46 protein-coding genes and 1 pseudogene are annotated in these 53717 nt (G+C 63.6%); 19 read left to right on the top strand and 28 right to left on the bottom strand.

Features of this window, described 5'->3' with window-relative positions:
- Positions 1-96 precede the first annotated feature (96 nt).
- Positions 97-357, bottom strand: a complete 261-nt coding sequence (locus tag AC0L30_RS26165; RefSeq protein WP_219680264.1) for a hypothetical protein — start codon at positions 355-357, stop codon at positions 97-99.
- 134 nt (positions 358-491) lie between these two features.
- Between AC0L30_RS26165 and AC0L30_RS26160 the strand changes: the two genes are divergently transcribed.
- Positions 492-1721: a lytic murein transglycosylase gene (locus tag AC0L30_RS26160; RefSeq protein WP_219680266.1), complete on the top strand. Its 1230-nt coding sequence runs from the start codon at positions 492-494 to the stop codon at positions 1719-1721.
- A gap of 31 nt (positions 1722-1752) precedes the next feature.
- On the opposite strand, the gene AC0L30_RS26155 is transcribed toward AC0L30_RS26160, so the two are convergent.
- From AC0L30_RS26155 to recJ, 3 genes are all read right to left on the bottom strand, one after another.
- Positions 1753-2550 (bottom strand): aldolase, encoded by a 798-nt coding sequence (locus tag AC0L30_RS26155; protein ID WP_219680267.1) that lies wholly within the window; start codon positions 2548-2550, stop codon positions 1753-1755.
- A gap of 109 nt (positions 2551-2659) precedes the next feature.
- Positions 2660-3469 (bottom strand): SDR family NAD(P)-dependent oxidoreductase, encoded by an 810-nt coding sequence (locus AC0L30_RS26150; RefSeq protein ID WP_219680269.1) that lies wholly within the window; start codon positions 3467-3469, stop codon positions 2660-2662.
- Between the two features lie 44 nt (positions 3470-3513).
- Positions 3514-5355, bottom strand: a complete 1842-nt coding sequence (gene recJ / locus AC0L30_RS26145; protein WP_219680271.1) for a single-stranded-DNA-specific exonuclease RecJ — start codon at positions 5353-5355, stop codon at positions 3514-3516.
- A gap of 278 nt (positions 5356-5633) precedes the next feature.
- On the opposite strand from recJ, the gene AC0L30_RS26140 reads away from it, so the two are divergent.
- Positions 5634-6710, top strand: a complete 1077-nt coding sequence (locus AC0L30_RS26140; RefSeq protein ID WP_007591471.1) for a methyl-accepting chemotaxis protein — start codon at positions 5634-5636, stop codon at positions 6708-6710.
- Positions 6711-6870: 160 nt separating this feature from the next.
- On the opposite strand, the gene AC0L30_RS26135 is transcribed toward AC0L30_RS26140, so the two are convergent.
- Positions 6871-7857: a helix-turn-helix domain-containing protein gene (locus tag AC0L30_RS26135; RefSeq protein ID WP_007591473.1), complete on the bottom strand. Its 987-nt coding sequence runs from the start codon at positions 7855-7857 to the stop codon at positions 6871-6873.
- 499 nt (positions 7858-8356) lie between these two features.
- On the opposite strand from AC0L30_RS26135, the gene AC0L30_RS26130 reads away from it, so the two are divergent.
- From AC0L30_RS26130 to AC0L30_RS26120, 3 genes are all read left to right on the top strand, one after another.
- Positions 8357-9370 (top strand): formylglycine-generating enzyme family protein, encoded by a 1014-nt coding sequence (locus tag AC0L30_RS26130; RefSeq protein ID WP_473405565.1) that lies wholly within the window; start codon positions 8357-8359, stop codon positions 9368-9370.
- 237 nt (positions 9371-9607) lie between these two features.
- Entirely contained in the window at positions 9608-10351 is a 744-nt protein-coding gene (locus AC0L30_RS26125; protein WP_007591489.1) for an SDR family oxidoreductase, read from the top strand.
- A gap of 10 nt (positions 10352-10361) precedes the next feature.
- Positions 10362-10778 carry a cupin domain-containing protein gene (locus AC0L30_RS26120; protein WP_007591502.1) on the top strand — a complete coding sequence of 139 codons (417 nt, stop codon included), beginning with the start codon at positions 10362-10364 and terminating at the stop codon, positions 10776-10778.
- Positions 10779-10819: 41 nt separating this feature from the next.
- Here AC0L30_RS26120 and AC0L30_RS26115 read toward each other — a convergent pair whose 3' ends face one another.
- From AC0L30_RS26115 to AC0L30_RS26075, 9 genes are all read right to left on the bottom strand, one after another.
- Positions 10820-11818: a L,D-transpeptidase family protein gene (locus AC0L30_RS26115; RefSeq protein WP_219680279.1), complete on the bottom strand. Its 999-nt coding sequence runs from the start codon at positions 11816-11818 to the stop codon at positions 10820-10822.
- Positions 11819-11830: 12 nt separating this feature from the next.
- Positions 11831-12892 carry a glycosyltransferase family 4 protein gene (locus AC0L30_RS26110; protein WP_219680282.1) on the bottom strand — a complete coding sequence of 354 codons (1062 nt, stop codon included), beginning with the start codon at positions 12890-12892 and terminating at the stop codon, positions 11831-11833.
- A gap of 135 nt (positions 12893-13027) precedes the next feature.
- A complete protein-coding gene (locus AC0L30_RS26105; protein WP_007591507.1) occupies positions 13028-13237 on the bottom strand; it encodes a hypothetical protein in 210 nt (69 codons plus the stop codon).
- Positions 13238-13374: 137 nt separating this feature from the next.
- On the bottom strand, positions 13375-14379 hold the full coding sequence (locus tag AC0L30_RS26100) for a 4-hydroxythreonine-4-phosphate dehydrogenase PdxA (protein ID WP_219680285.1): 1005 nt from the start codon (positions 14377-14379) through the stop codon (positions 13375-13377).
- Complete coding sequence (locus AC0L30_RS26095) at positions 14376-15938, bottom strand: tripartite tricarboxylate transporter permease (protein WP_473405564.1); 1563 nt, start codon at positions 15936-15938, stop codon at positions 14376-14378. Before AC0L30_RS26095 ends, AC0L30_RS26100 begins: the two co-directional genes overlap by 4 nt.
- Positions 15939-15949: 11 nt before the next feature.
- Positions 15950-16432 carry a tripartite tricarboxylate transporter TctB family protein gene (locus AC0L30_RS26090; protein WP_035992756.1) on the bottom strand — a complete coding sequence of 161 codons (483 nt, stop codon included), beginning with the start codon at positions 16430-16432 and terminating at the stop codon, positions 15950-15952.
- A gap of 193 nt (positions 16433-16625) precedes the next feature.
- Positions 16626-17618 (bottom strand): Bug family tripartite tricarboxylate transporter substrate binding protein, encoded by a 993-nt coding sequence (locus AC0L30_RS26085; protein WP_007591514.1) that lies wholly within the window; start codon positions 17616-17618, stop codon positions 16626-16628.
- Positions 17619-17664: 46 nt separating this feature from the next.
- On the bottom strand, positions 17665-18924 hold the full coding sequence (locus AC0L30_RS26080) for a CaiB/BaiF CoA transferase family protein (protein ID WP_219680289.1): 1260 nt from the start codon (positions 18922-18924) through the stop codon (positions 17665-17667).
- A 9-nt stretch (positions 18925-18933) separates the two neighbouring features.
- Complete coding sequence (locus AC0L30_RS26075; RefSeq protein WP_219680291.1) at positions 18934-19728, bottom strand: enoyl-CoA hydratase/isomerase family protein; 795 nt, start codon at positions 19726-19728, stop codon at positions 18934-18936.
- Positions 19729-19845: 117 nt separating this feature from the next.
- Between AC0L30_RS26075 and AC0L30_RS26070 the strand changes: the two genes are divergently transcribed.
- The 3 genes and pseudogenes from AC0L30_RS26070 (at position 19846) to AC0L30_RS26060 (ending at position 23690) form a co-directional block, all read left to right on the top strand.
- A complete protein-coding gene (locus tag AC0L30_RS26070) occupies positions 19846-20511 on the top strand; it encodes a GntR family transcriptional regulator (RefSeq protein ID WP_246648619.1) in 666 nt (221 codons plus the stop codon).
- A gap of 189 nt (positions 20512-20700) precedes the next feature.
- A pseudogene (locus AC0L30_RS26065) lies at positions 20701-21677 on the top strand (MBL fold metallo-hydrolase).
- A gap of 192 nt (positions 21678-21869) precedes the next feature.
- Positions 21870-23690: a peroxidase family protein gene (locus AC0L30_RS26060; RefSeq protein ID WP_219680296.1), complete on the top strand. Its 1821-nt coding sequence runs from the start codon at positions 21870-21872 to the stop codon at positions 23688-23690.
- A 30-nt stretch (positions 23691-23720) separates the two neighbouring features.
- Here the strand turns inward: AC0L30_RS26060 and AC0L30_RS26055 are convergent, their stop codons facing one another.
- The 5 genes from AC0L30_RS26055 to AC0L30_RS26035 form a co-directional block, all read right to left on the bottom strand.
- The gene (locus AC0L30_RS26055; RefSeq protein ID WP_219680299.1) at positions 23721-24449 is read right to left on the bottom strand and encodes a haloacid dehalogenase type II; all 729 of its coding nucleotides are present in this window, start codon (positions 24447-24449) and stop codon (positions 23721-23723) included.
- A gap of 1450 nt (positions 24450-25899) precedes the next feature.
- The gene (glpX, locus tag AC0L30_RS26050) at positions 25900-26901 is read right to left on the bottom strand and encodes a class II fructose-bisphosphatase (protein WP_007591522.1); all 1002 of its coding nucleotides are present in this window, start codon (positions 26899-26901) and stop codon (positions 25900-25902) included.
- 138 nt (positions 26902-27039) lie between these two features.
- Positions 27040-28356 (bottom strand): homoserine dehydrogenase, encoded by a 1317-nt coding sequence (locus tag AC0L30_RS26045; protein WP_007591523.1) that lies wholly within the window; start codon positions 28354-28356, stop codon positions 27040-27042.
- A gap of 29 nt (positions 28357-28385) precedes the next feature.
- Complete coding sequence (locus AC0L30_RS26040; RefSeq protein ID WP_018454429.1) at positions 28386-29606, bottom strand: LL-diaminopimelate aminotransferase; 1221 nt, start codon at positions 29604-29606, stop codon at positions 28386-28388.
- A gap of 214 nt (positions 29607-29820) precedes the next feature.
- Positions 29821-30096, bottom strand: a complete 276-nt coding sequence (locus AC0L30_RS26035; RefSeq protein WP_035992760.1) for a hypothetical protein — start codon at positions 30094-30096, stop codon at positions 29821-29823.
- Positions 30097-30351: 255 nt separating this feature from the next.
- Here AC0L30_RS26035 and AC0L30_RS26030 point away from each other — a divergent pair, with 255 nt between their 5' ends.
- Together AC0L30_RS26030 and AC0L30_RS26025 are read left to right on the top strand one after the other, a co-directional pair.
- Positions 30352-32160 (top strand): PHA/PHB synthase family protein, encoded by a 1809-nt coding sequence (locus tag AC0L30_RS26030; protein ID WP_376707485.1) that lies wholly within the window; start codon positions 30352-30354, stop codon positions 32158-32160.
- Positions 32161-32225: 65 nt separating this feature from the next.
- Positions 32226-32624: an MAPEG family protein gene (locus AC0L30_RS26025; RefSeq protein ID WP_007591527.1), complete on the top strand. Its 399-nt coding sequence runs from the start codon at positions 32226-32228 to the stop codon at positions 32622-32624.
- A 22-nt stretch (positions 32625-32646) separates the two neighbouring features.
- Here AC0L30_RS26025 and AC0L30_RS26020 read toward each other — a convergent pair whose 3' ends face one another.
- The 6 genes from AC0L30_RS26020 to AC0L30_RS25995 all read right to left on the bottom strand — a co-directional run bounded on the left by AC0L30_RS26020 (position 32647) and on the right by AC0L30_RS25995 (position 39659).
- Positions 32647-33234: a class I SAM-dependent methyltransferase gene (locus AC0L30_RS26020; protein ID WP_007591528.1), complete on the bottom strand. Its 588-nt coding sequence runs from the start codon at positions 33232-33234 to the stop codon at positions 32647-32649.
- Positions 33235-33248: 14 nt separating this feature from the next.
- A complete protein-coding gene (argC, locus tag AC0L30_RS26015) occupies positions 33249-34295 on the bottom strand; it encodes an N-acetyl-gamma-glutamyl-phosphate reductase (RefSeq protein ID WP_007591529.1) in 1047 nt (348 codons plus the stop codon).
- Positions 34296-34394: 99 nt separating this feature from the next.
- Entirely contained in the window at positions 34395-35393 is a 999-nt protein-coding gene (gene argC / locus AC0L30_RS26010; RefSeq protein WP_219680302.1) for an N-acetyl-gamma-glutamyl-phosphate reductase, read from the bottom strand.
- The gene (locus tag AC0L30_RS26005; protein ID WP_219680307.1) at positions 35390-36058 is read right to left on the bottom strand and encodes an FMN-binding negative transcriptional regulator; all 669 of its coding nucleotides are present in this window, start codon (positions 36056-36058) and stop codon (positions 35390-35392) included. The genes argC (AC0L30_RS26010) and AC0L30_RS26005 overlap by 4 nt, the downstream gene beginning before the upstream one ends.
- Before the next feature lie 294 nt (positions 36059-36352).
- Complete coding sequence (locus tag AC0L30_RS26000; RefSeq protein WP_246648623.1) at positions 36353-39010, bottom strand: DUF3857 domain-containing protein; 2658 nt, start codon at positions 39008-39010, stop codon at positions 36353-36355.
- A 118-nt stretch (positions 39011-39128) separates the two neighbouring features.
- Entirely contained in the window at positions 39129-39659 is a 531-nt protein-coding gene (locus AC0L30_RS25995; RefSeq protein WP_354167694.1) for a DedA family protein, read from the bottom strand.
- 273 nt (positions 39660-39932) lie between these two features.
- Between AC0L30_RS25995 and parE the strand changes: the two genes are divergently transcribed.
- The 4 genes from parE (at position 39933) to AC0L30_RS25975 (ending at position 44438) form a co-directional block, all read left to right on the top strand.
- Positions 39933-41975 carry a DNA topoisomerase IV subunit B gene (gene parE, locus AC0L30_RS25990; RefSeq protein ID WP_007591536.1) on the top strand — a complete coding sequence of 681 codons (2043 nt, stop codon included), beginning with the start codon at positions 39933-39935 and terminating at the stop codon, positions 41973-41975.
- A 480-nt stretch (positions 41976-42455) separates the two neighbouring features.
- Positions 42456-43238 (top strand): outer membrane protein, encoded by a 783-nt coding sequence (locus AC0L30_RS25985; protein WP_007591537.1) that lies wholly within the window; start codon positions 42456-42458, stop codon positions 43236-43238.
- 222 nt (positions 43239-43460) lie between these two features.
- Complete coding sequence (locus tag AC0L30_RS25980; protein WP_007591540.1) at positions 43461-43646, top strand: hypothetical protein; 186 nt, start codon at positions 43461-43463, stop codon at positions 43644-43646.
- 21 nt (positions 43647-43667) lie between these two features.
- On the top strand, positions 43668-44438 hold the full coding sequence (locus AC0L30_RS25975; protein WP_007591541.1) for an SDR family NAD(P)-dependent oxidoreductase: 771 nt from the start codon (positions 43668-43670) through the stop codon (positions 44436-44438).
- Between the two features lie 109 nt (positions 44439-44547).
- Here the strand turns inward: AC0L30_RS25975 and AC0L30_RS25970 are convergent, their stop codons facing one another.
- Positions 44548-45315, bottom strand: a complete 768-nt coding sequence (locus AC0L30_RS25970) for an outer membrane protein (protein ID WP_007591542.1) — start codon at positions 45313-45315, stop codon at positions 44548-44550.
- A gap of 179 nt (positions 45316-45494) precedes the next feature.
- Complete coding sequence (locus tag AC0L30_RS25965; RefSeq protein WP_219680310.1) at positions 45495-46751, bottom strand: FAD-dependent oxidoreductase; 1257 nt, start codon at positions 46749-46751, stop codon at positions 45495-45497.
- Between the two features lie 119 nt (positions 46752-46870).
- Between AC0L30_RS25965 and AC0L30_RS25960 the strand changes: the two genes are divergently transcribed.
- Positions 46871-47005, top strand: a complete 135-nt coding sequence (locus AC0L30_RS25960; RefSeq protein WP_007591544.1) for a hypothetical protein — start codon at positions 46871-46873, stop codon at positions 47003-47005.
- 142 nt (positions 47006-47147) lie between these two features.
- On the opposite strand, the gene AC0L30_RS25955 is transcribed toward AC0L30_RS25960, so the two are convergent.
- Positions 47148-48662 carry a caspase family protein gene (locus AC0L30_RS25955; protein ID WP_219680313.1) on the bottom strand — a complete coding sequence of 505 codons (1515 nt, stop codon included), beginning with the start codon at positions 48660-48662 and terminating at the stop codon, positions 47148-47150.
- Positions 48663-48873: 211 nt separating this feature from the next.
- Here AC0L30_RS25955 and AC0L30_RS25950 point away from each other — a divergent pair, with 211 nt between their 5' ends.
- The 4 genes from AC0L30_RS25950 to fabA all read left to right on the top strand — a co-directional run bounded on the left by AC0L30_RS25950 (position 48874) and on the right by fabA (position 53604).
- On the top strand, positions 48874-49839 hold the full coding sequence (locus tag AC0L30_RS25950; RefSeq protein WP_219680315.1) for a helix-turn-helix transcriptional regulator: 966 nt from the start codon (positions 48874-48876) through the stop codon (positions 49837-49839).
- A gap of 298 nt (positions 49840-50137) precedes the next feature.
- Positions 50138-51724, top strand: a complete 1587-nt coding sequence (locus AC0L30_RS25945; protein WP_473405563.1) for a DEAD/DEAH box helicase — start codon at positions 50138-50140, stop codon at positions 51722-51724.
- 173 nt (positions 51725-51897) lie between these two features.
- Positions 51898-52965 carry a GGDEF domain-containing protein gene (locus AC0L30_RS25940; protein ID WP_007591548.1) on the top strand — a complete coding sequence of 356 codons (1068 nt, stop codon included), beginning with the start codon at positions 51898-51900 and terminating at the stop codon, positions 52963-52965.
- Between the two features lie 108 nt (positions 52966-53073).
- Positions 53074-53604, top strand: coding sequence for a bifunctional 3-hydroxydecanoyl-ACP dehydratase/trans-2-decenoyl-ACP isomerase (gene fabA / locus AC0L30_RS25935; RefSeq protein WP_007591549.1), 531 nt, complete (start codon positions 53074-53076; stop codon positions 53602-53604).
- The last annotated feature ends 113 nt before the right edge of the window (positions 53605-53717 follow it).

The following is a 53717-nucleotide window of genomic DNA, read 5'->3' as shown; positions in this document are numbered from 1 at the left end:
TGTCCTGTTGGTCTCTTTTCTTTCTCTCCCCCCCCCCCCCCCCCTCCTCCCCCCCCCCCCCCCCCCCCCCCCCCCCCCCCCCCCCCCCCCACTCCATCAGTCGTTGTCGTGATGAATCACGGTCTTGCTGCGATTGCCGAATTCATCTTCCTTCTTGATCACCGTGGTGCGATCGGCAGGTTCACGCTCCTTGATGACGGTGGTGCGGTCGCGATCGCGGTCCCGCTCACGATATTCGTGAGACTGTCCGACCGTCACGCCGGCACCGACCGGACCGACGTGAACGCCGACTTCGTCGGCAAAAGCAGGCGCAGCGATGGCGGTGACCATGGCCGCGGCAAACAGATATTTCCTCATCTTCTTCTCCTCCAAATTCGTGCTGGGGGAATGCGGGAGTGCGACAGTTTGTTCCGGGGAACGCGGGGCCCGCGTCTGTTCCTCCAGTTCCAGGAACCGGTCACAGCCGCCATGTTTCCCGCTAGAATGCATCCATGAAACACGCTGATTCTATATCCTCTCGCAGCCGCCGCGCTCTGCTTCGATCGACGCTCGGAGCAGCCGCCCTCATCGCATTCCCAACGCGCATCCTGGCCGCGCCTCCGGGCTTCGAGGAATGGCGTGAGGGTTTTCGCGCTCGTGCAATGGCCAAGGGCATCTCGGCTGCGACATGGCAGCGCGCGATGGCGCGGGTCGAGCCCGACATGAGCGTCTTCAAGCAAATGCGCAACCAGCCCGAATTCCACGAGCAGGTCTGGCAATACATCAATCGCCGCGTCTCCGACTGGCGCATCATCAACGGCAAGATCGCGCTGAAGAACAACGAGGCGCTGCTCGCGCGCATCGAGCGCGATTTCGGCGTCGGGCGCGGTACGCTGCTGGCGCTGTGGGGCGTCGAGTCCGCCTATGGCGATCCGCTGGTGCAGCAGAACCACATGACGCCGGTGTTTCCCTCGCTCGCCGCCCTCGCCTGGAACGAGCCGCGCCGAAAAGCCTATTGGGAAACCGAGCTGATCAACGCGCTGCGCATTGTCGACAAGGGCTGGAGCACGCCGGAGCAGATGCAGGGATCCTGGGCCGGCGCAATGGGGCATTCGCAATGGATGCCGGAAGTCTGGCTCAATGTCGGCATCGACTATGACGGCGACGGCAAGGTGTCGCCGTTCGGCAAGCCCGACGACGCGTTGGGCTCGACCGCAAAATATCTCGTCAATCGCGGCAAATGGCACCGCGGCGAGCATTGGGGCTACGAGGTGCGCACGCCCGGTGAGATGAGCGGCAGCCGGACCTATGCGGCTTGGCAGGCGGCCGGCGTCACCCGCGCCGACGGCCAGCCGTTTCCGCAAGCCTCCGCATCCGCGCAGATGTGGACGCCGGTTGCGGGCGGGCCGACATTTCTGCTGGGACCGAATTTCAACGCGGTGAAGAGCTACAATCCCTCGATGAACTATGCGCTGGCGATCTGCCATCTCGGCGACCGCTGCCTCGGCGCCCCGCCTTTCATCCAGCCATTCCCCGGCTCCGAGCGCGCATTGACGCTCGCCGAGGTGCAGGAGATGCAGACGCGCCTGACCAAGGCGGGTTTCGATACCGGCGGCACCGATGGCCGTGTCGGCAACGACACCATGAAAGCGATCAAGGACTTTCAGCAGCGCGCGGGCATCACGCCTGCGGACGGCTATGGCGGGCTGAAGGTGCTGGCGAAGCTGCGCCAGGGGTCTTAGTTATGGCTCCATCCGGGCTACGACGCGATCGCTAGTGCCGGTACTGCGGCTCTTCCGCATCGAGCTGGCGGCGGATTGCGGCAAGATGCAGCCGCGCGGATTCGGAATCGCCCTCGCGCATCTGCCTGTAGGTTTCGGCCGCAATCGCGGGATCGACCGGCAGCACCTGTCGCCCGGTCGACATCGCCAACACCTGCACCTCGGCGGCGCGTTCGAGATAATAAAGATCGTCCCAGGCCTCCGCGATGGTCGGCGCCAGCACCATCACGCCGTGATGCTTCATGAAGATGATGTCGGCATCCCCCACGGCCGACGCGATGCGTGCGCCTTCGCGGTTGTCGAGTGCGAGGCCGTTGTAGTCGCGGTCCACGGCCGTTCGACCGTAGAATTTCAGCGCGGTCTGGCCGGCCCAGATCAGCGGATCCCCCTCGGTCATCGACAGCGCCGTGGCGTAGGGCATGTGGGTGTGGAAGGCGACCTTGGCGCGCGGCAGGCGCTTGTGCATCTCGGCATGGATGTAGAACGCGGTCGCCTCGGGCACGCCCTCGCCCTCGAGCACATTGCCGTGGAAGTCGCAGATCAGAAGTTTTGACGCGGTCAGCTCGCGGAAGGCGTAGCCGTAAGGGTTGACCAGGAAGAGATCGTCATGGCCCGGCACCACGGCCGAGAAGTGGTTGCAGATGCCCTCCTCAAAGCCGTTGCGCGCCGCCATCCTAAAGCAGGCGGCAAGATCCTCGCGCGCGCTGCGGATCGCGTCGCTCGCGAGATCCGGACGGTTCGATCGAAACGTTGCTGGCGTGGATGACGAAGAGTGAAGGCTGTGCGCCATGGCGGAAGGACACCTCTGTCGATCGGACGACGCCCGCGTTGTACAGGTCCGACGCCTGCGCGTCAGCCCCCGCGGGCGCCACCCTGCCCTTCGCAGCCCGCGCGGCGGGCTATTGCCGCCGCGGCACGCCGCCAGCATTCATGCCGCCGTCGATGACGAGCTCGCTGCCGGTGACGTAGCGCGAGGCATCGGAGGCCAGATACAGCACGCCAGAGGCAATTTCCGCAGCCTGACCGGCGCGGCCGAGCGGCGTTACGACGCGCGCACGCTCCTCGGGATCGATCGGCGCATTGCCCTGGTTGCCGGTCGCGCCCGTCGGGATCTTGCCCCAAATCGGCGTGTCGATGATGCCGGGATGGACGGAGTTGACGCGGATGCCGTCACAGGCCGCCGCGCACTCCATCGCGATCGACTTTGCGAACAGCCGCACGCCGCCCTTGGTCGCTGAATAGGCCGACAGCCCGGGCGCGCCGCGCAGGCCCGCAAGCGAGGACATCATGACGATCGAGCCGCCGCCGGTCTTGCGCATCAGGGGCAGGCAATGCTTGACCGAGAGGAAGACGCCGTCGAGGTTGATCGCGTTCTGCTTGCGCCAATCGCTGAGCGTCATGTCGACGATCGAGGGCACGGCAATGCCGGTGCCGGCGTTGGAGACGAGAATATCGAGCCGGCCAAAGCGCTTCGCGATCTCGGCTGTGATCTCGATCCAGCGCTCTTCGCTGGTGACGTCCTGCTCCAGGAAAATCGCCTTGCCACCGGCCTTGGTGATGCTATTGGCGAGCTCGGGGCCGCGCAGCTCGTCGATGTCGGTGGCGATGACGGTGGCGCCCTCGCGCGCGAACATCTCGACGACGGCCTCGCCGATGCCAGAGGCGCCGCCGGTCACCAGCGCGACCTTGCCCTCAACCTGCCCTGCCATGTTCACTCCCTTTTTTGCTATTCGTTTTTTGTTGTTTGCCGGACCTATCTAATCATGGATGGTCCCTGGTCGGGTAGCGCGACGTCGACGACGCGGAATTGCACACGCTCGGCGCCTTGGTAGCGATCGAGCGACAATGATCCCGCGACATGCAATTGCTGGCCGCGATTGGCAACGAGCGCATTGCCGAGCTTCTGTCCGATCGAACGGAACGCGATGCCGTTGACGATGGCGCCGTCGCCCGACTTGAAGCGTAGCCTCAAATGTGCCTGTCCCACCTCGTCGGCATAGACGAGCTGGTGCGCCGGCAGCGCCAACACGACTTCCGGATTGCCGCTGCCGAAGGGACCGGCGCGGTTGAGCGTCGTTGCAAGCTCGGTCGTCACCGCGCGCGCGGAGACCGCGCCGTCGATGTAGAGCTCGTTGACGTGGCGCGCCTCGGCAACGTCGCGGGCCAACGCATGCTCGAGGTAGGCGCGAAATTCGGCGAGCTTTTCCTTGCGCAGCGTGACGCCCGCGGCCATGGCGTGGCCGCCGCCCTTGAGCAGAATGCCGTCGGCGACCGCCTGGCGCACTGCCTTGCCGAGATCGACGCCGGCAATCGAGCGGCCGGAGCCGGTGCCGATGCCGCCGGGCTCCAGCGCGATCGCGAAGGCGGGCCGCGAGAACTTCTCCTTCAACCGGGACGCAACGAGACCGACCACGCCGGGATGCCAGCCTTCGGAGGCCGTCACGATCACGCCGATCTTGTCCTCGAGCCCGATCGAGGCGAGCGCCTCGGCTTCGGCCTGCGCTTCGGCCGCCTGCTCGATGATACGGCGCTCGCTATTGAGGCGGTCGAGCTCGGCGGCGATCCGCGCGGCCTCGACGCTGTCACCCTCCAAAAGCAGCCGCACGCCGAGATCGGCGCGGCCGATGCGGCCGCCGGCATTGATGCGCGGCCCCAGCATGAAGCCGAGATGCCAGGCCTCCGGCGGGCCGTTGAGCCGCGCCACGTCCATCAGCGCGGTGTGGCCGACATGGTCGCGCCGCCGCATTGCGATCAGGCCTTTGGCGACGAACGCGCGGTTGAGACCGATCAGCGGCGCGACGTCGGCAACCGTGCCGAGCGCAACGTGATGCAGCATGCCGAGCAAATCCGGCTCGGGCATCTCCGCGGTCCAGAAGCCGCGCTGGCGTAATTCACGATTGACCGCGACCAACGTCACCAGCACGAGGCCGACGGCGGCGAGATGGCCGAGGCCGGAGAGATCGTCGAGCCGGTTCGGATTGACCAGCGCATCGACCAGCGGCAGCTCCGTGCCGGCCTGGTGATGGTCGATCACGACGACGGACATGCCGAGACGTTTTGCTTCGGCGAGCGGCTCGATGCTGGTGGTGCCGCAATCGACGGTGACGAGCAGCGTGGCGCCCTTTTCGGCCAGCGCACGCACGGCTTCCGTGTTGGGCCCGTAGCCCTCGAAGATGCGGTCGGGAATGTGGATCAGCGGGTCAAGCCCGCAATGGCGCAGATGCCAGGTCAGCAGCGCCGCCGAGGTCGCGCCGTCGACATCGTAATCGCCGAAGATCGCTACCTTCTCGCCGTTCCCTGCGGCATCCGCGATCCGCTTCGCGGCGGCTTCCATCTCCGTCACCGTGAACGGGTCCGGTAGGAGCTTGCGGATGGTTGGATCGAGGAAATCGGCGACGGCATCGCTGTCGACACCGCGACCTGCCAGCACCCGCGCCAGCAGCTCGGGCAGTTGGTGGCGCTGCACGATGGCAAGCGCCTTCGCCGCCCCGCGCGCATCCAGCCGGTCACGCCAGAGCTTGTCGGTGAGCGAGCGCGCCACTCCCAGGAACGCCTGGGGCGCTTCGACGGGCAAGGCGGTGGCGGGCGGCGTCATGAACAGCGGTCGGTTTGAGGAACCTGGGAGCCGGAGGTATTGCATCGCCCGGCCGACGGAACGATTGGCCCGCAATCCCCCGGGATTTGCAATGTCTGCGCCGCACAAAGCGGTGGATTGCCGCTTTGCTGCGCGGACTGACTATCATTTGAGCATTCCGCAAAACAGCAAATTAAGCAGGCGTTAGGCGGAATCTTCGAAAAAGAATTGTATTCGATCTGTCAGTGATTGTTCCGGGTTCGTTGCAGATCAGACCTCATTGCCAAGGGAAGCCCCCGATGTCTGCTGCGCTGGGTCTCAAAGCCAAGCCGATCGCAAATGAATCCGCCGAGGATGATTCCGACATCTCCGCGCTGATCAACCGCCTTACGGCGGAGGTCAACCAGATCGCGGTCGATAAGACCAAGTCGATCCAGCAGATCACCAACCAGATGAAGATGCTGGCACTGAACGCGCTGATCGAAAGCTCGCGTGCCGGCGCACAGGGCGCGGGCTTCGCCGTGGTGGCGCAGGAGGTCCGTGGCGTCGGCCAGCAGGTCGAGACCATCGCCCGCGAGCTCGAAAGCCAATTGACGAAACGGACTGGCGATCTCGTCTCCTCGATCGACCGGATGAGCCAGCGCTCGCGCGGCGAGCGCATGGTCGATTTGTCGCTCAACGCCATCGAGCTCATCGACCGCAACCTCTATGAACGGACCTGCGACGTGCGCTGGTGGGCGACCGATTCCGCGTTGGTCGATTGCGCGGCCTCGCCCGACGGCGCGGCCGTGTCCCATGCCTCGCAGCGTCTCGGCGTGATCTTGGGGGCCTACACCGTCTATCTCGACCTCTGGCTCTGCGACCTCGATGGCAACGTCATCGCCAACGGCCGCGCCGACCGGTTTCACGCCGTCGGCCAGAACGTCGCCCACACCAAATGGTTTCGCGAGGCCAAGACCCTGCGCTCCGGCGACGACTATGTCGCCGGCGACGTCGAGAACCAGCCGCTGCTCGGCAATGCCCAGGTCGCGACCTATTGCGCCAGCGTCCGCGCCGGTGGACAGGCCAACGGCGCGCCGATCGGGGTGCTCGCCATCCATTTCGACTGGGAGGCACAGGCCCGCGCCATCGTGCAAGGCGTGCGTGTCGGCGACAGCGACAAGGCGCGCGTGCTGCTGGTCGACTCCAATCTTCGCGTGATCGCCGCTTCCGACGGACAAGGCATTCTCAGCGAACGCATCTCGCTGTCGCTCAATGGCCAGCGTTCCGGCTTCTATCAGGACGGCTCGGGCACGCTGGTCGCGTTCCATGCCACCCCGGGCTACGAGACCTATCGGGGTCTGGGCTGGTATGGCGTGATCGTCTGCGGGGCGTAAAGCTGAAGGCGGCCTGCCTATCCAACTCAAAACTGTGAAAACAACCCCATGCACAGTAGCCATCTGGTTGTTTTCATGACGGTTTTTTTCGCCGTTTCACGCCGGCAAAACACCGGCACGCATGCCATCATGGCGTCGTTCGCGGTCCAGACTCAGAGCGCTAGGTTCTGGTGATATCGTCTTCGACGGGCTGCACCGTCGCAATTCCAAGCGTTTGCGACGGACGCTCCCCGAACATTGCCAGGTAATATTGCGAAAACCGGCCGAGCTCGTAAAAGCCCTGTTGCATGGCGACGGCTGTCACGGTGGTCGAGCCAGGTGCGCTCTGGTGCAGGATCGAATGAACAGCGCAGAGACGCTTGTGCCTGAGGAAGGTGACCGGACCGAGACCGAATACCTCCTGAAAGGCGCGGTGGAGGGTGCGCCGCGATACGCCGAGCGCCGCGCAAATTTCCGACACGTGCACCGGACGGGTGCCGGCGTCGTCGAGAAACTCCTCGACCTTGCGGATCAGCCGGCGTGCGGAAGGGAGCCAGCCATTCCCGTCGGGTGGCAGCGACGACGCGACGTTGGCAGCCATGCATTCGGCGATCGATCGTTTCCAGAAATCGGCAGTTGATAGCGTCAGCCCATATTTGTTGTCGCGCAGGTGCGACATGATCCGGACCAGGCGGCGCGAGGCGATCGCGCCGGTCTCGATGTGCGCGCGGAAATGACCGCGGCTGCGCCAGGTGTCGGGATCGCTTAGCCGTGCTTCTCCGCCGAACAGCGTCGCGACCTCGTTGATGTCGAATCGCATGGCGGCGTAGGCGGAGCCGCCGTGAAAAACACCGTCATGTTCGAGCCGCGGCGGAATGACGAGCACATCATTGAGCTGCATGTCGAACGACCAGTGGGCGACGCGCTCTTCGGCCGCGAGCAGCATCCCGATGATCAGTCTGTCGTCGCTGGAAACCCGCTGCGTGCGCATGCCGACGTTGAAAGCACCAATGCTGAGCGAGAAGTCGCCGATGCCGACATGGGATAAAGTTCCGCGCAACCGACCGCGGCCGAGTTGCATCACATCGACATGCGAGCCGTGGACGGCCTGCTGAAGACCTTCGAAACCATCCAGCTTGCGCGAATCAACCAGAAGGAATTGCCCCATGGCTGTACCGTGTTACTGAAGCGCGACAATTCTGCGGCACGCGATAGCGAAGTACCACTACAACGCGAGGTGGGTACGACAAGCTGACTTCGCGTTTTCAGGCAAGTCATCGCCGAATTTGTCGCAAGATTTGCTCTCAAATGCCTCTGCACTGAAGGATCTGAGCCATGGGGCATTAGGTCTCACTGTCCGGGCAGACTGGCACAAATTGCACATCACAGCCGTCCAATCTTCGGGTATCATTTGCAACCTTAGCGATATTAAGCGGAAGCGTTCTGCGGGTGGCAGAGCGCACGCGGCATGGATTTGCCGCGTGTTCGAAGACGTGCGTGCAAAGGAAAGAGATGTGGACGCAATGCAGCGTCCTCCTCTGCCCGGAGCGCCAAAAAAGTGGGGGACCAGACAATGCGTCCAATGGGCCGGACAAGGAGCCATCGTCGAAGTCTGCCAGAGGTAGCGCAGTAGCATCGGGTGGAATGCGGGTATCGGAGCTTCCACCATGTTGCGAGCGGATCTGGATCACTGCGAGTGGTTGCCGGATGATTTGAAGACCGGCGAGATGGTCTTCATTCCCGGCGGAACCTTTCGCATGGGATCCGACCATCATTATCCCGAGGAAGCGCCGAGCCATCGCGTCGCTGTCGACGGCTTCTGGATCGACCGCACGCCCGTGACTAACCGGCAGTTCAAGCAGTTCGTCAACGCAACCGGCCATGTCACCGAGGCGCAGGTCGTTCCGGATCCGAAGGACTATCCGGGCGCGCTGGCGAAGATGCTCTACGCGGGATCGCTGGTGTTCTCCCCGCCGCCGCGCATCACCGATCTCACCGACTGGAGCCAGTGGTGGACTTTCCTGCGCGGCGCCAACTGGCGCCATCCCTATGGTCCCGGCAGCAACATCAAGGACCTCGACGACCATCCGGTCGTTCACGTCTCCTTTAGCGATGCGGCAGCGTATGCCCACTGGGCCGGCAAGGACTTGCCGACGGAGGCGGAGTGGGAGTTCGCCGCGCGTGGCGGCCTCGAGGCGGAGGAATACGCCTGGGGCGATGCGCTGGTGCCGGGCGGCAAGCACATGGCCAATATCTGGCAGGGCAACTTCCCCGTCCAGAATCTCGGCGAGGATGGGTACGAGCGTACCTCGCCGGTCATGGCCTTCCCGCCGAACGGCTACGGTCTCTACGACATGATCGGCAACGTCTGGGAGTGGACCTCCGACTGGTGGTCGTCGAAGCACGCCGCCGACGCTGCAAAGCCCTGCTGCATCCCCAAAAATCCCCGCGGCGGCGGTGAGCACACAAGCTACGACCCTCGCCTCCCCGACATCCAGATTCCGCGCAAGGTCCTCAAGGGCGGCTCGCATCTTTGCGCGCCGAACTATTGCCGCCGATATCGCCCGGCTGCGCGGCACGCCGAGCCGGTCGATACCTCGACCGGCCATGTCGGGTTCCGCTGCGTGGTGCGAATGCCGTCTGTAACCGAACGCCAACGAGAAGGACGTGCTGCAATCTAGCGAGCGCCGCTGGCGGATGCCGGCGTCAGCGGTGCGCTCCGTGCGTCGGACTATTTCGATACGCAACTTTATCTATCGGCGATTGGACAGACGTCTTCAGCATTTTTGGACAAGGCAGGCCGGTTACAGGCAAGAGCCTGCCCCATTTCCCCGGTAAGAGTCGCCTCATCGCTTTCGCGACGCGGGCGCCGTCGATCCTGAAAGGCTCGCGCTCGCAACGTGCCGAGGAGATAGGCCATGAAGATCGTCGTGATCGGCGGGACCGGATTGATCGGATCCAAGCTCGTAACGAAGCTCAAGCAACAAGGCCACGACGCTGTTGCGGCTTCGCCGAAGTCAGGCGTGAACGCCGTGACCGGGGAAGGCCTCGCAGCAGTGCTGGCGGGTGCGGATGTCGTGGTTGACGTTGCCAACGCGCCGTCCTGGGAGCCTGCCGCCGTGCTTGAATTCTTCGAGCGTTCGAGCAAAAACCTCGCTGCGACCGAGGCGGCTGCGGCCGTGAAGCATCATGTGGCGCTCTCGATCGTCGGGACCGAGCGCTCGCCCGACATCGCCTATTTTCGTGCCAAGCTGGCGCAGGAGACCATCGTCAAGGCATCTCCGGTCCCCTATTCGATCGTCCGCGCCACCCAGTTCTTCGAATTCCTCAGCGCCATCGGTGACATGGGTGCGGCCGAGGGCCGGATCGTCGTTCCCACGGCATTGTTTCAACCCATCGCGGCCGACGACGTGGCTGATCGCCTCGCAGAGGTCGCGATGGGCCAGCCGCTCAACGGCACGATCGATATCGCAGGACCTGAGAAGGCGCCCTTCAACGAATTCATCGCACGGCGCCTGAAGGCGTCCGGCGACGCTCGACCCGTGGTGGGAGACCCAAAGGCGCCGTACTACGGCGCTCCCATCGACGACACATCGCTGAACCCTCTCGGCGAGGCGCGGCTCGGCAAAACGTCGCTCGCAACATGGCTCGCGAGGCTTTGAGGAGACTCCCATGCGCAAATTGCTGATCGCAACCGCTGTCTATGCCGCATCATTCCTGACGGCCCATGCCGCCGAGACGGCGGCCCCCACGGCCAAGGTGACCGTCGTGTTCGACCAGGCGCTGCCCAATGTCCCGGGGAAGAGCATGAAAGGCGTGCTGGTCGAGTATGGTCCCGGAGGCTCCTCGCCGGCCCACATCCACGCGCCCTCGGCTTTCATCTACGCCACCGTCCTGGAAGGCGCGATCCGCAGTCAGGTCAATGACGGCCCCGCCAAGGTCTTTCACAAGGGCGAGAACTTCTCTGAAAAACCCGGCGACCGTCATGCCGTCAGCGCCAATGCCAGCGACACCGAACCCGCAAAATTGCTGGCTGTCTTCGTGGTGGATACGGCCGACAAGGAGCTGACGATGCCGATCCCGAAATAGCGCACAATCGGCGAGCGGCGTTGCCACCTCGAGGCGTTCGTTCATCCGGGGCTGCCCACGAATGCCACCGGCGTGCCTTTCGAGACACGGCCGGCGACGCGCTCGGCATCCCAATTGGTCAGACGCACGCAGCCGTGAGATTCCGCCTTGGAAATCTTCTCCGGCGAAGGCGTGCCGTGAATGCCGTAGCCCTCGGCAGACAGGTTGATCCAGACCGTGCCGACCGGATTGTTCGGGCCGGGCTTGATGGTGAAGGGCTTGCGGGAATGGACGCCCTTGAAACGATAAGCGGGATTGTAGCGATAGTACGGATTTCGGCTGACTTCCGTGACCTTGAGCGTGCCTGAAGGCGACGGCTTCTCTTCGCTGCCGACCGTCGCGGGATAAAATCCGATCAGCGCATTCGATTTGTCGAACAGTTTTACAGTCTGCCTGACCTTGTCGACCTCGATCCTGTCGGCCTTGGTGGAGATGCCCTCGCCTGCGCCTGATGTGTCCACCACGACGATGGTGTCGCCGGCGCGATCGAAATGGCGCCCGGAGTTGAGCGCGGCCAGGAGCTGCTCGCTCATGTGAAATTTCTCGGCCAGGGCCTCGCGCGCACTGGTGAAGCCTAGCTTTGTAAGCTCCATCATGTCCTCCATCTTCGACGGCAGCTTTTTCAGGAAAGGACCCGCCACGTCCTGCTCGGTGATGGCATAGGTCATCGTCACCGGCCGGTCGTCCGCCCGTAACGCGGTCCAGACATCGTCCGTCACGGTGTCCGAAACCGGCAGCTGCCGCGCTTCGGCATAGGCCCGCAACGCCTTTTTGGCGTTCTCGCCGAACCTGCCGTCGATCTCGCCGGGCGAGAAGTGCGCGCGGTCCAGCAGGACCTGCAACCGGACACCCGCCGCGGTCGGCTTATCGTTCGACAGGGTTTTCTTCGACGGCTCAGCGACCTTGATGGCAGCGGCGTCGATCTCCGCGGCGAACGCCGGCGGCGCAGCCAGAGCGAAGACCAGAAAGATGCAAATCTGCCCCGCTTTTCCGAGCGACATCGCCGGGTCCTTTCACGTTTCCGACGGTTCAGTGATCAACTCCCGAGCCGCGGCGGCAGCCAGTTTGCGGTACTGGTCTTCGTACTGCCTCGCCATTCGGCTCGCGGAAAAGCGCTCCTCGAAGCGGGCGCGCACCTTCCTTCGATCCAGCTTGCCCAATTCGCCGACTGCCCTGACGGCCTGCTCCTCGTTCTCGACGATGAAGCCTGTCAATCCGTGCTCGACGACTTCGGGGACAGAGCCGGAGCGATAGGCGATCACCGGGGTTCCGCATGCCATCGCTTCGATCATGACCAGCCCAAACGGCTCCGGCCAGTCGATCGGAAACAACAGCGCAGCGGCTTCGGCAAGGAAGGGCTGTTTCTCCGCGTCATCGACTTCACCAACAAGCTGGATGTTCTTACCGTCGATGTTGGGCTCGATGTGCTTCCTGAAGTAGGCTGTCTCGGCGCGGGGGACCTTCGCGGCGATGCGGAGGGGCATCTGGACCGCACGTGCGATGCGAATGGCGTCTTCCGGACCTTTGTCTGCGGTGAGACGCCCGAGAAACGCCAAATAGGACCCCTGTTCGTAGGACGGACGAAACAGGTTGGACGGCAGCCCGTGCTGGATGGTTCCGATCCATTTCGCATCGGGAAGCGGCAGGCGCTGATGATCGGAAATCGACACAAAGCATGCTTCAGGGAATTGCCTGGCTACGTCGGGTAGCCCGGGCAAGTCGAGGCGACCGTGCATGGTCGTGAGGAACGGCACGCCGAGACGGCTGAGCAACGGCAACGACAGCCAGTCGACATGCGCGTGGATCACGTCGAACTCCTTCGCACGCCTTGCAATCGCCTCCATCAGCATGGCGCTCGCGGCCGTCGGGTCCGCCCCCTTCCGCCCGAGACGCAGCGCGCGTGGCCAAACCGGATGAAGCGCACCATTCGTCCTGGAATCGCCGCTCGCAAACAGCGTGACCTCGTGGCCGAGCTCGACCAGCCCATCCACCAGCCAGGCCACTACCCGCTCGGTGCCGCCGTAAAGTTTCGGAGGGACGCTTTCGGCGAGGGGAGCAATCTGAGCGATGCGCATGAGAGGCTACCCGTTAAACCGCCGCACGCACGACCAGAATGATCGCGGCGGACAGAAGGTTCGAAATCGCGAGCAGCGTCCAATTCGGCCTGGCACTTGCGGCCGCGACCCGGCAGACGAGCCCTTCCATGAGCCTCAACATTCGTCGTCAGGAAGCCGATCGAGGAAGGCAATCCCGAATTGCGTGAGTTCTTCGGCATCGCTCCCGCGCGCTTTCCATCTCCCTTGCAGATGACGCTCAAGCAGGCAGCGACGACTATCCGCGGCATCGACGTGGCGATGCCGGGCGCGGTAAACGGACCAAGCAATATCCACCGCCGTTCGTAGCGGGTCGTCGTCGACCATGTTCCAACTCCGAGATTGGAGACGTTCATGCGACGGCAACTCGTTACGAGGACGGAAGTTTCCACTTCTTCCCGGAAAGTCCGAAACTGCGCGGCCACCGCAGACACAAGCAGGCGCCCACCTCCCCGTCGGAGAAATCAGGCGACGCGACGCACGGCCATCTCCGCGGCGAGCAACACCGCGGCACGACTGGCACCGACTGATGCAATGCCTTGGCCGGCGATGTCGTAGGCAGTGCCGTGCGCCGGCGTGCAGATCGGAAATGGAAAGCCGCCGAGCAACGTCACGCCGCGATCAAAGCCCATCAGCTTCATCGCGATCTGGCCCTGGTCGTGATACATCGTCAGCACTGCATCGAAGGCGCCGCTTTTGGCGCGCAGGAACACGGTGTCGGCCGGGAACGGCCCTTCGGCGGCAATGCCCTCGCGCTGGCCGGCCGCGACCACGGGTGCGATGACATCGATCTCCTCGCGGCCGAAATTACCGCCGTCGCCGGCATGCGGATTGAGACCGGCGACCGCGATGCGCGGCCGGGCGAAGCCGGCATTGCGCATGCAGGCATCAGTCAGCTTGAGCGCGCGATGGATACGTTCGCCGGACAGTCGCGCGGCGACGTCCTTGAGCGGGATGTGGGACGTCACGCGGGCATTCCAGAGCCGGTCCAGCACATTGAACTCGCTTGCGGGAGTTTTGAGTCCGACCACTTCGGCGGAGAACGCGATCTCATCGTCATACTCGGCGCGGGCCAGCCGCATCGCCTGCTTGTTGAACGGCGTAAAGCAGGCGGCATCGACCCGGCCGTCGCGGCCGAGTTCGAGCGCGTGCTTGTAGTTGGCAAGCGCGAACTTGCCGCCGGCGAGGCTCGCGATCCCCTGCTGGACCTCGCCGGGATCGAGGTGCCCGAGATCGACGAACAGCGTCTCGCCCTCCGCCGCGCGCAAATCGGCCCCCTGCTCCACCATGGTCAGCTCCGGCTTGACGCCGGCAATCCGCGCGCCCTGGTCGAAGACGCGCCGGTCGCCGATCACGACGATCCGGCCGCGGGCGCGGATGTCGTCCTGCACCACGAGCTTTGCGGTCAATTCCGGGCTGATGCCAGCGGGATCTCCCATTGCCAGTGCAATGAGCGGCTTTGCGGTCATATGATCACCTTCTCTCGAGCGGTCTCTCGAGCTGTGTTCTGGACTGTCGTCTCGTGGATCGACGGCGCAGGCTTGCGCAGCAAGCGCGCAAGCTGCAGCACGAGCGGAAGCAGCAACAGCACGATGCCCGCCACGATCAGGCATGTCACCAGCTTGTTGGCGAAGAATATCCCGAGCGATCCCTTGGACATCAGCATCGACTGCCGGAACGCGTCCTCGGCCTTGTCGCCGATGACGATCGCGAGCACGAGTGGCGCCAGCGGATAGAACAGCTTCTTGAAGAGATAGCCGACGATCCCGAAGCCGAGCATCATGACGACATCGAGATAGGAGTTCGACACCGAATAGGCGCCGACAACGCAGATGATCACGATCAGCGGCGCGATGATCACGAAGGGAATCCGCATCAGCGCCGCAAAGACCGGCACGGTCAGCAGCACCAGCACAACGGCGACGATGTTGCCGACATACATCGACGCAATCAGGCCCCAGACAAAGTCCTTTTGGTCGACGAACAGCATCGGCCCGGGATTGAGGCCCCAGATCATGAGCCCGCCCATCATGACGGCCGCGGTGGCCGAGCCGGGAATGCCGAGCGAGAGCATGGGCAAAAGCGCGCTGGTGCCGGCGGCATGATCGGCCGTCTCCGGCGAGATGATGCCTTCGACCTCTCCCGTGCCGAAGTATCGGCCACGGCGCGAGAAGCGTCGGGCGATGCCGTAGCTCATGAACGACGCCGCAGTCGGGCCGCCAGGCGTGATCCCCATCCAGCATCCGATGGCCGCGCTCCGCAGCAGCGCAACGCTATGTCGCGGCAGGCGGCCGACGGCACGAAACACCTCGCGCCACTCTATCTTCGACGAGACTGCGCGGGCATGAAACTCTTCCTCGACGGCGACGAGCAGCTCGCCGATGCCGAACAGGCCCATCACCGCGACGACGAAGTTCACGCCCTTGACCAGCTCGTCGACGCCCATCGTGAGGCGCACGCTGCCGGAGACAGTGTCGATGCCGATGGCGGCAATGGCGAAGCCGATCGCCAGTGCGACGACGGTCTTGATCGGCGCCGCCCCGCCCATGCCGACGAAGCTGGCGAAGGCCAGGAAATAGACTGCAAAATATTCCGCCGGCCCGAAGGCGAGTGCGACCTGCGCGACCCACGATGCGAGGAAGGTGATCAGGATGACGCCGATCAGCGCGCCGAATGCCGCCGAGCCAAAGGCGGTGGCGAGCGCTGTCGTCGGACGTCCCTCGCGCGCCATCGGGTAGCCGTCGAAGGTGGTGGCGACAGACGACGGCTCGCCCGGGATGTTGAACAGGATCGAGGTCACGGACCCGCCGAACAGCGCGCCCCAATACATGCTGGAGAGCAGGATGATGGCAGAGACCGGCTGCATGCCGAAGGTCAGCGGCAGCAGCAGCGACACCCCGTTCGGAGCACCCAGCCCAGGCAGCACGCCGACGAGAATGCCGAGCAGCACGCCGATCACCATCAGCGCCAGATGCGGCAGCGTGATCGCGATGCCAAAGCCGTGAAGGAGTTCTCCGAGGTTGTCCATCGGCCTCTCCGTCAGAAGCCGAACGCCGCGGCGAGCGCGCCGTGCGGCAAGCTCACCTGGAACATGCGCTCGAACACGACGTAGAGCGCGAGCGCTGTCGCCGCCGCCATGCCAAGCGCGCGCGGCACGGATTGTTGTCTGGGGATCGCCAGCACCGCGAAGATGTACAGGGCTGAGGCGACGTACATCCCGGCCAACGGAATCGCAGCCACGAAAATCGCGGCCGGCACGAACAGGCCGGCAAGCCGGCGCAGCTCGATCGATGTGATGGCGATGGGGACGTTCGCCAGTGACGCAACCGGCATCAAACCGCGCACCAGGTTGTAGAAGCTCCCGAGCACGATGATGATCCCGGTCAGGAACGGGAACGTGCCGGCGTCCACGCCCGCGCTTGACCAGCCGATGCCGTTATCGAGACTGGAGACGACGACGGCCACACCAAAGCTGCCGGTGAGAACGGCGGTCGCAAGTTCGAGGGCGCGGCGCGAGATCATGGGCCGCTCCAGCGAAGCGCCAGATGTTTGCTCAGTCCTCGTCCTGAGGAGCGCGCTTTGGCGCGCGTCTCGAAGGACGGCTCCGGACGACATCCCATCCCCGGCCATCCTTCGAGACGCCCGCCTGCGGCGGGCTCCTCAGGATGAGGACGGTGGTTGAACTCGGCTGCGCGATCGAACGCCATCGGCCGCCTCACTTGACCAACCAGCCCTGCTCGCCCGCGACCTGCTTGACGTGCTCGAGGTCCTCCTTGATGAACTTGTCGAGTTCGGCGCCAGTCAGGAACGTGTCGACCTGGGAGGTTTTCTCGATGTAGTCCTTCCAGTCCGGCGTCGCCTGCACCTTCTTCATGAGGTCGACATAGAACGCGGCCTGGTCCGGGGTGACCTTGCCGGGGAGCCACACCGTCCGCGGTTGCTCATATTGCTTGATGTCGAGGCCCTGCTCGACGCAGGTCGGAACGTCGCCCCAGCCTTCGGTCGCGGTGACCTTGGCGCCCTGCGGCAGCCGCTTCGGGCTGAAAACGCAAAGCGGTCGTTGCGTTCCACCGCGCCATTGCCCGAGACTTTCGCTGGGATTGTTGACGTGGGAGTCGAGGTGTCCGCCGGCGAGCTGCACGGCAGTCTCTGCGCCGCTCTTGAAGGGGATGTAGGTCAGCTTGATGTGGCCGGCTTTCTCGATCATGCGGGTCAGCACCTCGTCGGTATCCTTCGACTGCGCGCCACCCATCTTGAATTCGCCCGAGGCGGCCGCCTTCAGATAGTCGCCCGCCGTCTTGTAGGGCGCGTCCTGCTTGACCCAGAGCAGGAACTCGTCCTGCGCCATCGCCGCGATCGCAGTGAGATCGGTGTAGTTGAAGGCGACCTTGGAGACGAGCGGCTGCTGCCAGGCATTCGACGTGCCGAAGATCACCTTGTAGGGATCGCCGGCGGACGCCTTGCCGTAGACATAGCCTTCCGCGCCGCTGCCGCCCCCTTTGTTGACGACGACGATCGGCTGCTCCACCAGCTTGTGCTTGGTGATGATGTTCTGCACGGCGCGCGCGAGATTGTCGGTGCCGCCGCCGGGCCCGGCGGTCGCTACGAACTCGATCGGCTTTTGCGGTTGCCAGGCACTGAGCGCCGGCATCGTGCCGGCGAGCACAATTGCGGCGGCGGAGAGCAGAAGTGTTGACGTCCGACCCATGATGTCCTCCAGCTGATTTTTGTATCTTGTTGTTTTCGACGTCCGGTCAGGCGACGCGTTCCTCGCGTCTTCCTGATGCCAGGACGATTGCGCCTTCTTTTTCGAGCGCTTCGATCTGCTTCTGGTCGAACCCGTGCTCGACCAGCACCTCGCTTGTATGCTCACCGTAGACCGGCGCGCCCGTGCGCACTTTGCCCGGGGTCTCCGAAAACTTGACCGGCAAGCCGATCGTCTTCACGGGTCCGAGCGTGGAATGCTCGACCTCGACGACCATCTCGCGCGCCAGCGTCTGCGGATCGCGAAGCGCCTCCAGCATGTCGTGCACGGGTCCGCACGGCACGCCCTTCTCGTCCAGCGCAGCGAGCCAGTGCGCCCGCGTCCGGGTGCGAAAGCGCTCGCTCAGGACAGCTTCGAGCTCCTTCAGATTGGCCATGCGGTCGGCCCCGGTGACGAAGCGCGGATCGGAGGCGAGTTCGCTCGCACCGAGGGCTTCCAGCATCAACAGCCAGTGCTTCTTGTTGGCGCCGCCGACCACCAGCCAGCCGTCCGAGGCCTCGAAGGCCTGGTACGGCGCGTTGAGCGGATGGGCCGAACCCATCGCACGCGGCGCAGTGCCAGCGGCCAGCGCTATCGTGGATTGCCAGTAGGTCTGCACCAGCGCGGCCTCATAGAGCGAGGTCTCGACCCACTGCCCTTCGCCGGTCTTGAGACGGTGCGTGTAGGCCGCGAGGATGCCCATGCTCGCCAGCAGGCCGGCGGTGATGTCGGACAGCGGCGGGCCGCATTTCACCGGCGGACCATCGGGACGTTCGCCGGTAAAGCTCATGATGCCGCTCATCGCCTGGGCGACCAGATCGAAGCCGCGGCGGTGCTTGTAGGGTCCGGTGCGGCCGAAGCCCGACAGCGAGCAATAGATCAGCGTTGGATGCTGCTTGTGCAGGTCTTCGTAGCCGAAGCCGAGGCGCTCCATGGCGCCCGGCGCAAAATTCTCGACCAGCACGTCGGCGCCCGCGATCAGCCGCCGCAACACCTGCTTGCCGCCCTCGGTCTTCAGATCCAGCACGATGCCACGCTTGTTGCGGTTCATCATCAGGAAGGAGGCCGCCTCGTCGCCAATCTTCGGCGGCACCGAATGGCGGGTGTCGTCACCGTTCGGCGATTTCTCGATCTTGATCACGTCGGCGCCCATGTCGGCCAGCATCAAAGTGCAGGTCGGCCCCGCCATGACATGGGTGAGATCGATGACCTTGAGGCCGGCAAGCGGCCCCGAACGGCCGGAGGTTGATTGCGAGCGATCGCTTTGCATCGGGGCGTCCTATTGGCCGCGCCATTGCGGCGCGCGCTTGGTGAGGAAAGCATCGAGCCCTTCGCGAAAATCCTGGCTCGTGTAGCACATCAGGATGAGGTCCTCGCCCTCGTCCGGCGTCAGCCGCCTTTGCAGACGCGCCACGGCCTGTTTGGTCGCATTCAGCGTCAGCGGCGCGTGGCTGGCAAGCAATCGGGCAACCTCGTCGGCGCGCCTGTCGAGCGCGGTAAGATCCTCGACGACCTCGCCGAGCAGCCCGACACTGGCCGCCTCCGTCGCGTCGACGAGGCGCGCGGTGAAGATCAGATCCTTGACGCGGGCAGCGCCGATCAGCGCGGTGAGACGACTGACATTGGACATCGACAGGCAATTGCCGAGCGTGCGGGCAATAGGAAAGCCGATTTTCGCGCTTTGGGTGCCGATGCGGAGATCACAGGCCGCGGCGATGCCCGCGCCGCCGCCGGTGCAGAACCCGTTGATCGCTGCTATCGTCGGCACGCGGCATTGCTCGAGCGTGGTCAGGACCCGATCGATGCGGTTTTCGTAGTCGATCGCGTCCTGCGGCGACTTGAAATCGCGGAACTGATTGATGTCGGTGCCCGCGGCAAAGGCCTTGTCGCCGGCCCCGCGCAGCACCAGCACCTTGATCGCGTGATCGTCGTTGATCTCCTCGCAGATCGCGGCGAGCCGCTCGTACATCGCGAAGGTGAAGGCATTGCGCGCCTGCGGGCGGTTGAAGGTGATCCGCCCGATACCGTCCTGGCGCTCGAAAACGAGGTCTTCCGCCACCACCTGCTGGTCCATTTCCTCATGTCCTTCTGCTTTTCTACATTTTTGAATGCAAAATGATCGATTTACAAGCTGGAACTTGCATTAATTCGCATATAGCTTCATTTTTGCATTCAAATGGACTTCAGACCCATGCTCCATGAGGAAGTCGTCGGCCGCATCCGGGCCATCCTGCTCGACGGCGAAATCCCGCCCGGCGCGCGGATTCCCGAGCGCGAGCTGTGCGAGCGGCTTCAGATATCGCGCACGCCGCTACGCGAGGCGCTCAAGGTGCTCGCCGCCGAAGGGCTCGTGCAGCTTTTGCCGCATCGCGGTTCGCGCGCCGCAAAACTGACCGACAAGGACATGCGCGACCTCTTCGAGGTCTGCCAGGGTCTCGAGGCGCTCGCCGGCGAGCTCGCCTGCGAGCGCATCATGGACGCCGAGATCGCCGCGATCGCCGCCGCGCACGCGGACATGGTGCGGCATTATCGCGAGCGCGATCTCATCCAGTACTATCGCGGCAACCGCGCCATTCACGAAGGCATCGTCGCTGCGGCCGGAAACCCGGTGCTTGCAGGGCTGTATGCGTCGGTGACCGCGCGCATCCGGCGCGCGCGTTATGTCACGCCGATGACGCCCGAGCGCTGGGCGGTCGCCGTGAAGGAGCACGATGCCATCCTGAACGCACTGCAGAGGCGCGACGGCGTCGGCCTCGCCCATATCCTGCGCGCGCATCTACGCCACAAGCGCGAAGAGGTTTTGCAGGCGGGCTTTGCTGAAACGGAAGGCAGTGACCTGGTGCCGCGGATTGCGTGAGACGGCATTCGCGACGCAGAAAGAAACTCGCGGCCCCCTACAACGCGCGGTCAAGAGACACAATCGCGACACAATCATTGATTGCATTCAGCCGTGCGGTCGGATCGTGCTGACGCGAGGCGATCGGCGCGGGCCGAATGTAACGCGCAAACAATTGCGCAAAACAAAAGACAAAAGCGGAGGAAACGCATGACAATCGATGTCTCACGTCGATCCTTGTTCGCTCTCGGGGCTGGCCTTGGTGCCAGCGCAATGCTCGGCAGCAGCGCGATGGCGCGCGCTCCCAAGCTCGGCACCCAGACGGGACGCCTTACTGGCACCGCTTCGTTCTCGGCGATGCCGAAGTCACCATCGTCTCCGACGGACCGCTGCCGCTCGGCGACCCCTCCGGGACCTTCACCGGCGTTCCCAAGGAAGAGGTGAAGAAGATGCTTGTCGACAATTTCCTGTCGCCGGACAATGTCGTGCTCGAACAGAACTCGCCGATCGTCAACACCGGCGACAAGCTCATTCTGTTCGATACCGGCATGGGCAGCTCGAAGATGTTCGGCGCCACCACCGGCCGGCAGCAGAAGAGCATGACCGAGGCAGGCATCAAGCCTGGGGACATCGATGCGGTGGTCTGCTCGCATGCGCATATCGACCACATCGGCGGCATCGTGGACGACGGCGGCAAGCCGCTGTTTCCGAACGCGCAGATCTACATCTCGCAGACCGATTTCGACTTCTGGACCGACGAAGGCAAGCTCGGCAGCGACGCCAAGGATTTCGTCGTTCACGCCCGCAAGAACCTGCTGCCGGTGCGCGACCGCATCGTGTTCTTCAAGGATGGCCAGGAATTCCTGCCCGGCGTTCAGGCGATCGCAGCGCCCGGTCACACCATCGGCCATACCATCTTCATGGTCTCGTCGGCCGGCAAGTCCTTCGCCTTCATGGGCGACCTCTCGCACCATCCCGTTCTGCTGCTCGAGCGGCCGCGGATGGAATTCTCCTACGACACCGACCCGAAGCAGGCGGCCGAGTCGCGCGTCAAGCTGCTGACTATGCTTGCGGCGAACAAGACGCCCGTGATGTCCTATCACTTCGCCTGGCCGGGCTATGGCCATGTTGCCAAGGCCGGCGAAGGATTCCACTATTATCCCGAACCGATGCAGATGACGTTGTAATCGGCGGATCAGGTCCGGGTGGCGCACGCGCCGCCCGGGCCGTCCGAACGATCACCGCTGTCCGGCTGACCGGCAAGCAATTGCAATCCGCAATGTCTCCGGCGGCGTTGGCAGGCGGACATTTTGGTGTTATTGAACTACAGCTACTAATTGCAGATCGCATTTATTGACGTGAATTGTTTGGGAGCGTCAATGTCCCGCGAGAACGATGGTTTTGTCTTCCATCGTGACCGGCTCCAATGGGTCCCGGATGTTGTCTATCGGGCCGTCAACTTCTTTGTCACATGGGACAAACTGCCGACCCTGCTCGGAGCTGCCAATCTCTCGGCGTTCCGCGACCGGCTGCGTGAGCACAATCTGCACCATACCGGCTACGGCACGACATCGCCTCGCTGGAGCACGGGCAATGACCGCTGGCGTTCCGCCGACGGCTCGTTCAACAGCCTCGACCATCCGCGCATGGGGATGGCTGGCGCCCGGTTCGGACGCAATTTCGCGCTGCCCGAATGTGTACCGGGCAGCCTGGACGACCTGCTCGAACCCAGTCCGCGCTTGATCTCGGAGGAATTGCTGGCGCGCCGCGAATTCATTCCCGCGACCAGCCTCAATCTGCTGGCCGCCGCCTGGATCCAGTTCGAAACCCATAATTGGTTCAGCCATGGGTCCCCTAAGTCGGGAAACGAGTTCAAGATTCCGCTGAAGCCAAACGACGAATGGCCAGCGGATCAGCGGATCGACGGCTGCATGAAGATCCGTCGGACCGTTTGCGACGAGACGCCACGTGAACCATGGCTCGGCGCGACTCCCACGTTCCGCAACCTCAACTCGCACTGGTGGGACGCCGGACAGATCTACGGCAGCGACCGCGCGAGGCAGATGCAGATCCGTTCCGGGGCAGATGGGAAGATCGCTGTCGGCGATGATGGGATGCTTCCAGCCGATCCAGTCCATCCGGGCGCCGATCTCACCGGCTTCAATGACAATTGGTGGGTGGGGCTCAGCCTGCTGCACAACCTCTTTGCACGCGAGCACAATGTCATCTGCGACGGCTTGAAGACGCGGTATCCGACCTGGAACGACGAGGCGCTATTCCAGCATGCGCGCCTGATCAACGCAGCCCTGATCGCCAAGATCCACACCGTCGAATGGACGCCAGGCATCCTCGGCCATCCCGCACTGGACTTCAGCATGCACGCCAACTGGTCGGGGATCCCGTGCCGGGTGCTGCGCGCGGTGCTCGGCAAGGACAGCGAAGCCGCCTTTGGTATCATCGGCTCTCCGACGGATCAGCACAGCGCGCCGTACGCGATGACGGAGGAATTCACCGCCGTGTACCGCCTGCACCCGCTGATCCCCGAAAAGATGGATGTACGGCGGCTCGATAGCGCAGAGATTACCCCTAGCGATTTGGTCCATATGCAGGGCCCCGCCTCCCGCAAGTTCATGCAGACTCACGGCTTCGCCAACCTGCTCCACTCCTTCGGCACCGCTCATCCCGGCGCCATTCGCCTCCACAATTTTCCCAACTTCCTGCGCCAGTTCACGAAAGACGGCCAGCCGTTGCTGGACGTGGCCGCCATCGATATCATGCGCGATCGCGAGCGCGGCGTGCCGCGCTACAATCGGTTTCGCGAACTGGTCGGCAAGAAGCGGGTCAACACATTCGAGGAAATCACCAGCATCCCCGGCGCGGCCAGGAAGATGCGCGCGATCTACAAGGGCGACGTCGATCGCGTTGATCTGATGGTCGGACTATTGGCCGAGGACCTGCCGGATGGTTTTGGCTTCAGCGATACCGCCTTCCGCATTTTCATCCTGATGGCATCGCGGCGTCTCAAGAGCGACCGGTTCTTCACCGATGACTACCGGGCGGAAGTCTACACCAATTTCGGTCTGGACTGGATCCACAACAACGGAATGAAATCGGTGCTGCTGCGGCATGTGCCGCAACTCGGACCGGCGCTCGAGGGCGTCAACAACGCCTTCGCCCCGTGGAACGTGCTGCGAGGCTGAGCCTTGGCCCTCTGCAAAGTCGCAGCCACCTTAGCACCCGAGCTTGTCGGCGATTCCGCCAAAATCCCTGGCGACGATGTCCCAATTGCCGGTGGCCTCGAAATCGACCTTCTGGAGCGGACCGTATTCGGTCGGTCGCGCCACGAAAGCCGTCTTCAGCCCGTTCTTCTGCGCGGCAGCGAGATCGCCGTTGTGGGCGGCGACCATCATCACCTCTTCCGGCTTGAGGCCGAGCAGGCGCGCGGCGCCGAGATAGGTTTCGGGATCGGGCTTGTAGTGCTCGAACAGCTCGGCCGACATGATGAGGTCCCAGGGAAGCCCTGCGAACTTCGCCATGTTGGTGAGCAGCGCGACATTGCCGTTTGACAGCGGCGAGATCACGAATTTCGTCTTCAGCCGCGTCAGGCCCGCGACACTGTCGGGCCACGGATACAGGCGGTGCCAGCCCCTGGTGAGGTGATCGAGATCGGCTTCGGTCAGGCCTGGAATCGAAAATTGCGCGACCAGCTTTTCCAGCGAGCGGCGATGCAGATCATCGAGCATGACATAGCCGCGCTCGGGATGTTTGCGCACGTCATCCATCGAGGCCATGTACATGCCGCGCCAGCCGTCGACGAGTGCGGTCCAGTCGGCGGAGATGCCGCGGCCCTTCGCCCACCACATGAAGTCCGTGATCAGGCTGGTGCGCCAGTCGACGACTGTGCCGAACACGTCGAAGACGAGGGCTTTGACGGCGGAGAGATCGGATGTCGTGGTCATGTTTCGCTTCGCGGATTTTCCGCGCCCCGGCTGGCTTCGTCTCAGATGAAAGGCTTTAAAGCATGATCCTTTCCGTGCAACAATAGCGCTAGTCCCGCACATCAAACACGCGCAAGATGAACAAAGTGACGGGTCTCAACCAGTCGGGGTGCAGCGCATCTGTCATGACCACCATCCCTGTTGCATGTATATTGCTTGAGGATGCCCGCCTTCCGGACGAGGCATCTTTAATCGAGACGTTACGCGTTCGTCATCCTGGCTTGCGGTGGGACCGCAGCCCAGTCGCACCAAGTAACGATACCGACGGTCCGATGTTCATCCGCGTCGGCGATCATCTCATGACCATCCTCTTGATGCCCGCACCCATGCCCTACGATCAGCAGCTATGGCAGCGAGCCTCCTGGGTATGGCCGGAGGCTTTCCACGCCGCCGGCCGCCACCGCGCGCACCTCGTCGTCGGGACAATGGGCTCCGCCGAAGACAACTCAGAACGAAAGCGCTTGGGTTCGCCGAGAGTGTGCGCCTTACGACTGCCTTTGTCGGCGCCGTGCTTGAAGCACTTCCCGGCTGTCTCGGCGTCGTCTAGCGCGGCAATGTGGGCCGCTCGCCCGAGATGTGGCTCGAGCAGTCACGCCGCTCGTTCGAGCCGTTTCCGGATCATCCGTTCGGATCGTGGATGGAAATCATTCCCTTCCGTTCCGGAGAGACCGTCGGAGCCTATACGGTCGGACTGTCCGCATTCATCGGACGCGAGATCGAATTTGAGGTGGACGGACTCGACCAACGCGGCGTCACGCTTCGTGTTGCCAACGCTTCGTCCTATTTGATTGCAAATGGCCTCGACAAAAACATCGAGAGCGGGACGGTGTACAAAGACGATGACGAGAACATCGGTCACGTTGCGGTGCTCCACCGCAACTCGCGCTTTCGGATCGGGCCGGTCATTTCGTTCTTTTCTCTTCAAGACCGAGCTGGAAGGCTCAAGACCTACCAGATCATTCCGTCATCTCTCGCGCGAAATCACCCGCTTCTGATCATGCTGGGCAAGGTCGGGCTTTTCGATCCGGCGAAGTCAGAGAACCTGATAGAGCTGCGGCCAGATCACTACGTATCGGAAGCTCGCCTGGAAATCCTCGATGGCGGCGTATCGCAAGAGCTGTCCAAAATGCTCGCGACCGACGCCTATGCCGAGGCGGACACGAATGCGCGCCGCGCGCTCGCGAGCGGAGACATTGCGTCAGCGAGGGCTTTTTTGCTGCCTTGGGCTGAGGAAGTTGGTGAGCTCCAAAAAGCGCTCCAACTCGCTCTGACCTGCGCGATGCGTTCTTGTTCATGCCGGCCGCGCCGCGCAGCCCTTAGTAGACAGGCGATGGATCATGTCCATCCTGGTGCTGTATGCGACGACGTCCGGCTAAATTCGCCGAACGAACGCAGGCGGACGTCGCTGACACTAGTCCAAATGGAACTTCGCCAGTTCGCGATGCTCGGCCTTGATGTAGCGCACGGTGCCGGTGACGGAACGCATCACCACCGTCTCGGTCTCGATCACGCCGTCCTTGCGGAATTTGACGCCTGACAGCAGCGAGCCCGTGGTGACGCCGGTGGCGGCAAACAGGCAGTCGCCGCGCGCCATGTCCTCGATGCCGTAGATCATCTTGGGATCGTTGACGCCCATCTTGGCGGCGCGTTCGCGCTTCTCTTCGGAGTCGAGGATGAGACGGCACTGCATCTGGCCGCCGATGCAGCGCAGCGCCACGGCCGCGAGCACGCCTTCCGGCGCGCCGCCGGTGCCGAGATACATGTCGACGCCGGTATTGTCGGGGTCGGCGCAGTGGATCACGCCGGCGACGTCGCCGTCGGTGATCAGGCGCACGGCGGCGCCGGTCGAGCGTACGCTCTCGATGATGCTGGCATGGCGCGGCCGGTCGAGCACGAGAACGGTGATGCCGTCAGGCTTGACGCCCTTGGCCTTGGCGAGGCGGTGGACGTTTTCGGCCGGTGTCGCATCGAGCTCGACGACGCCCTTGTCATAGCCGGGACCGATCGCGAGCTTCTGCATGTAGACGTCGGGCGCGTGCAGCAGCGTGCCGCCGTCGGCCATCGCCATGGTGGCGATCGAGCCCGGCATGTTCTTGGCGCACAGCGTGGTGCCTTCGAGCGGATCGACGGCGATGTCGACCTGCGGGCCGGCGTTCATGCCGACCTTCTCGCCGATGAAGAGCATCGGCGCCTCGTCGCGCTCACCCTCGCCAATGACGATGGTGCCCTCGATCGGGAGCTTGTTGAGCTCGCGCCGCATCGCGTCCACCGCGGCCTGGTCGGCCGCCTTCTCGTTGCCGTGCCCGCGCAGACGCGCCGAAGACACCGCCGCCCGCTCCGTCACACGCACGATCTCCAGCGTGAGAATGCGCTCGAGCAACGCTTGCGGCGGGACTGAAATATGGGTCGACATCGGCTCACTCCTTCGAAACAGTTTTGGACGGACATCTCCGTCGCATCAACTCGTAACACCCACAGTTCGTTCGAACCGTGTCTTATTCTTGGAGCATGACCTTTCCGGAAAACCGCTTCACACTTTTCCGGGTCATGCTCAGTTCTTCTCGATCCTGATGACCTGGGGTCGCCCACTGATCACCTTGTCCTTCTGCACGGCCGCGAGCGCGCGGCGCACGGCGTCCTCGTGCGTGGCATAGGTGATGAGGATGACGGGCACCGGGACCGCCTTGCCGTCTGCCGGCGCAGCGCCGCCATTGGGATGGCGCTGCACGATCGACTCGATCGAAATCTTCTGCTCCGCAAGCCGCGTCGCGATCGCAGCCGCGGTGCCCGGGAAATCGCGTGCCAGAAGTCGGATGTAGTAGCCGCCCTCATGGCGCTCCATCGGCGCCTTCTTGGTATCGCGCAGCTGCGAAATCGGCCGGCCGAACGGATTGGCGCGAATGCCGCGCGCGACGTCGGCGATGTCGGCCACGACGGCGGATGCGGTCGCAGCGCCGCCGGCACCGGGGCCGACCAGCGTGATCGGCGGGATGCCCTCGCCATCAATCGTGACCGCATTGGTGACACCCATCACCTGTGCGATCGACGAGGATTTCGGAACCATGGTCGGATGCACGCGCTGCTCGATTCCCTTGGCGGTGCGAACCGCGACGCCGAGGAGCTTGAGCCGGTAACCGAGATCGTCAGCGGCACGGAGATCTTCCGGCGCGATGGAGGAGATACCTTCGACATACACCGCGCTTTGAGCAACTTTCGTGCCGAAAGCGAGGCTGGCGAGAATGGCGAGCTTTTGCGCGGTATCGTGGCCGTCGACGTCGAAGGACGGATTGGCCTCGGCATAGCCGAGCCGTTGCGCGTCCTTCAGGCATTCGGCGAAGGACAGGCCCTCCTGCTCCATCCGGGTCAAGATGTAATTGCAGGTGCCGTTGAGGATGCCGTAGACCCGGTTGATGCCGGTTCCGGCAAGGCCTTCGCGTAACGTCTTGATGACAGGGATCGCAGCGCCGACGGCTGCCTCGAAATTCAGCGCGCCGCCGTGCTTTTCGGCGGCCTTTGCCAGCTTGAGGCCGTGCTTTGCCAGCAACGCCTTGTTGGCGGTGACGACGGATTTACCGGCAGCGAGCGCGGCCTCGACCGCCGACAAGGCGGGATCGCCGGAGCCCCCCATCAGCTCGACGAAGCAGTCGATGCCGGGATGCGTGGCGAGGGCAAGCGGATCCTTGACCCACTCGACGCCGCGCAGATCGACGCCGCGTTTCTTGGCCTTCGAGCGCGCGGTGACGGCGACGACGCGGATGCCGCGGCCGCTGCGGCCGGCAAGCACGCGCGCCTGCGTTTCAATCAGACGGACAACTTCGGCGCCCACGGTGCCGAGCCCCGCTATGCCCACTTTCAGGGGTGCAACCATGATGCCTTGGAAAACCTGCGGAAGAGAACTTAACGCCGAGTGGCGAGCGGAACGACGTTGTGCAACGTTTCGATGCCGCTTTCAAGGAAGCGGCGCACGCCGCGCGCGGCCTGCCTGATCCGTTGCTCGTTTTCCACCATGGCGATACGGACATATCCTTCACCATGCTCGCCGAAGCCGACGCCGGGCGAGACCGCGACACCGGATTTCTCCACCATCAGGGTCGCGAACTGCATGCTGCCGACGCTGCGGAAGGCTTCCGGCAGTGGCACCCAGGCGAACATCGACGCCTCCGGCGGCGGGATCTCCCAGCCGGCACGGCCGAACGATTCCACCAGCGCGTCGCGCCGCTTGCGGTAGGTGTCGCGCATCTCCTTGATGCAATCGTCCGGTCCGTTCAGCGCGGCGGTCGCTGCGACCTGGATCGGCGTGAACGCACCGTAGTCGAGATAGGATTTGACGCGGCCGAGTGCCGCAATCACGCGCTCGTTGCCGACCGCGAAGCCCATGCGCCAGCCAGCCATCGAATAGGTCTTCGACATCGAGGTGAACTCGACGGCGACGTCCATCGCGCCCGGCACCTGGAGCACCGAGGGCGGCGGGTTGCTTTCGTCGAAATAAACCTCGGCATAAGCGAGATCGGACAGGATCAGGATCTCGTGCTTCTTCGCGAACGCGACCAGGTCCTTGTAGAAGTCGAGGCTCGCAACATAGGCGGTCGGGTTCGAAGGATAGCAGACGACGAGCGCCAGCGGCTTCGGGATCGAATGCACGATCGCTCGCTCGACCGCCTCGAAGAATTGCGGCGTCGGCTCTGAGGGCACCGAGCGGATCACGCCGCCCGCCATCAAGAAGCCGAAGGCGTGAATCGGGTAGCTCGGATTGGGACAGAGGATGACGTCGCCGGGCGCGGTGATCGCCTGCGCCACGTTGGCAAACCCCTCCTTGGAGCCGAGCGTCGCCACCACCTGGGTGTCGGGATTGAGCTTCACGCCGAAACGGCGGGCGTAGTAGCCGGCCTGGGCCCGGCGCAGCCCGGGGATGCCGCGGGAGGCCGAGTAGCGGTCGGTGCGCGGCTTGCCCAGCGTCTCCTTCAGCTTCTCCAGCACATGCGCCGGCGCCGGCAGGTCCGGATTGCCCATGCCGAGGTCGATGATGTCGGCGCCGGCATTCCGCGCGGCTGCCTTGGCCCGGTTGACCTGTTCGAATACGTAAGGCGGAAGGCGGCGGATGCGGTAAAACTCTTCCATGGCTCTCTCGGCTCCGGGCAACCGGTCAGGACAGAATCGACAGGCCATAAAGACCAGGCGGAAGGCGCCCGCGTCCTTCGCGAAAATTACTCAAGATCAAATACTTAGAGCAATTATCGACGACGTTGACTGAAGTCGTTCGCCCTGACTCTCGGCTGAACTAAGGTCTTTTAGCACGGCGAGGCGGAGGCGCCAGCGATTACCTTGCAGGGCCCTATTTCGCGTCCTTGGTGGCGACCGCCTGACGGTCGCGCGCGGCAGCAAGCTCGGCCTCGATCTTGGCGCGTTGGTCCGGCGGGATGACCGCCTGATCGCGATCCGGAGGCAGATCGTGCACCGGCAGATAGCTCCCGGCCTCCCTGGGATGCGCTTGCGCATCGGAAGGCGTCATATCCGCAAGCTGACTCGAGCAGCCGCCTAGGGCGAGCGCCACCATCAGCAGCGCGCCACAGATCCGCCGCGACTTTTGCAGGTCCCTCAACGCCAACACTAGGGAAATCCCCACTTCGTCCCAAAGCACGGCCCCGGGCAACCTTACCCAAGCCCGCGCCCAAGCTCAAACCATTGCTGCCCAAATGGTGCGAGCGAGAAAATAGCCCAGATACCCACCAAGCCGAGCGGTGCGGCTCGATTGTGACGGAACCAAGAAAATTTGTCGCACTGCAACACATCTTCGCGAGTGTTTAACGCCAAACATGCGAGCTTCGCGGTGACGAATACGGAATGAATCGTTACTGTTCTGCTCATGAGTATGGCCACGATCGATACGCCCAAACCCGAGACGAAGTTCGATGCGGAAACCTTCGCGATGAATGTCGCGCGGGCGATGGAGAGCGGCGGCAAGGCGCTCGCCGCATACCTGAAGCCGCGCGAAAGCGGCGAGGTGCAGGATCGTCCGCCGGCCGAGCTAGCCGAGGTCGTCAAGACCTTCACCGCCGTCGCCGAATACTGGCTGTCGGATACGTCGCGGTCTTCCGCACTCCAGACCAAGCTCGCCAAGGACTATCTCGACCTCTGGGGCTCGGCGGCGCGCCGCATGGCCGGTCAGGACGCCCCGCCCGCGATCGCGCCCTCGCCGCGCGACAAGCGCTTTGCCGATCCGGAATGGAAGTCGAACCAGTTCTTCGATTTCGTGATGCAGCTTTATCTGCTCACGACCAAATTTGCGCAGGAGCTTGTGCGCGACGCCGAGGGGCTCGATCCGCAGACACGCCGCAAGGCCGAGTTCTACGTCCAGCAGCTCACCAACGCGATGTCGCCGTCCAACTTCGTGCTAACCAATCCGGAAGTGCTGCGCGCGACGGTGGCCAGCAGCGGCGAAAATCTCGCGCGCGGGCTGAAGATGCTGGCCGAGGACATCGCCGCCGGCAAGGGCACGCTGAAGATCCGTCAGTCCGATCCGGACAATCTCGTCGTCGGCGTGAACATGGCGACGACGCCCGGCAAGGTGATCTACCAGAACGAGATGATGCAGCTGATCCAGTATGCGCCGGCGACGGAGAACGTGCTGCGGACGCCGCTCCTGATCATCCCGCCCTGGATCAACAAGTTCTACATCCTCGACCTCAAGCCGGAGAAATCCTACATCAAGTGGTGCGTCGATCAGGGCATCACCGTGTTCGTGATCTCATGGGTCAATCCCGACAAGCGGCTCGGTGCCAAGAGCTGGGAAGACTACATGAAGGAAGGCCCGCTCACGGCGATGGACGTGATCGAGAAGGTCACCGGCGAGATGAAGGTGCACACCGCCGGCTATTGCGTCGGCGGCACCATGCTCGCGACCACGCTGGCCTGGCTCGCCGAGAAGCGCCGCCAGCGTGTGGCGTCCGCGACATTCTTCGCGGCACAGGTCGACTTCACCCATGCCGGTGATTTGCTCGTGTTCGTCGACGAGGAGCAGATCGCATCCCTCGAGCAGGACATGAAGGCGGCCGGCGTGCTCGAAGGCTCGAAGATGGCGATGGCCTTCAACATGCTGCGCTCCAACGATTTGATCTGGTCCTATGTCATCAGCAATTACCTCAAGGGCCAACAGCCGAGCGCGTTCGACCTGCTGCACTGGAATTCGGACGCGACGCGCATGACCGCGTCGAACCATTCGTACTATCTGCGCAATTGCTATCTTGAGAACCGGCTCTCGACCGGCACGTTGGTGCTGGACAACACCTTGCTCGATCTCTCCAAGGTCATGGTGCCGATCTACAATCTCGCAACCCGCGAGGACCATATCGCGCCGGCAGAATCGGTGCTGTACGGCTCCCAGTTCTTCGGCGGTCCGGTGAAATACGTATTGTCCGGCTCGGGCCACATCGCCGGCGTGGTCAATCCGCCCGCCTCGAACAAATACCAGTACTGGACCAACGACAACGTGAAGTCCGCCAATGTCGCCGAGTGGATGAAGGGCGCGGTCGAGCACAAGGGCTCGTGGTGGCCGGACTGGCGGCAATGGCTGGGCGCACTCGATCCCGAGGAAGTCCCGGCCCGCACGGTCGGCAGCGAGGCGTTTCCCCCGATCGAGGACGCGCCCGGCAGCTATGTCAGGGTTCGCGCATAGCAGAATCTTCCGCGCTTTCGTATAAGCTCCACGCCTGCGGCAGAAATTGATGAGGGGACCGGGTTATGACGCGTGAATTGTTCTGGCTGACACTGACGGTGGTCCTGACCGGAATCCTCTGGATTCCCTACACCATCAACCGCTGCCAGATTCGCGGCCTCGGTGGCGCGATGGCCAATCCCTCGCGCACCGACAAGCCGCAGTCGGAATGGGCGAACCGTCTGATGTTCGCGCATGACAATGCCGTCGAGAACCTCGTGCTGTTCGCGCCGCTGGTGCTGATCCTGAACGCGATCGACTATTCCTCGAAATGGACGGTGCTTGCTTGCGCCGTCTATTTCTGGTCCCGCGTCGCGCATCTGATCGTCTATGCGCTCGGGATCCCGGTGTTCCGCACATTGGCCTTCACCGTCGGCTTCATCGCGCAGGCCGTGCTGGCCGTCGCGATCTTCAAGGTGGTTTGAGATCAGGCCTTGTAGTCTGAAATCAGGCCTTGCGAACGACGAGATGCAGCATGTTCGCCGGCGTCTCGTCGAAGCTCTGGATCACGTTCCTGTCCGACGACAGCGTGATCCATGGACCTGCGCTGGCGTAGGTCGCCTCGAGCCATTCCGGCGACGCATAATTGTAATAGCGCCCGAGACTGTCCCGGCCATCGCCCTCGCCCATCTTGTAGCTGGCGTAGAACACGCCTGACGGCCTGAGCGCGCGACGAATCTGCGCCAGGATGCCGGCGAGTTCGTCGCGCGGTACGTGCAGGAGACAGGCGCTGGCCCAGACGCCGTCATAGGCCTCGTGCGCGTCAAGCTGGTCGAACCGCATCGCCTCGACGGCATGACCGAGCCGCTGCGACGCGATCTCGGCCATTTCAGGCGAGCCGTCGGTGGCGCGCACCGAAAAACCTTCGGCCAGCATCACCGCCGAATGATTGCCGGCGCCACAGCCGAGCTCGAGGATCGAGCCGCCGGACGGCAGCAGAGCGAGAAAGCCTCGCAGCCGCGTCGAGGGCGCCTTCGCCCAGTCCGCATAGGACCTGGCGTTGCTCCGATAGAATTGCAGAGTCCCTTGGTCCACGGCGGCCACTCCGATCAGGGAAACAGCGCGATCTGCTCCAGTCCAGCGGTCTCGGGAAATCCGAACATCAGGTTCATGTTCTGGATCGCCTGACCGGCCGAGCCCTTCACCAGATTATCAAGCACCGAAATCACGATGGCGCGGTTCTTGATCCGGTCGGCGATGACACCGATCTGGACATAGTTCGAGCCGCGTACGTTCTGGGTCTGCGGTAGCACGCCCTTCTTGACGACATGCACGAACGGCTCGTTCGCGTAGGCTTTCTCGAGGGCGGCCCGCAAATCGTCCGGCGTCGCGCCATTGAGCTTGACGTAGGACGTGCAGAGCTCGCCCCGCGACATCGGTATGAGATGCGGCGTGAAATTGACGGTCACGCTCGCGCCCGCCGCGACGCCGATCTCTTGTTCGATCTCCGGCGCATGCCGGTGCGTGCCGACCGAATACGGCGAAATCCCCTCGCCCGCCTCGCTGAATAGCGTGTTCTGTTTCAGGCCGCGTCCGGCGCCGGTGACGCCTGACTTGGCGTCGATCAGGATGTCATCGACGTCGATCAGATTTGCTTTCGCCAGCGGCACCAGCGCCAACAACGCTGCCGTCGGATAGCAGCCGGGACAGGCGACCAGCCGCGCCGCGGCAATCTTCTCCCGATAGAATTCGGTCAGGCCGTAAACGGCTTCGCCCTGCAACTCGAGTGCCTGATGTTCGTGGCCGTACCACTGCGCGTAGGTGTCCTTGTCGCGCAGCCGGAAATCGGCGGACATGTCGAGGACCTTGATCTTCGGGTTGGCCTTCAGCACGGCCGCGATGATCTGCTGCGTGGTGCCGTGCGGCAGCCCGCAGAACACCGCATCGAGCTTGCTCCAGTCGACCTCTTCCCATTCCACGAGTTGGGGCAAATCCAGCATGAAGAAATGCGGAAACACCTCGCCCATCGATTTGCCGGCGTGGGTGTTGGCGGTGAGCGCGACGATCTCGGCATTCGGATGCCGCGCCAACAGGCGCACCGCATCGGCCCCGGTGTAACCGGAGGCGCCGAGAATGCCGATCTTCTTCGAGCTCATCACGCGTTCCTTTCAGGCGTCACTGGATCGTCTTGCCGGGCCGAAAGTTGCAGCATCGCTTCGTCCGCCGGGCTGGCCTCGCGAGCAACGCTCGATCGGCTACTCGTCGGCAAGGCCCAACATCAGTCGCATGTTCTGCACGGCCGCGCCGGAGGCGCCCTTGCCGAGATTGTCGAGCCGGGCGACCAGCACCGCCTGGTGATGTTTGTCGCTGGCGAAGACGTAGAGCTCGAGCATATTGGTCTCGTTGAGCGCTTCCGGCTCAAGCTTGCCGCCCTTGGTCGCTTCGTTCTGAAGCGGCATCGCCGAGACGTATTTCGAGCCGGCGTAACGCTTTGCCAGCGCGGCGTGGAGATCGGCGCCGCTGGGCTTGCCGGGCAGCGTGTCGAGCTGGAGCGGCACCGAGACCAGCATGCCCTGCCGGAAATTGCCGACGGAAGGGATGAAGATCGGCCGCCGGGTCAGGTTCGAATAGAGCTGCATCTCCGGCAGATGCTTGTGTTCGAAGCCGAGGCCGTAGAGTTCGAAGGACGGCGCGCTGCCGTCCTCGAAAGTCGCGATCATCGACTTGCCGCCGCCGGAATAGCCGCTCACGGCATTGACGGTGACGGGATAGTCCGCAGGCAGCAGGCCGGCATCGACGATCGGTCGCAGCAGCGCGATCGCGCCGGTCGGATAGCAGCCGGGATTGGAGACCTTCTTCGCAGCCTTGATCTTGCCAGCCTGATCCGGCGTCAGTTCCGGAAAGCCATAGGCCCAGTCGGGCGCGACCCGGTACGCGGTCGAGGCATCCAGCACCTTCGGCCCCGACGGCCCCATGCTGTCGATCAGCGCAACCGTTTCCCTGGCAGCATCGTCCGGCAGGCAGAGGATGACGAGGTCGACCTCCTCCATCAGCGCCTTCTTGGCGGCGGGATCCTTGCGCTTGTCCTCGGCGATGGTCTTCACGACCACGTCGTCCTGGAGCTTCAGCCGCTCGTTGATGCCGAGCCCGGTGGTGCCGGAGCCGCCGTCGACGAAGACGGTGGCGGGCTTCGTCGCAGCGCCGGCCTTGGGGGCGTTTTTGGTGTCAACGAGGCTGGCTTCAGAAAAGGTCATGGCGCGCTCCTTTCGAGCATGTTGGTTTCGGGTGCGAAGGCCTCCGGCCTCACGTCCTGCATCAGTTGCGAGATTTCCCTGGCGTCGGCACCGGCTTGCGCGCCGAGCGCATTGGCGATCGCCGTATAGTCGGCGTCGGACTTGTGCTGGTTGAGCTTGAAGCTGCCTTCGACCTCTTCAACCGCCATGACCAGCCCTACGATTCCCTTCTTCAACGCTTCCAGCCTGCCGGCCGTCATCTTGCCCGACGTCCATGGCGTCTTCGGCAACAGCCAGTTTTCGAACTTCTCGCTGAGCGTGTCGATCTGCACCGCCAGCTCGTCATCCGACAGAAGCCGCACCGGCCCGCTGAGATGCACCGACTGGTACAGCCAGGTCGGCACCTGATCCGGCGAGACGTACCAGTCCGGCGACACGTAGGCATCGGGGCCGTTGACCGCGAGCAGCCAGGAGCTCGTCCCGTCCGCAAGCTTTAGCAGCGGATTGTGACGGGCGACATGAAAGGCAGCCTGCGGGGTGCCGTCCGCGGCATAGGTCAGATAGAACGGAATTGGCGAGGCGACCGGCTTGTGGCCGTCGAAGGCGCACACGGTGCCGAAGCCGCGCGTGTCGGCAAATTTCAGGCTCGCGGCGCGGTCTTGCTTGAAAAAGGGTGGCGTGTACATCGTTGTCTCCTGCTGGGCCTCCTTGGGGGCCGCCGGATCAGATCGCGCTGACAGGAGAGAGAATGCCGCGGATCGGATCCAGCGGCAAAGACGATGATCTCAAACGCGATCGACCGCCCAAACCGCTAAAGAGCGGCGGCGGCGGGCGAACAAAATGGTCGCGGCGCTGATCATGGCGGGCGGCTATAAGGCCAGATCGGCGAGCCGTCAAGGTATTGGAACCGGTCATTCCGGGCTGCCGTAGCCAAGAGAGGGGGCCGGTGCGCTCGATCGGCTGGCCTGCACTCGCCGTCGCTACCACCTGGCCATGCCGAGCCGGCTGAAGAGAATCTCCCAAAAGGAACCTGCGCGGGTTAGCTCGTATAAATGGGCGCTTGCCTGGCCGTTTCCAAGATTGGACGCCTTGCTGTACCACTTGATCGCCTGCCGGGTGTCCTTGGACACGCCCGTGCCGCTCTCATACGCCCACCCCAGATTGTATTGGGCCAACCCGTCGTTCTGATCAGCGGCCTTGCGCAGCAAGGATATACCCTTGGCGAGATCCTGCGGCACGCCTTCGCCTTTGATGTGCAAGAGGCCCAGACGTGTTTGCGCGAACGTCAAGCCCTGGTCAGCCGCCTTCGAAAACAGATCGAAAGCCAAAGAGAAGTCTTGGGGAACGCCGCGTCCGTCCCAGTACATAGCTGCAAGTCGGGATTGGCTAAAAGCGTTCCCCTGATCCGCCGCCTTGGCGTACCAGTCGGCCGCCTGCTTCTCGTCGCGAGCTGTACCCAGGCCCATCTCATAGACGTACGCAAGATTCTCCTGGCCGTAGGCATCGCCCTGTTCGGCAGACAGGCGAAACCATTTGATGGCCTCCGCGCTATTGCGCTTAGTCCCACTTCCGTTCCGGTACATCGCTCCCAGATAGAATTGCGCACGTGCGCTTCCGATTTCAGCCAGCGGCTTCAAGCGCTCCATCGCGCGTTCAAAATCATGCGCAAGATATGCGCTCACGCCGTCCTTGAAGTCGGCGCTGACGTCGATGACCGAGGATCCGCCTTTCGAGGTCACGCCGATCAGCCCGTACTTGAACTCGTCAAGCTTATCGAACCCTTTCTCGATTGCCGGAGCAAACTCTGCCGGACAGACCGGCGCATCGAGTGTAAGGCGAAGAACTGCGTTGGAACGAATGGTTCGGCCATCGAGGTCAATGGTACCACTTACGTCAATCCGGCCGTGAACGTCTCCGTAGCCTGTCCTGCCCTCGAAAGTCGCCGAATAGACGACCGGCGCCGGTTTTTCGTAGAAGAAAGTGTTTTCGGGAATCGTGAGCGAAGCGGCCTCGCGGTATTCCATCGGCCGACAAACAAACGGCCGCCCGCTCGCCTGGCGCGCAACCAACCGCAAGAGCGATTGCCTTGGATCCGTCAAAGGCAACATCCTGACGCGCGTGGGCCGATCAACTTCGAGGGCTTTGCTGATCTGAAATGTTGACGTGATGGCGTAGTTGTCCGTCAGCTCGCGCGGATTGGGGTAAGTATAATCACCGGTGCCGGTCAGGCCGGCCTGCTCGATCAGCCGGCTGGCGGCCATCCGCCGATCCGCATCATCCAAGCCCTGCGCGACCACGCGTCCTAATTGTGCACCGACGCCTGTCCCGGACAGGATCGACCGGACCTCGCGCTTCCCGTCCTTGCCAAGGACGTAGTCCGTTTCCGCGGCCAGCCGGAAGCGCGCCGGCTCGGTCATGGGGATGCGGCCCAAGGCACCTCTGTCGATGTTGAGGACCGGCTTGCCCGCAAGCTCCGGCGGCAGCGATCCGAAGGCAAAGAGAGAGGCTGTCGGATCGAGGTACTGGTCAATCTCCGGGACGTAAGCGATCGCGTGGTCAAAATTTGGCGTCGCCACTTCGGTGAGCGTGTACCTTGCGTCCGAGTTCACCGCGACCAGATTGGCTTCTATGCCCTGGGCGGCGAGCAGCGCCTTGAACAGTGTCGCATGCGCCTTGCAGTCGCCATAGCGCGACGCAAGCACGGCCGAGGCGGGCTGAGACGTCCAGCCGCCGTCCTCGAGGCCAATGCCGACGTAGCGGATATTACGGGCCACCCAATTGTAGATGCGCTCGATCTTCGCGCGTGCGCCGATGGCGTCGCCGACGATCTCCTGCGAAAGTCGTGTAATCCTCTCATCCGGTCGCGCCATGGGGGCGTTGCGGGAGTTCAGCGTCGCCGCGAAAGCGGAATAGTCAGCAAACGTGCTCACCTCGAAACGCTCTGCACCCGCGAGAGTCTCCTCGTCGATCTGCCGGGGTCTCGGCGCGTCTTGCCGGAAACGCACCCGATGGATGATCCGATCGTTCACTCTCTCTTCATGGTGCTCGACGTTGCGCAATGCTATCCGCAGCGGCCTGGATGCCGGTCCGTCAACGGTCACTTCGAGTAACTCGGGTGGCTGGTTAGCCGGCTCGCTCCAAAAGCGCGCAAACTCACCCGGAAATCTCGGCTGCTTGGCCTTGTAGACCAGACGCCCGCGGATGCTGTCGCCGGGAGCAACATGCGGAAAGGCGATGATCCTGTCGCGCACCTCGTCGAAATAGGGCGATGAGGAATCTGTCGATGCCGGTTGATCGCGAATGGCGCGCTGATCCACCGCGACCACGCCGCCGTCTGCCTTGAGAGTGGCAAGCTCGATTGACGTCAAATCGTCAAAATAGCTGTTGTATTGAAAACGTTGCTGCGCGATGGCTGCTGCGCCCTTCTCGTCGAGCGCCTTGATTTCGAACTCGAAGACCTCGGTGCTGAGCCCGTTCTCATCGAAGCTAACGGCATCGCGGGCCACCGTTCGGCGCCAGCCCGGGTCGATCCAGCCGGGTCTACCGTCGCTATCCGGTGACTCGGCGGCACGCAATTTCATGCACGGCGACGAGAGCAGCAATGCTGCCAGAAAAGCTGAACAAATTCGTACGATCATATGCTGAGCGCTCGGCCCTCAGGTCGGCAGCTCAACTAGCAGGTGAAAATTACCAGCCGCACTCTCGGAAAGAACAACTTTTAAGTTTCTCCACGACCCTTCCAATCCGTGCGTCTTGTCACACCACCCGCCAGAGCCATTCCATGATCTTGGCGATCACGTCGCCGAACAGCAGCAGCGCCGCCGACCAGATCAGCGCCGAGACGAAATTGGCGGCCTGGAAGCTCCAATAGGGCATCTCGAAAATGCCGGCTGCAAGCGGCACGGAGGCACGCAAGGGGCCGAAGAAGCGGCCGATGAAGATGCTCGGCACGCCCCAGCTGCGCACGAAGGCCTCACCCTTGGGCAGGAGTTCCGGGTAACGCGAGAGCGGCCACATCTGGGCGACCTTCTCCTTGTAGCGATAGCCGAACCAATAGGAGACCCAGTCGCCCAGCGCCGCGCCGACGCCGCCGGCGATCCAGACCGGATAGAAGCTGATGCCACTCGCGCCGATCAGCGCGCCGATCGCGACCAACGCGCCCCAGGCCGGGATCAGCAGCGAGATGAACGCGAGCGACTCCCCGAAAGCGAGCAGGAACACGATGGGAGCTGCCCACGTCTGATGAGCGCGCACGAAATCGGCCAGCGCGTGCGCAAACTGCTCCATTCAAAATAGCCTTTCCGCCCTGCCCGAAGGTGCTGCTCGATGAAAAGGACTGGTAAGCCAAGGACTTGTGTGACATCAAGTCACAAAGTCAGGTCCAGACCGGACCGGACCGTCACATTGCCGGGAACTGGTGGGGCTGCGGCGTAAAATTGCCGGGATTGGCTCCCAACCACACCGCCCGGCCCGCCCTGCGATAACCTTTCAAGGTCAGAAGTGGCATAGTCGGCCCAACCGATTCGCCGCTCATGCGGCCCTCAAAGCGCATAAAGATATATGTCCAAGCAGTTGAAGCCCAAAGCAAAAGACGATTTTTTCGGCGGCGATGAGCCGAAGCCCCGCGCAGCCAAGGCCGCCCCGCGCGCGGGCGGCGCCGAGGCCGACTACACGGCAGCCGACATCGAGGTCCTCGAAGGTCTGGAACCGGTGCGCCGCCGGCCCGGCATGTATATCGGCGGCACCGACGAGAAGGCGCTGCATCACCTCTTCGCCGAAGTTATCGACAACTCGATGGACGAGGCGCTGGCGGGGCACGCGACCTTCATCGGAGTCGAGTTGAGCGCGGACGGCTTTTTGACCGTCACAGACAACGGCCGCGGCATCCCGGTCGATCCGCATCCAAAATTTCCGAAGAAGTCGGCGCTCGAAGTCATCATGTGCACGCTGCACTCGGGCGGCAAGTTCGACTCCAAGGTCTACGAGACCTCGGGCGGCCTGCACGGCGTCGGCATCTCCGTGGTGAACGCCCTCTCCTCGCTGCTCGAGGTCGAGGTCGCGCGCAGCCAGAAACTGTATCGCATGACGTTCGAGCGCGGGCACCCGAAGGGCAAGCTCGAGGATCTCGGCAAGATCAACAACCGCCGCGGAACCCGCGTGCGCTTCAAGCCGGACACCGACATCTTCGGTGCCAAGGCCGCGTTCAAGCCGCAGCGCCTGTTCAAGATGACGCGTTCGAAGGCGTATCTGTTCGGCGGCGTCGAGATCCGCTGGAATTGTGCGCCCGAACTGCTCAAGGGCGTCGACGACGTGCCGGCGGAAGCGACGTTCCACTTTCCCGGTGGCCTCAAGGACTATCTGGCGGCGGCGATCCATGCCGACACGCTGGTGCATCCCGACATCTTCTCCGGCAAGTCGGGCCGCAACGGCGCGCATGGCGCCTGCGAATGGGCGGTGGCCTGGACCGCGGATGCCGACGGCTTCCTCTCCTCCTACACCAACACCGTGCCGACGCCTGACGGCGGCACGCACGAATCCGGCCTGCGCAGCGCGCTGCTGCGCGGCCTCAAGGACCACGCCGAACGCGTCGGCCAGGGCAAGCGCGCGTCGTCCATTACGTCTGAAGACGTGATGGTGGGTGCAGCCGTGATGCTCTCGGTGTTCGTGCGCGAGCCTGAATTCCAGGGCCAGACCAAGGACCGCCTTGCCACGGCCGAAGCGCAGCGCATCGTCGAACAGGCGATGAAGGATCCGTTCGACCATTGGCTGTCGGGCAATCCGAACCAGGCCAACAGGCTGCTCGACTTCGTGGTCGACCGCGCCGAGGAGCGGCTGCGCCGCCGGCAAGAGAAGGAGACCGCGCGCAAGACCGCCGGCAAGAAGCTGCGTCTGCCCGGGAAGCTCGCCGATTGCAGCGATGCCGGTCTGGACGGCTCGGAACTCTTCATCGTCGAGGGAGACTCGGCCGGTGGCAGCGCCAAGCAGGCGCGCGACCGCAAGACCCAGGCTGTGCTGCCGCTGCGCGGCAAGATCCTCAACGTCGCGTCCGCCGGCAAGGACAAGCTGACGGCAAACACGCAGCTCGCCGACCTCGTGCAGGCGATCGGCTGCGGGATGCTCGCGCAGTATCGCGAAGAGGATTTGCGCTACCAGCGCATCATCATCATGACGGACGCCGATGTCGACGGTGCCCACATCGCTTCGCTGCTGATCACCTTCTTCTATCGGCAGATGCCGCGGCTGATCGACGAAGGCCACCTCTTCCTCGCCGTGCCGCCGCTCTACAAGCTGACCAACGGCACGAAGTCGGTCTACGCCCGCGATGACGCGCACAAGGCGGCGCTGATCAAGAGCGAGTTCAACGCCAACGCCAAGGTCGAGGTCAATCGCTTCAAAGGCCTCGGCGAAATGATGCCGGCGCAGCTCAAGGAAACCACCATGGATCCGGCCAAGCGGACCATGCTGAAAGTGGTTCTGCTCGCCGACGACCGCGACACCACGGCGGATTCGGTGGAGCGCTTGATGGGCACCAAGGCCGAAGCGCGCTTCGCGTTCATCTCGGACAAGGCCGAATTCGCCAATGACGATTTGCTGGACGTCTGATCCGCAAGCGCTACCCGGTCGTATCCCATCCAGAGCCCCGGCATGAAGCCCGGGGCTCTTTTGTTTTTGGGGACGACAACCGCTCTTTCCCGCCGATCCTGCCCGCCGATCCTGCCCGACCATCCTGCCAACGGTCCGCCTCGATTTCGGTGATTCCCTGCCTCGTCGCATCGCGACTCGGCCAACGACTCACCCAGTCAGGCTGATGCAGGATTGCCTCCGTTTCGGACAAAGCCGGATTCACTAACGAGAAGTTACCAAGATACAAATCGCAAAATTCGGCGTATCACTTTGATAATGCAGGATTATTGTATACTTCGACAGCGACACTCGGAATCCTTGCCGTGCGGCGTTTCCCGGCAACTGTGCCTGCTCTGCAACAGCATTTCGGAGAGAAGCAGGTATAGTCCGGGACATCAGATGACACGGACTTCAGTGCGCTCGCGCCTGCCAGACAGACCAAAGCTTGGGGATTTTAAGATGAAGAAGATTTTGCTCGCACTGACCGCGGTTGCCGCGATGACCGGTTCGGCCTCGGCCGCTGACCTTGGCGCCCGTCCCTACGTGAAGGCCCCGATGGCAGCGCCTGTCGCCAGCTGGACCGGCTTCTATCTCTTCGGCGGCGCCGGCGGCGGCCTCTCGGCCGCTGACCAGCGCGTGCAGACCACGGTCGGCGCAGTTCCCCTGACGATCGATCAGCGCCAGGGTGGCTCGGGCTGGTTCGGCACCGTCGGTCTCGGCTACGACTGGCAGTTCAGCGGCACCTGGGTCGCCGGCGTATTCGCTGACGGTCAGTTCGGCAGCATCCGTGCTACCATCCAGGATCCGATCGCTGGCATCACTGGCAACCAGAAGCTGGAAGATTCCTGGGCCGCTGGTGTCCGCCTCGGCTGGCTGGTCGCTCCGAACGTTCTCTCCTACGTCAACGGCGGTTACTCGGGCGCTCACTTCGGCCAGACCAACTTCATGACCCTGGCCGGCGTGCCCGCCGGTATCCATCTCAACAGCTACAACCGCAATGGCTGGTTCGTCGGCGGCGGCGTCGAGAACAACCTGAACATCTTCGGCATCCAGTCGCCCGGCTGGTTCATGAAGACCGAATATCGCTCGGCCTTCTACAACGCCAAGACCCAGAACGAACTGTTCGATGCTGGCAACGTCCTTGTGGGCCGCGACATCCGCGCCAACACCTGGAACCAGACGATCTCGACTTCGCTGGTCTACCGCTTCAACTGGACCGGTCCGGTCGTCGCGAAGTACTGATCTGATCTGACCTAATCTTCAGACGTCAAAGCCCCGGCATCGCCGGGGCTTTTTCGTTGTACGGTGCTTCAGCGGACCTTGCGTGGACATGCATTCACCCTGCGGCCTGCATCAGCAGCCATTGTATCCCGACCACGGCTACGGCTAGTCTCCCGGCAAGTTTTCGGGCCGCGGCTATCGTCATGCTGCGGCACGACAGAGCGGACCAATGGGGAGGAATGCATGCGCAGATTTCTGCTTGTAGCAGGCCTGTTTGCCCTTGCCGTCGGGCTGCTCTGGATCGGGCAGGGCACGGGCACCGTCGCGTGGCCGCGATCGAGCTTCATGGTCAACCAGTTGCAATGGGCCGGCTATGGCGCAGCCATGGCCGGCTTCGGGCTGGTGCTGATCTGGCAGAGCAACCAATAAAAGAAACCAGGGAATAGCAGCATGACATCCAGTCGGTTCGATCTCCGCGGCAAGGTCGCGATCGTCACGGGAGGCAATGGCGGCATCGGGCTCGGCATGGCCCGTGGCCTCGCCGACGCCGGCGCCAACATCGCCGTGGTCGGACGCAACGAAGCCAAATCTACCGCCGCCGTTGCCGATCTCAGTCAACGCGGCGTGAAGGCGATCAGTGTTCCCACCGACGTCACCGACAAGGCGGCCATCGCCGCGATGGTCGAGCGTGTCGTCGGGGACCTCGGCCGCATCGACATCCTCATCAACAATGCCGGCATGAGCATCCGCAAGCCGCCGCACGAGCTCGAGCTCGACGAGTGGAATACGGTGATCAACACCAACCTCACCAGCGCCTTCCTGTGCTCGAAGCTGGCCTATCCGGCGCTGAAGGCGTCCGGCAACGGCAAGGTGATCAACATCGGCTCGATGATGTCGATCTTCGGCGCGAGCTTCGCGACGGCCTACGCGGCGAGCAAGGGCGGCATCGTTCAGTACACGCGCGCCTGCGCCAACGCATGGGCGCCCGACAACATCCAGGTCAATGCCATCCTGCCGGGCTGGATCGACACTGACCTGACCCGCGGTGCGCGGCAGCAGGTATCGGGATTGCACGAGCGGGTGCTGGCACGCACGCCTGCGGGGCGGTGGGGCGACATCGACGATTTCGCCGGCATTACCGTGTTCCTTGCCTCGTCCGCCTCTAACTTCGTCACCGGCACCGCGATCCCCGTCGATGGCGGGTTCTCGGTGATGGCGTAGATCGTACGCGATAAACCTGCACACAAAAAAGAAGCCCCGGACAATGCCGGGGCTTTTGAATTTGGGTAGTGATCGTCTTTTATGGCTGCTTGGTCGTTCGTTGACCCACTCAGTAGCGGGCGATGACTGGCGCGTCGAACTTGTAGCTGGCGCGCACGACGGCCCACTGGATGTCGCGCGGCTTGGCATCGAAGCTGTAGTTGCCCGACGTGCCGCCAAGTTGATAGGTCTGGCTGGCGAAGGCTGCGTAGTTGTATTCGAGGCCGACGATCCAGTTGCGGGTGATGCCGTATTCCCAGCCGGCACCGACGGTCCAGCCGTTGGCCCAATGGGTTTGACCGCCGGAACCGGTGGCCGGACCGACCGTATCGGTGACCGACAGACGGTTGTTCACGCCGGCATAGCCGCCTTTGATGTAGAACAGGTTGTTCTGCACGGCGAAGCCCGCGCGACCGACGACGGTGGCAAGCACATTGGCGCGCCAATCAAAGACGTTGCCGCCCGGAGCAAATGCCGTGTTCACGACCGTGCCCTTGTTGTCGAGGCCGGAGATCGTGCCTTCCATACCGAAGACGTAGTTGTTGGCCTGCCAGTTGTAGCCGATCTGGGCGCCGCCCATGATGCCGGCGCTGCGCTGACGGTAGCCCTGCCCCAGGGTCAGATCGCCGAACGGCGCGCCGGTCCCGTTGTTGATGAACTGCTCGTTGGTCCATGCGCCGCCGATGTGGCCGCCGACATAGAAGCCGGTCCAGTTGAACATCGACTCCATATAGGCCGGCGCCTTCGTGTAGCGCGCGCCGAGATCGGCGGCGGAAGCGGCGCCCGTCGAAACCAGAGCGGTCGTGCAGGCGAAGGCGGCAATCAACTTGGTACGCATGGTACACCCCGTGTCCTTTGATGGGTGCACGCTCACACGCAGGTCTTACTCAAATTTGAATCAAGACAGTTAAGACGCCGGATTGGCAAGCAGCGCGCCTTCAATCCATCTGAACTGTTGTACGCAGGCAACGCCCTGAGCGCGATTTAACGCCGCGTTATCCCTACCGGGTCCTTGCGCTACCGTGCCGCCGCAGCCTTCGACTGCACGTGCTCGGGCCGGACGCCAAGCGCGATCAGGCGCGCCGGAATGCCCTGGAGCCACGGCAGCGCGGTGATCAGGCGCACGATGAGCGGCACTTTCAACGGCCGGTCGCCGCCTCGCAAGGCGCCGCTGATGATGTTGTTCTGCACGATCATCTGCATTCGCTGCGTCATCTTCACCGGGAATTCGCGGCGACGGCGCACGGCGTCGAGCTCGTTCTCCGACGGACAGCCGTGCTGCAGCTTGTCCGCCAGCAAATTTGCGGTCGCGACCGCATCCTGCACGGCGATATTGACGCCGACGCCGCCGACCGGCGACATCGCATGGGCGGCGTCGCCGATGAGAAGCAGGCCCGGCTGCGTCCAGCGCTTCAGGCGGTTGATCGCAACGGTCAGCAGCTTGAAATCGTCGAAGCTCTTCACGTCGGCAATGCCGTTCTTCAGGATCGGCGCCATGCGGACGACCTCGTCAAGCAGCGCCTGCAATCCCCTCGCCTTCACCGCGTCATATTGTCCCTTGGCGATGACATAGGCGCACTGCCAATAGTCGCCGCGGTCGAAGGTGATCATCATCTTGCCGGGCTCGACGCGCGCGAACACGTTCTCGGTCTCGTTCGCCTTGCGGCCGACCCGAAACCACAGCACGTCCATTGGCGCGCCGATCTCCTCGACCTCGAGGCCGGAATGCTCTCGCACGGTCGAATGCCGGCCGTCACAGGCGATGGTGAGATCGGCTTCGATGTCCACGATGCCATCAGGCGTATTCGCCCGCACGCCGGCGATGGTCTCGCCGCGGCGGATCAGATCGACGGCCTCCGTGTTCATCATCACCTTCAGCGAGGCGAAGCGCTGGCCGGCCTCGCGCAGGAAGTTCAGGAAATCCCATTGCGGCATGAAGGCGATGAAGGGGTACTTGGTGCGGAGGCGGCTGAGATCGGCGATGCGAACGGGGGTACCGCCGAACAGGCCGTCCATCTTCTGCAAGCGCTGATGCGGCAGCTTCAGAAATCCGTCGATCAGGCCGAGCTCGTCCATCACCTGGAGTGTCGAGGGATGCACGGTGTCGCCGCGGAAGTCGCGGAAGAAATCCGCATGCTTCTCCAGAACCACGACATCGATGCCGGCGCGCCCGAGGAGATAGCCGAGCATCATGCCGGCCGGTCCGCCGCCGACGATGCAGCACCGCACTTTCAACGAAGAGCCCTGGGGATGCTGCGAGGTATCGGGTTTCACGGCCGGGCCCTCATTTACGGGTCAAGGTTTCTGTGCAGTGCAACAAGCAAGATTCATTTGCCGCGATTGTGAATGGCCGTTAGCCTCGCCGCCAATTCCGACTCATTCAGGAAATTGCAGTGCAGACAATCCTCATACTGCTCGGCGTCTGGATCCTGATCAACGTACTTTTCGTCTTGATCATGATCGCACCGCGCAGGCCGCCGCTTGCGCCGGTGCGCATCGAACAGAACGGTTATCCGTACGAGGAGTAGGAGAAGTTCCTGCTGCGCCGCGTCATCATCTCGATCGCGATGGGCGCGTTCTTCTTGCCGACTCCGCCCTTGATCGAGGCCGTCAAGCGCTTCATCAGGAAGCGCCGCGAATAGCTACGGCGGACGCGTCCTGCTCGACACCTCAATTGTTGCTGCGGTTCGCGCTGCGGAAGCTCTTGATCTCCGACACGCTGCCGTCGCGATAGGTCAGCTCCACCGAGATGAACTGCGTTGCCGGCGCGAGCTTCATGTAGAGCGGCATGCCGGCGCTGATCGCGCTGGGATCGCGCATGTCGCAGCCCGGCATCTTCAAGACCTGGTTCGGAACGGCGGTGTCGATGCCGATGCGCACCTCGCGGATGGCGCAGCGGTAGGACACGAGGTGCGTGTAGTAGACCAGCAGCCCGTTGAACTCGCGGAATGACAGCCAGCTCGTCGCGGTCATGTCGAGGATCTTGCGCTGGTCGCGGATCAGCGCGGCTTCGGGATCGAACCTGATCGGGAACGGGCCCTGCATGTCACCGGACTGGTCGACATAGCGGACCTCGATGGTGCCGGCTTGCGCGTCCGGCGGCAATTCGATCGACGGGTTCGGCATTCTCTTGCGCGTGCGCGGGTCGAGCGTATCGATGAAGCCGGTTTCGCGGAAGTCGCCATTGCCGGCCATGCGCCAGGAAACGCCGAGGGTCGGATCGGCAAAGGAGAACACCACGCTCCAGCCGCCATTGTGGCGCGAGAAGCTCGCGATCGGCGCGTTGGTGGTCTCCTCCTTCGGCACGCGCGGCACCGACACCGGTGGCAGCGCCGCGAGCTTCTGCGCCGGTGGATCGGCCGGGCGCGCGGCGGCATCCTTGGCGATGCCGCTGAGGAAGACGTCGTCGACCATCTGATCGAAATAGACCGGCACTTGCCTGTGCTTGACGGTGTCGGCCATCTCGCTGACGAGACGTCGCGTACGCTGCGCCACTTGCACCAGGTTCTCGCCGGGCTGGAGCAGCTCCTTGGCGAAGGTGCGCGTGAACACCGAATTGGGGTTGGCGTCGTCGTTGGAGAGGCGGTCGAGCGCGGTCTGGCGCGGGCCCGCCGAGAAGACCGAGAACACGCCTTCGGGCAGCTGTACCATCGGGGCAAGCCCGCCACCACCGGAGACGGCGCGGGTACCCTTGCGCTCGAACGGGTTGTTGCGGCAGGCGTCGAACACCAGGATCGAGGTTCGCGCCTTCTTGTTCTGGAGGCGCTCGACGATGCGATCGGCCAGGATGGAGGCGTCACGCACCAGCTCTTCCTGCCCTTCCGTGGCCGCCGGCACGTCCGTCGGCAGCAGGTAGTTCTGGCCTGCGATTTCGAAGCCGTGGCCGGCATAGAAGAAGAACGCGGTGTCGCCGGGCTCGATCGTCCGATCGAACGCGAGCAGCGTCTCCGAAAATTGCTGCCGGCTCTGGTTTTCGGCGACCATCACCGAGAAGCCGAGCTGCTTTAGCGTATCGCCCATGGTGCGGGCGTCGTTGACCGCCTTGAGCAGCTTCGGAACGTTCCTGTAGTCGTTGTTGCCGACGACGAGCGCAACGCGCTTCTCGGCACAGGCGGGAAGCGCGAAACCGCTGAGGCCGGCCGCGAGGCCAAGCGCTGCCAGTACTCTGAAAAGCCGACGCGTCATCGAAAATCCCTCAAGAACGGCCCACGCCGGTTCCTTCGAACAGCGGTTCATGGGAACCGCGTCGTTGATGTGATAGTCGGCCCAGCCATAGCGCTGGTTCAACAGCCCTGAGGACTCAGGTTCTGTCGTCTAGCCTATGGCAGATCCCGCTGGAATCTGCTTTTTCTCAATCAATTCTTGTGGGCAATTCCGCTGGAAGCGAGGGACCGCCGTGTATCGCTGGTGCACCGACGAGGTCGAGCCGCACGACCGCTTCGACTTTTGGCGCGAGGTGCGCGCCAAGGGCCTGTTCGGCGTCACCGCCGAACTCGAGCGCGAACGCCGCGCGGACTTCTTCGGCGAATTCTCGCTGCGCCAGCTTGGCGGAGCCGGCCTCGTCGAACTGAAGGCCTCGCACTACACGGTCGAGCGCAGCCTGACCGACATCGCTCACGCGCCGGGCGACAGCATCTGCGTCTATCAGCAGCTCGGCAGCGGCGGCTGGTTCGGCGGCATGGGCGGCAGCGACTTCACGATCGCCAATGGCAGCTTCGCCACCAGCCACACCGACTTGCCCTATCGCACCACGCCGATGGGCGCAGGAGGCTTCCACCTGCGGATCCTGAAGATTCCCGTGATCGGCCTCTCCACGCAGGACAAGCGCATGCGCGAGCTTGCGCCCCGGACGTTCGACGATTCCACCCTGGCGCCCCTGCTTGGCGCCTGCTTCGCCGATCTCGGTGCGGTTGCCGCAGGTGACGACGGCGCCGCCGATGCCGCTTCCCTCGTCCAGGCTTTAGCCCATCTGGCGTTGATCGAGCGCGGCATCCTGCGGTCCAGCGGCCGCCTCGGGCAGGCCGCGCTGCGGACCGCCCGGCTCTCGCACGCACGGCGCCTGATCGCGCGCCACCTGCAAGACCCAAATCTGGCGCCGACCATGGTGGCCGACCTGCTCGGCATCTCCGTGCGTCACCTGCACATGCTGTTCGAAAGCGCGGCCAAGAGTTTCTCGCAAACCGTGACGGAGGAACGCCTGAACCGGAGCCGCCGCTTGATGCGCGAAGCCCCGGACCGGTTGATCGCCGACATCGCGACCTCCTGCGGCTTCGACAGCCTCGCGACCTATTACCGGGTCTTCAACGCCGCCTACGGGATGGCCCCCGGCGACTTCCGGGCCCAAGGTTCGGAAGGGCGTTAGCCGACGTTTGGACAGCTCCGGCCGATCGCCGGATTGGGCGGAAAACCGCAGCCTCGCCCGCTATTTGGGCGAAAACCTCAGGTTTTTTAGGGCCTTCCCGCGCCTGCTCCATTGACTTTGGCCGATTCCCGCCTATGTTCCGTGGCGACGCGGCTCAGATCGAAGAGCGATTCCTGAGCCTGGCGCTTTGTTCGCGTGAGTCAGCACCCCCAGCTTCTTTGAGAGCGCGCCGTTTCGGGGTGGAACGCGACAGCCTTATTACCCTCGATTCCGAACGGCGGTTTCGACCAGAGGCTCAATGTCTTTTACCCATCTCGGACTATCCGAAAAAGTCCTCGCCGCAGTGGCGGCCACCGGTTACACCACCCCCACCCCCATTCAGGAACAGGCGATCCCTCACGTCCTCGCTCGCAAGGACGTGCTCGGCATCGCCCAGACCGGCACCGGCAAGACCGCGGCCTTCGTGCTGCCGATGCTCACCATTCTCGAAAAGGGCCGCGCCCGGGCGCGCATGCCGCGCACCCTGATCCTCGAGCCGACCCGCGAACTCGCGGCGCAGGTGAAGGAAAACTTCGACCGCTACGGCGCGGGCCAGAAACTCAACGTCGCCCTCCTGATCGGCGGCGTTTCCTTCGGCGACCAGGATGCCAAGCTGACGCGCGGCGTCGACGTGCTGATCGCAACTCCCGGCCGCCTGCTCGACCACACGGAGCGCGGCGGCCTGCTGCTCACCGGCGTCGAGCTGCTCGTCATCGACGAAGCCGACCGCATGCTGGACATGGGCTTCATTCCCGACATCGAGCGCGTCTGCAAGCTCGTCCCGTTCACGCGGCAGACCCTGTTCTTCACCGCGACCATGCCGCCGGAGATCCGGCGCATCACCGAAACCTTCCTGCACAATCCGCAGAAGGTCGAGGTATCGAAGCCCGCCACGACCGCTGTCACCGTTGCGCAGTGCCAGGTCCCGGCCGGGCGCGAGGCGCACGAGAAGCGCGAGCTGCTTCGCCGACTGCTGCGCGAGGCCAAGGATCTCCAGAACGCGATCATCTTCTGCAATCGCAAACGCGACGTCGCCGTCGTTCACAAATCGCTGCAAAAGCACGGCTTCAGCGTCGGTGCGCTTCATGGCGACATGGACCAGTCGGCCCGCACGGCGGCACTCGAGCAGTTCCGCAAGGGCGAGCTGCCCCTCCTGGTCGCGTCCGACGTCGCCGCCCGCGGCCTCGACATCCCCGAGGTCAGCCACGTCTTCAATTTCGACGTTCCCCACCATCCCGACGACTATGTCCATCGCGTCGGCCGCACCGGTCGCGCAGGCCGGTCCGGCATGGCGATCTCGCTCGTTACGCCGCTCGACCAGAAGTCGATGGTGGCGATCGAGAAGCTGATCGGCCAGAGCATTCCGCGCGCCGAAGGCGATTTCGAAGTCCGCACCGATGCATCCGATGCGAGCGAGCGTCCGCGCGAGCAGCGCGGCCGTGAACGTTCACGCGGCGGACGCGGCAAGCCGCAGCGCGGTCGCGATCGTGAACGCAGCCATGAGCCGCGCGAACCACGTGGCGAGGCACAGCCTTCTGCCGAAGCACGGTCCGTTCCCGAGGCAAGGCCCGCTTCCGAAGCAAAGCCCGCGCGCGAGGCAAGACCTTCGCGTGAAGCAAGACCTTCGCGTGAAGCCAGACCTTCGCGTGAGGCAAGACCTCCGCGCGAAGCCAGGCCAGCATCCGAGCCGCGTGACGGTGCGCGCCAGCAGGCCAATCCGTCGCATGTGCCGTCGATCGGCCGTCCCGAGCCGCGCCGCCAACGCGAGGCCGACAGCGAGCCGGGCGACCACTCGCATCTGCCGGCATTTCTGCTGCGTCCGGTTCGCTCCCCCGCCGGCGCCTGAAGCACGATACGCGCCCGGCTTTGGTTGAAACCAAGCTGGCGCGCACTTTTTCGGATGCATTCGTGGACGTATATTTACGGGGCGTTCACGATCGTCCGTTAGCCTACGAACATAATTCATAATTTAAGTATTGCTGCGGTCGCCGGCACGCTGATCGCTGTGGGGTATGTTCCGTGGTCAAGGTGCTCGACGAACACGAACGCACGATGGCGTTCGCCGAGGTAGCGCTCGGTCAGATCCGATCGCTACGGCAGACGGCAATTCCCCGCAATTACGAGATCTGGTACGTCTACGCCACCGGCTACAACGCTCCACTCAACAAGATCATCAACGAGACGCTGGCGCGGAGCGGCAAGCTCACCGAAGCCGATCTCGATCAGATCTACGAGACCTACCTCTCCCACATCAAGACTACCGACCGCATCGACAAGGTCGGCGCGCGCGTCATCGGCGAGATCGACGACGTGATGAAGGTCCTCGGCGACGCGCTCGGGATGACCGGCTCCTACGATGCCAGCCTGTCGGGCGCGACCGAAAAGCTGTCATCGGCCAAGAGCCGCGAGCAGCTCAAGTCGATCGTCGAGACGCTGCTGCATTCGACCCGCGAGATGCGCGAGACCAACAAGGCGCTGGAAGACCGGCTGACGCTGTCGAAGAGCGAGATCAGCAACCTCCAGCAGAGCCTGGAGGCGATCCGCGCAGAGAGCCTCACCGATCCGCTGACGGGGCTCGGCAACCGCAAATATTTCGATCGCATGATCGACATGGCCGTGGAAGGCGCGCTCGCCTCCGGTGAGCCGCTGTCGCTGCTGCTGGTCGACATCGATCATTTCAAGTCGTTCAACGATTCCTACGGTCATCTCACCGGCGACCAGGTGCTGCGGCTGGTCGGCCTGTCGCTGAAGCAGACCATCAAGGGCCAGGACATCACCGCCCGCTATGGCGGCGAGGAATTCGCGGTCGTGCTGCCCAACACCGCGCTGCGCCAGGCCCTCACGGTGGCCGATCACATCCGCCGCGCGGTGATGGCCAAGGAATTGAAAAAGAAGTCCACCGGCGAAATCCTCGGCCGCGTCACCATCTCGGTCGGCGTCTCCATGCTCAAGCCGGGCGACGACACCGATGCGCTGATCGAACGCGCGGATGCCTGCCTCTACGCCGCCAAACGCAACGGCCGCAACTGCGTGATCTGCGAGGCCGATCCGGAATTCGCAGTCGAGACACACAACCGGGTGGCGTGACGCCGAAGCCACGCACCGCCACCCGCGCTTGACATTCTGACCGGACAAACGACATCTCTCTCGCCGCCTTGAGGGGTCCGCCCGCGAGCATCCGGAGGACTTGTCGTCTTGCCCAACCCGCATGATTTTCACACGCCGCAACCGTCCTACACGAGGGATGAGCTGCTGAGATCGAGCGAGGGCGGCTATTTCGGCCCGGGCAATGCGCAATTACCGGCGCCGCCGATGCTGATGATGGATCGCATCACGGAGATCAGCCTGGACGGCGGCGAGTTCGGCAAGGGCCATATCGTCGGCGAGTTCGACATCGCGCCGGGCCATTGGTTCTTCGATTGCCACTATCGCGGCGATGCCACGATGCCGGCCTCTCTGGGGCTGGATGCCATGTGGCAGATGGTCGGCTATTGGCTGGGATGGTCGGGCTCCCCGGGCAAGGGCCGCGCCATCGGCGTCGGCGAGGTCGCGTGCACGGGCGAGGTCACGCCGAACGCGCAACGCGTGCGCTACGAAGTCTCCATGAGGATGGTCCGGCGCGGCAAGCTGGTGCTCGGAATTGCCGACGGTCGCGTGCTGGCCGACGGCATCTGCGTCTTCACCGCCACGGACATGCGGGTTGGTCTGACCAAGACCGTGGAGTGAAGTCGCAGGGTGAGGCAAAGCGAAGCGTGCCCACCATGAGCCTCCCCTAAATCGGTGGACACCTATAGCTTAGACAGCAAGAGGTGTCAGATGACGAAACGGCAGCGACGTTC

This window comes from Bradyrhizobium sp. MI1.11, assembly GCF_055811255.1.
This window is presented reverse-complemented; position numbering and strand designations above follow the sequence as displayed.

Excerpts from the sequence above, each read along its gene's own strand:
- AC0L30_RS26165 (WP_219680264.1), bottom strand. The coding sequence starts at position 357 with ATGAGGAAATATCTGTTTGCCGCGGCCATGGTCACCGCCATCGCTGCG.
- AC0L30_RS26160 (WP_219680266.1), top strand. The coding sequence starts at position 492 with ATGAAACACGCTGATTCTATATCCTCTCGCAGCCGCCGCGCTCTGCTT.
- AC0L30_RS26155 (WP_219680267.1), bottom strand. The coding sequence starts at position 2,550 with ATGGCGCACAGCCTTCACTCTTCGTCATCCACGCCAGCAACGTTTCGA.
- AC0L30_RS26150 (WP_219680269.1), bottom strand. The coding sequence starts at position 3,469 with ATGGCAGGGCAGGTTGAGGGCAAGGTCGCGCTGGTGACCGGCGGCGCC.
- recJ (WP_219680271.1), bottom strand. The coding sequence starts at position 5,355 with ATGACGCCGCCCGCCACCGCCTTGCCCGTCGAAGCGCCCCAGGCGTTC.
- AC0L30_RS26140 (WP_007591471.1), top strand. The coding sequence starts at position 5,634 with ATGTCTGCTGCGCTGGGTCTCAAAGCCAAGCCGATCGCAAATGAATCC.
- AC0L30_RS26135 (WP_007591473.1), bottom strand. The coding sequence starts at position 7,857 with ATGGGGCAATTCCTTCTGGTTGATTCGCGCAAGCTGGATGGTTTCGAA.
- AC0L30_RS26130 (WP_473405565.1), top strand. The coding sequence starts at position 8,357 with ATGTTGCGAGCGGATCTGGATCACTGCGAGTGGTTGCCGGATGATTTG.
- AC0L30_RS26125 (WP_007591489.1), top strand. The coding sequence starts at position 9,608 with ATGAAGATCGTCGTGATCGGCGGGACCGGATTGATCGGATCCAAGCTC.
- AC0L30_RS26120 (WP_007591502.1), top strand. The coding sequence starts at position 10,362 with ATGCGCAAATTGCTGATCGCAACCGCTGTCTATGCCGCATCATTCCTG.
- AC0L30_RS26115 (WP_219680279.1), bottom strand. The coding sequence starts at position 11,818 with ATGTCGCTCGGAAAAGCGGGGCAGATTTGCATCTTTCTGGTCTTCGCT.
- AC0L30_RS26110 (WP_219680282.1), bottom strand. The coding sequence starts at position 12,892 with ATGCGCATCGCTCAGATTGCTCCCCTCGCCGAAAGCGTCCCTCCGAAA.
- AC0L30_RS26105 (WP_007591507.1), bottom strand. The coding sequence starts at position 13,237 with ATGGTCGACGACGACCCGCTACGAACGGCGGTGGATATTGCTTGGTCC.
- AC0L30_RS26100 (WP_219680285.1), bottom strand. The coding sequence starts at position 14,379 with ATGACCGCAAAGCCGCTCATTGCACTGGCAATGGGAGATCCCGCTGGC.
- AC0L30_RS26095 (WP_473405564.1), bottom strand. The coding sequence starts at position 15,938 with ATGGACAACCTCGGAGAACTCCTTCACGGCTTTGGCATCGCGATCACG.
- AC0L30_RS26090 (WP_035992756.1), bottom strand. The coding sequence starts at position 16,432 with ATGATCTCGCGCCGCGCCCTCGAACTTGCGACCGCCGTTCTCACCGGC.
- AC0L30_RS26085 (WP_007591514.1), bottom strand. The coding sequence starts at position 17,618 with ATGGGTCGGACGTCAACACTTCTGCTCTCCGCCGCCGCAATTGTGCTC.
- AC0L30_RS26080 (WP_219680289.1), bottom strand. The coding sequence starts at position 18,924 with ATGCAAAGCGATCGCTCGCAATCAACCTCCGGCCGTTCGGGGCCGCTT.
- AC0L30_RS26075 (WP_219680291.1), bottom strand. The coding sequence starts at position 19,728 with ATGGACCAGCAGGTGGTGGCGGAAGACCTCGTTTTCGAGCGCCAGGAC.
- AC0L30_RS26070 (WP_246648619.1), top strand. The coding sequence starts at position 19,846 with ATGCTCCATGAGGAAGTCGTCGGCCGCATCCGGGCCATCCTGCTCGAC.
- AC0L30_RS26060 (WP_219680296.1), top strand. The coding sequence starts at position 21,870 with ATGTCCCGCGAGAACGATGGTTTTGTCTTCCATCGTGACCGGCTCCAA.
- AC0L30_RS26055 (WP_219680299.1), bottom strand. The coding sequence starts at position 24,449 with ATGACCACGACATCCGATCTCTCCGCCGTCAAAGCCCTCGTCTTCGAC.
- glpX (WP_007591522.1), bottom strand. The coding sequence starts at position 26,901 with ATGTCGACCCATATTTCAGTCCCGCCGCAAGCGTTGCTCGAGCGCATT.
- AC0L30_RS26045 (WP_007591523.1), bottom strand. The coding sequence starts at position 28,356 with ATGGTTGCACCCCTGAAAGTGGGCATAGCGGGGCTCGGCACCGTGGGC.
- AC0L30_RS26040 (WP_018454429.1), bottom strand. The coding sequence starts at position 29,606 with ATGGAAGAGTTTTACCGCATCCGCCGCCTTCCGCCTTACGTATTCGAA.
- AC0L30_RS26030 (WP_376707485.1), top strand. The coding sequence starts at position 30,352 with ATGAGTATGGCCACGATCGATACGCCCAAACCCGAGACGAAGTTCGAT.
- AC0L30_RS26025 (WP_007591527.1), top strand. The coding sequence starts at position 32,226 with ATGACGCGTGAATTGTTCTGGCTGACACTGACGGTGGTCCTGACCGGA.
- argC (WP_007591529.1), bottom strand. The coding sequence starts at position 34,295 with ATGAGCTCGAAGAAGATCGGCATTCTCGGCGCCTCCGGTTACACCGGG.
- argC (WP_219680302.1), bottom strand. The coding sequence starts at position 35,393 with ATGACCTTTTCTGAAGCCAGCCTCGTTGACACCAAAAACGCCCCCAAG.
- AC0L30_RS26005 (WP_219680307.1), bottom strand. The coding sequence starts at position 36,058 with ATGTACACGCCACCCTTTTTCAAGCAAGACCGCGCCGCGAGCCTGAAA.
- AC0L30_RS26000 (WP_246648623.1), bottom strand. The coding sequence starts at position 39,010 with ATGATCGTACGAATTTGTTCAGCTTTTCTGGCAGCATTGCTGCTCTCG.
- AC0L30_RS25995 (WP_354167694.1), bottom strand. The coding sequence starts at position 39,659 with ATGGAGCAGTTTGCGCACGCGCTGGCCGATTTCGTGCGCGCTCATCAG.
- parE (WP_007591536.1), top strand. The coding sequence starts at position 39,933 with ATGTCCAAGCAGTTGAAGCCCAAAGCAAAAGACGATTTTTTCGGCGGC.
- AC0L30_RS25985 (WP_007591537.1), top strand. The coding sequence starts at position 42,456 with ATGAAGAAGATTTTGCTCGCACTGACCGCGGTTGCCGCGATGACCGGT.
- AC0L30_RS25980 (WP_007591540.1), top strand. The coding sequence starts at position 43,461 with ATGCGCAGATTTCTGCTTGTAGCAGGCCTGTTTGCCCTTGCCGTCGGG.
- AC0L30_RS25975 (WP_007591541.1), top strand. The coding sequence starts at position 43,668 with ATGACATCCAGTCGGTTCGATCTCCGCGGCAAGGTCGCGATCGTCACG.
- AC0L30_RS25970 (WP_007591542.1), bottom strand. The coding sequence starts at position 45,315 with ATGCGTACCAAGTTGATTGCCGCCTTCGCCTGCACGACCGCTCTGGTT.
- AC0L30_RS25955 (WP_219680313.1), bottom strand. The coding sequence starts at position 48,662 with ATGACGCGTCGGCTTTTCAGAGTACTGGCAGCGCTTGGCCTCGCGGCC.
- AC0L30_RS25945 (WP_473405563.1), top strand. The coding sequence starts at position 50,138 with ATGTCTTTTACCCATCTCGGACTATCCGAAAAAGTCCTCGCCGCAGTG.